The organism is Kangsaoukella pontilimi, from assembly GCF_009830125.1.
Taxonomy (GTDB): Bacteria; Pseudomonadota; Alphaproteobacteria; order Rhodobacterales; family Rhodobacteraceae; genus Kangsaoukella; species Kangsaoukella pontilimi.
Genome location: NZ_WUPT01000001.1, coordinates 498919 through 553720, shown reverse-complemented (window position 1 = coordinate 553720; position 54802 = coordinate 498919). Strand labels below are relative to the sequence as shown.

59 protein-coding genes and 1 tRNA gene (2 of these 60 running past the window's edge) are annotated in these 54802 nt (G+C 62.9%); 25 read left to right on the top strand and 35 right to left on the bottom strand.

Annotated features, from left to right (window positions below; all coding sequences use genetic code 11):
- On the bottom strand, nt 1-514 hold the 5' portion of the coding sequence (locus GQ651_RS02870; protein WP_227257939.1) for a LysR substrate-binding domain-containing protein. The gene continues 434 nt to the left of window position 1, outside the view; 514 of the gene's 948 nt are visible here — the first part of the coding sequence; it begins with the start codon at nt 512-514; its stop codon lies off the left edge, out of view.
- A gap of 224 nt (nt 515-738) precedes the next feature.
- Nucleotides 739-1167 carry a cupin domain-containing protein gene (locus GQ651_RS02865; RefSeq protein WP_160762702.1) on the bottom strand — a complete coding sequence of 143 codons (429 nt, stop codon included), beginning with the start codon at nt 1165-1167 and terminating at the stop codon, nt 739-741.
- A 280-nt stretch (nt 1168-1447) separates the two neighbouring features.
- Here GQ651_RS02865 and GQ651_RS02860 point away from each other — a divergent pair, with 280 nt between their 5' ends.
- On the top strand, nt 1448-2113 hold the full coding sequence (locus tag GQ651_RS02860; protein WP_160762701.1) for a lysophospholipid acyltransferase family protein: 666 nt from the start codon (nt 1448-1450) through the stop codon (nt 2111-2113).
- A complete protein-coding gene (locus tag GQ651_RS02855) occupies nt 2110-3054 on the top strand; it encodes a phosphatidate cytidylyltransferase (protein WP_160762700.1) in 945 nt (314 codons plus the stop codon). The genes GQ651_RS02860 and GQ651_RS02855 overlap by 4 nt, the downstream gene beginning before the upstream one ends.
- A gap of 92 nt (nt 3055-3146) precedes the next feature.
- On the opposite strand, the gene GQ651_RS02850 is transcribed toward GQ651_RS02855, so the two are convergent.
- Nucleotides 3147-3392: a hypothetical protein gene (locus GQ651_RS02850; protein WP_160762699.1), complete on the bottom strand. Its 246-nt coding sequence runs from the start codon at nt 3390-3392 to the stop codon at nt 3147-3149.
- A 41-nt stretch (nt 3393-3433) separates the two neighbouring features.
- Between GQ651_RS02850 and GQ651_RS02845 the strand changes: the two genes are divergently transcribed.
- Nucleotides 3434-4108 (top strand): hypothetical protein, encoded by a 675-nt coding sequence (locus GQ651_RS02845; protein ID WP_160762698.1) that lies wholly within the window; start codon nt 3434-3436, stop codon nt 4106-4108.
- Between the two features lie 306 nt (nt 4109-4414).
- Here the strand turns inward: GQ651_RS02845 and GQ651_RS02840 are convergent.
- Together GQ651_RS02840 and GQ651_RS02835 are read right to left on the bottom strand one after the other, a co-directional pair.
- A tRNA-Thr gene (locus GQ651_RS02840) sits at nt 4415-4490 on the bottom strand.
- A 48-nt stretch (nt 4491-4538) separates the two neighbouring features.
- A complete protein-coding gene (locus GQ651_RS02835) occupies nt 4539-6200 on the bottom strand; it encodes an ABC transporter permease (RefSeq protein ID WP_160762697.1) in 1662 nt (553 codons plus the stop codon).
- 88 nt (nt 6201-6288) lie between these two features.
- Between GQ651_RS02835 and GQ651_RS02830 the strand changes: the two genes are divergently transcribed.
- Nucleotides 6289-7167: a hypothetical protein gene (locus tag GQ651_RS02830; RefSeq protein ID WP_160762696.1), complete on the top strand. Its 879-nt coding sequence runs from the start codon at nt 6289-6291 to the stop codon at nt 7165-7167.
- Between the two features lie 12 nt (nt 7168-7179).
- On the opposite strand, the gene GQ651_RS02825 is transcribed toward GQ651_RS02830, so the two are convergent.
- Complete coding sequence (locus GQ651_RS02825) at nt 7180-7437, bottom strand: DUF2312 domain-containing protein (RefSeq protein WP_160762695.1); 258 nt, start codon at nt 7435-7437, stop codon at nt 7180-7182.
- A 131-nt stretch (nt 7438-7568) separates the two neighbouring features.
- On the opposite strand from GQ651_RS02825, the gene GQ651_RS02820 reads away from it, so the two are divergent.
- Nucleotides 7569-7784 carry a hypothetical protein gene (locus GQ651_RS02820; protein WP_160762694.1) on the top strand — a complete coding sequence of 72 codons (216 nt, stop codon included), beginning with the start codon at nt 7569-7571 and terminating at the stop codon, nt 7782-7784.
- Between the two features lie 4 nt (nt 7785-7788).
- On the opposite strand, the gene GQ651_RS02815 is transcribed toward GQ651_RS02820, so the two are convergent.
- The 3 genes from GQ651_RS02815 to GQ651_RS02805 all read right to left on the bottom strand — a co-directional run bounded on the left by GQ651_RS02815 (nt 7789) and on the right by GQ651_RS02805 (nt 10622).
- The gene (locus GQ651_RS02815; protein WP_160762693.1) at nt 7789-9867 is read right to left on the bottom strand and encodes an enoyl-CoA hydratase-related protein; all 2079 of its coding nucleotides are present in this window, start codon (nt 9865-9867) and stop codon (nt 7789-7791) included.
- Between the two features lie 64 nt (nt 9868-9931).
- Nucleotides 9932-10153 carry a hypothetical protein gene (locus GQ651_RS02810; RefSeq protein WP_160762692.1) on the bottom strand — a complete coding sequence of 74 codons (222 nt, stop codon included), beginning with the start codon at nt 10151-10153 and terminating at the stop codon, nt 9932-9934.
- A gap of 160 nt (nt 10154-10313) precedes the next feature.
- A complete protein-coding gene (locus tag GQ651_RS02805; RefSeq protein ID WP_227257938.1) occupies nt 10314-10622 on the bottom strand; it encodes an ArsR/SmtB family transcription factor in 309 nt (102 codons plus the stop codon).
- Nucleotides 10623-10728: 106 nt separating this feature from the next.
- Here GQ651_RS02805 and GQ651_RS02800 point away from each other — a divergent pair, with 106 nt between their 5' ends.
- The 4 genes from GQ651_RS02800 to GQ651_RS02785 are packed head-to-tail and all read left to right on the top strand — an operon-like array spanning nt 10729 to nt 12897.
- Nucleotides 10729-11592 (top strand): MBL fold metallo-hydrolase, encoded by an 864-nt coding sequence (locus GQ651_RS02800; RefSeq protein WP_160762690.1) that lies wholly within the window; start codon nt 10729-10731, stop codon nt 11590-11592.
- Nucleotides 11593-11604: 12 nt separating this feature from the next.
- Nucleotides 11605-12030: a YeeE/YedE family protein gene (locus GQ651_RS02795; RefSeq protein WP_160762689.1), complete on the top strand. Its 426-nt coding sequence runs from the start codon at nt 11605-11607 to the stop codon at nt 12028-12030.
- Complete coding sequence (locus tag GQ651_RS02790; RefSeq protein ID WP_160762688.1) at nt 12030-12458, top strand: DUF6691 family protein; 429 nt, start codon at nt 12030-12032, stop codon at nt 12456-12458. The genes GQ651_RS02795 and GQ651_RS02790 overlap by 1 nt, the downstream gene beginning before the upstream one ends.
- A 7-nt stretch (nt 12459-12465) precedes the next feature.
- Complete coding sequence (locus tag GQ651_RS02785) at nt 12466-12897, top strand: TIGR01244 family sulfur transferase (RefSeq protein ID WP_160762687.1); 432 nt, start codon at nt 12466-12468, stop codon at nt 12895-12897.
- A 57-nt stretch (nt 12898-12954) separates the two neighbouring features.
- Here GQ651_RS02785 and GQ651_RS02780 read toward each other — a convergent pair whose 3' ends face one another.
- From GQ651_RS02780 to GQ651_RS02760, 5 genes are all read right to left on the bottom strand, one after another.
- On the bottom strand, nt 12955-14133 hold the full coding sequence (locus GQ651_RS02780) for a flagellar motor switch protein FliM (RefSeq protein WP_160762686.1): 1179 nt from the start codon (nt 14131-14133) through the stop codon (nt 12955-12957).
- Between the two features lie 67 nt (nt 14134-14200).
- Entirely contained in the window at nt 14201-16891 is a 2691-nt protein-coding gene (locus GQ651_RS02775) for an ATP-binding protein (RefSeq protein ID WP_160762685.1), read from the bottom strand.
- A gap of 2 nt (nt 16892-16893) precedes the next feature.
- On the bottom strand, nt 16894-17166 hold the full coding sequence (locus tag GQ651_RS02770; protein WP_160762684.1) for a hypothetical protein: 273 nt from the start codon (nt 17164-17166) through the stop codon (nt 16894-16896).
- Complete coding sequence (locus GQ651_RS02765) at nt 17163-17531, bottom strand: response regulator transcription factor (protein ID WP_160762683.1); 369 nt, start codon at nt 17529-17531, stop codon at nt 17163-17165. The genes GQ651_RS02770 and GQ651_RS02765 overlap by 4 nt, the downstream gene beginning before the upstream one ends.
- A gap of 81 nt (nt 17532-17612) precedes the next feature.
- On the bottom strand, nt 17613-18935 hold the full coding sequence (locus tag GQ651_RS02760) for a helix-turn-helix transcriptional regulator (protein ID WP_160762682.1): 1323 nt from the start codon (nt 18933-18935) through the stop codon (nt 17613-17615).
- A gap of 236 nt (nt 18936-19171) precedes the next feature.
- Here GQ651_RS02760 and GQ651_RS02755 point away from each other — a divergent pair, with 236 nt between their 5' ends.
- The 7 genes from GQ651_RS02755 to GQ651_RS02725 all read left to right on the top strand — a co-directional run bounded on the left by GQ651_RS02755 (nt 19172) and on the right by GQ651_RS02725 (nt 28122).
- The gene (locus GQ651_RS02755; protein WP_160762681.1) at nt 19172-20536 is read left to right on the top strand and encodes a substrate-binding protein; all 1365 of its coding nucleotides are present in this window, start codon (nt 19172-19174) and stop codon (nt 20534-20536) included.
- A 106-nt stretch (nt 20537-20642) separates the two neighbouring features.
- Nucleotides 20643-21674, top strand: a complete 1032-nt coding sequence (locus tag GQ651_RS02750) for a branched-chain amino acid ABC transporter permease (protein ID WP_160762680.1) — start codon at nt 20643-20645, stop codon at nt 21672-21674.
- 81 nt (nt 21675-21755) lie between these two features.
- A complete protein-coding gene (locus GQ651_RS02745; protein WP_160763921.1) occupies nt 21756-22940 on the top strand; it encodes a branched-chain amino acid ABC transporter permease in 1185 nt (394 codons plus the stop codon).
- Between the two features lie 12 nt (nt 22941-22952).
- On the top strand, nt 22953-23711 hold the full coding sequence (locus GQ651_RS02740; protein ID WP_160762679.1) for an ABC transporter ATP-binding protein: 759 nt from the start codon (nt 22953-22955) through the stop codon (nt 23709-23711).
- Between the two features lie 12 nt (nt 23712-23723).
- The gene (locus GQ651_RS02735) at nt 23724-24479 is read left to right on the top strand and encodes an ABC transporter ATP-binding protein (protein ID WP_160762678.1); all 756 of its coding nucleotides are present in this window, start codon (nt 23724-23726) and stop codon (nt 24477-24479) included.
- 74 nt (nt 24480-24553) lie between these two features.
- On the top strand, nt 24554-26512 hold the full coding sequence (gene acs, locus GQ651_RS02730) for an acetate--CoA ligase (protein WP_160762677.1): 1959 nt from the start codon (nt 24554-24556) through the stop codon (nt 26510-26512).
- Between the two features lie 323 nt (nt 26513-26835).
- Nucleotides 26836-28122, top strand: a complete 1287-nt coding sequence (locus GQ651_RS02725) for a PRC-barrel domain-containing protein (RefSeq protein WP_160762676.1) — start codon at nt 26836-26838, stop codon at nt 28120-28122.
- Nucleotides 28123-28479: 357 nt separating this feature from the next.
- Here the strand turns inward: GQ651_RS02725 and GQ651_RS02720 are convergent, their stop codons facing one another.
- From GQ651_RS02720 to GQ651_RS02685, 8 genes are all read right to left on the bottom strand, one after another.
- On the bottom strand, nt 28480-29475 hold the full coding sequence (locus GQ651_RS02720; protein ID WP_160762675.1) for an ABC transporter substrate-binding protein: 996 nt from the start codon (nt 29473-29475) through the stop codon (nt 28480-28482).
- A gap of 43 nt (nt 29476-29518) precedes the next feature.
- Complete coding sequence (locus GQ651_RS02715) at nt 29519-30469, bottom strand: ABC transporter permease (RefSeq protein WP_160762674.1); 951 nt, start codon at nt 30467-30469, stop codon at nt 29519-29521.
- A complete protein-coding gene (locus tag GQ651_RS02710; RefSeq protein ID WP_319637297.1) occupies nt 30466-31491 on the bottom strand; it encodes an ABC transporter permease in 1026 nt (341 codons plus the stop codon). Before GQ651_RS02710 ends, GQ651_RS02715 begins: the two co-directional genes overlap by 4 nt.
- A complete protein-coding gene (locus GQ651_RS02705; protein ID WP_160763919.1) occupies nt 31488-32285 on the bottom strand; it encodes an ABC transporter ATP-binding protein in 798 nt (265 codons plus the stop codon). Before GQ651_RS02705 ends, GQ651_RS02710 begins: the two co-directional genes overlap by 4 nt.
- Nucleotides 32286-32295: 10 nt before the next feature.
- On the bottom strand, nt 32296-32796 hold the full coding sequence (locus GQ651_RS02700) for a DUF4240 domain-containing protein (protein WP_160762673.1): 501 nt from the start codon (nt 32794-32796) through the stop codon (nt 32296-32298).
- The gene (gene hydA / locus GQ651_RS02695) at nt 32796-34250 is read right to left on the bottom strand and encodes a dihydropyrimidinase (protein ID WP_160762672.1); all 1455 of its coding nucleotides are present in this window, start codon (nt 34248-34250) and stop codon (nt 32796-32798) included. Before hydA ends, GQ651_RS02700 begins: the two co-directional genes overlap by 1 nt.
- A 115-nt stretch (nt 34251-34365) precedes the next feature.
- A complete protein-coding gene (locus tag GQ651_RS02690) occupies nt 34366-35616 on the bottom strand; it encodes a Zn-dependent hydrolase (RefSeq protein WP_160762671.1) in 1251 nt (416 codons plus the stop codon).
- Nucleotides 35617-35636: 20 nt separating this feature from the next.
- Entirely contained in the window at nt 35637-36959 is a 1323-nt protein-coding gene (locus GQ651_RS02685; RefSeq protein WP_160762670.1) for an aspartate aminotransferase family protein, read from the bottom strand.
- 175 nt (nt 36960-37134) lie between these two features.
- Here GQ651_RS02685 and GQ651_RS02680 point away from each other — a divergent pair, with 175 nt between their 5' ends.
- Both GQ651_RS02680 and GQ651_RS02675 read left to right on the top strand, forming a co-directional pair.
- Nucleotides 37135-37767 (top strand): TetR family transcriptional regulator C-terminal domain-containing protein, encoded by a 633-nt coding sequence (locus GQ651_RS02680; protein ID WP_160762669.1) that lies wholly within the window; start codon nt 37135-37137, stop codon nt 37765-37767.
- A 55-nt stretch (nt 37768-37822) separates the two neighbouring features.
- Entirely contained in the window at nt 37823-38329 is a 507-nt protein-coding gene (locus tag GQ651_RS02675; RefSeq protein WP_160762668.1) for a hypothetical protein, read from the top strand.
- Nucleotides 38330-38342: 13 nt separating this feature from the next.
- On the opposite strand, the gene GQ651_RS02670 is transcribed toward GQ651_RS02675, so the two are convergent.
- Genes GQ651_RS02670 through GQ651_RS02660 form a run of 3 tightly spaced genes read right to left on the bottom strand, consistent with a single transcriptional unit; the run spans nt 38343 to nt 41379 of the window.
- Nucleotides 38343-38732 (bottom strand): HEAT repeat domain-containing protein, encoded by a 390-nt coding sequence (locus GQ651_RS02670; protein WP_160762667.1) that lies wholly within the window; start codon nt 38730-38732, stop codon nt 38343-38345.
- Entirely contained in the window at nt 38729-40030 is a 1302-nt protein-coding gene (preA, locus tag GQ651_RS02665; protein WP_160762666.1) for an NAD-dependent dihydropyrimidine dehydrogenase subunit PreA, read from the bottom strand. The genes GQ651_RS02670 and preA overlap by 4 nt, the downstream gene beginning before the upstream one ends.
- A gap of 14 nt (nt 40031-40044) precedes the next feature.
- Entirely contained in the window at nt 40045-41379 is a 1335-nt protein-coding gene (locus GQ651_RS02660) for an NAD(P)-dependent oxidoreductase (protein ID WP_160762665.1), read from the bottom strand.
- A gap of 186 nt (nt 41380-41565) precedes the next feature.
- Between GQ651_RS02660 and accB the strand changes: the two genes are divergently transcribed.
- The 3 genes from accB to aat are packed head-to-tail and all read left to right on the top strand — an operon-like array spanning nt 41566 to nt 44127.
- On the top strand, nt 41566-42066 hold the full coding sequence (accB, locus tag GQ651_RS02655) for an acetyl-CoA carboxylase biotin carboxyl carrier protein (protein ID WP_160762664.1): 501 nt from the start codon (nt 41566-41568) through the stop codon (nt 42064-42066).
- A gap of 7 nt (nt 42067-42073) precedes the next feature.
- Nucleotides 42074-43423 (top strand): acetyl-CoA carboxylase biotin carboxylase subunit, encoded by a 1350-nt coding sequence (accC, locus tag GQ651_RS02650; protein ID WP_160762663.1) that lies wholly within the window; start codon nt 42074-42076, stop codon nt 43421-43423.
- A gap of 56 nt (nt 43424-43479) precedes the next feature.
- A complete protein-coding gene (gene aat, locus GQ651_RS02645) occupies nt 43480-44127 on the top strand; it encodes a leucyl/phenylalanyl-tRNA--protein transferase (protein ID WP_160762662.1) in 648 nt (215 codons plus the stop codon).
- On the opposite strand, the gene GQ651_RS02640 is transcribed toward aat, so the two are convergent.
- From GQ651_RS02640 to GQ651_RS02615, 6 genes are all read right to left on the bottom strand, one after another.
- Nucleotides 44091-44519: a DUF2155 domain-containing protein gene (locus tag GQ651_RS02640; protein ID WP_406565442.1), complete on the bottom strand. Its 429-nt coding sequence runs from the start codon at nt 44517-44519 to the stop codon at nt 44091-44093. The two genes, aat and GQ651_RS02640, sit on opposite strands and share 37 nt — an antisense overlap.
- Nucleotides 44519-44968, bottom strand: coding sequence for an outer membrane lipid asymmetry maintenance protein MlaD (gene mlaD, locus GQ651_RS02635; RefSeq protein ID WP_160762660.1), 450 nt, complete (start codon nt 44966-44968; stop codon nt 44519-44521). Before mlaD ends, GQ651_RS02640 begins: the two co-directional genes overlap by 1 nt.
- A gap of 4 nt (nt 44969-44972) precedes the next feature.
- The gene (locus GQ651_RS02630; protein ID WP_160762659.1) at nt 44973-45356 is read right to left on the bottom strand and encodes an NADH:ubiquinone oxidoreductase subunit NDUFA12; all 384 of its coding nucleotides are present in this window, start codon (nt 45354-45356) and stop codon (nt 44973-44975) included.
- 69 nt (nt 45357-45425) lie between these two features.
- Nucleotides 45426-45809, bottom strand: a complete 384-nt coding sequence (locus GQ651_RS02625) for a RidA family protein (protein ID WP_160762658.1) — start codon at nt 45807-45809, stop codon at nt 45426-45428.
- Between the two features lie 82 nt (nt 45810-45891).
- A complete protein-coding gene (clpX, locus tag GQ651_RS02620; protein WP_160762657.1) occupies nt 45892-47151 on the bottom strand; it encodes an ATP-dependent Clp protease ATP-binding subunit ClpX in 1260 nt (419 codons plus the stop codon).
- Between the two features lie 177 nt (nt 47152-47328).
- The gene (locus GQ651_RS02615; RefSeq protein ID WP_160762656.1) at nt 47329-47958 is read right to left on the bottom strand and encodes an ATP-dependent Clp protease proteolytic subunit; all 630 of its coding nucleotides are present in this window, start codon (nt 47956-47958) and stop codon (nt 47329-47331) included.
- 165 nt (nt 47959-48123) lie between these two features.
- On the opposite strand from GQ651_RS02615, the gene GQ651_RS02610 reads away from it, so the two are divergent.
- Nucleotides 48124-49365 (top strand): FAD-binding domain-containing protein, encoded by a 1242-nt coding sequence (locus GQ651_RS02610; protein WP_160762655.1) that lies wholly within the window; start codon nt 48124-48126, stop codon nt 49363-49365.
- Here the strand turns inward: GQ651_RS02610 and GQ651_RS02605 are convergent.
- Complete coding sequence (locus tag GQ651_RS02605; protein ID WP_160762654.1) at nt 49356-49544, bottom strand: hypothetical protein; 189 nt, start codon at nt 49542-49544, stop codon at nt 49356-49358. The genes GQ651_RS02610 and GQ651_RS02605 overlap by 10 nt on opposite strands.
- Nucleotides 49545-49696: 152 nt before the next feature.
- Between GQ651_RS02605 and yddG the strand changes: the two genes are divergently transcribed.
- Nucleotides 49697-50581: an aromatic amino acid exporter YddG gene (yddG, locus tag GQ651_RS02600; RefSeq protein WP_160762653.1), complete on the top strand. Its 885-nt coding sequence runs from the start codon at nt 49697-49699 to the stop codon at nt 50579-50581.
- On the opposite strand, the gene GQ651_RS02595 is transcribed toward yddG, so the two are convergent.
- The 3 genes from GQ651_RS02595 to GQ651_RS02585 all read right to left on the bottom strand — a co-directional run bounded on the left by GQ651_RS02595 (nt 50578) and on the right by GQ651_RS02585 (nt 53115).
- Nucleotides 50578-52287 carry a sensor histidine kinase gene (locus GQ651_RS02595; protein ID WP_160762652.1) on the bottom strand — a complete coding sequence of 570 codons (1710 nt, stop codon included), beginning with the start codon at nt 52285-52287 and terminating at the stop codon, nt 50578-50580. The two genes, yddG and GQ651_RS02595, sit on opposite strands and share 4 nt — an antisense overlap.
- Before the next feature lie 82 nt (nt 52288-52369).
- Nucleotides 52370-52948, bottom strand: coding sequence for an RNA polymerase sigma factor (locus GQ651_RS02590; RefSeq protein WP_160762651.1), 579 nt, complete (start codon nt 52946-52948; stop codon nt 52370-52372).
- Nucleotides 52948-53115 carry a NepR family anti-sigma factor gene (locus GQ651_RS02585; RefSeq protein WP_160762650.1) on the bottom strand — a complete coding sequence of 56 codons (168 nt, stop codon included), beginning with the start codon at nt 53113-53115 and terminating at the stop codon, nt 52948-52950. The genes GQ651_RS02590 and GQ651_RS02585 overlap by 1 nt, the downstream gene beginning before the upstream one ends.
- 96 nt (nt 53116-53211) lie before the next feature.
- On the opposite strand from GQ651_RS02585, the gene GQ651_RS02580 reads away from it, so the two are divergent.
- Both GQ651_RS02580 and GQ651_RS02575 read left to right on the top strand, forming a co-directional pair.
- A complete protein-coding gene (locus tag GQ651_RS02580) occupies nt 53212-54027 on the top strand; it encodes a response regulator (protein WP_160762649.1) in 816 nt (271 codons plus the stop codon).
- A 220-nt stretch (nt 54028-54247) separates the two neighbouring features.
- Nucleotides 54248-54802: the 5' portion of a formate/nitrite transporter family protein gene (locus tag GQ651_RS02575; protein WP_160762648.1), read on the top strand. The gene runs 294 nt beyond the window's last position; 555 of the gene's 849 nt are visible here — the first part of the coding sequence; the start codon lies at nt 54248-54250; its stop codon lies off the right edge, out of view.

Genomic DNA, 54802 nt, shown 5'->3' with positions numbered 1-54802 from the left:
CCACGGGATATCGTGCGGATTGCATCAGCGGTTCGGTTATCACGCCCTGAACGGGTTCGTCCGCCCACTGGATGACCACGTCAGCATTGTTCGACGCGAAGTCGGTTGATGGTGCACCGTTCGAAACCGAAATTCGAACCTTGTCGCCAAATGAGAGCCGATCGAGCCGAGGTACAAGCCAACGCGCGGCAAAACCTGGCGTACAATGAACCCGGAAAGGCCTTCGCCCAGCATCCTTGACTGACCTCGTCGTCTCATCGAATGCGTCAAGAAGCGTGGTGAGCTTCGCGGAATATGCTCGGCCAGTCAGCGTAAGCTCGATCCGGTTTCCAACTCGGCGAAAGAGCGCTGTATCCAGATAATCCTCAAGGGCGCGAATCTGATGGCTGACCGCTGACGCTGTAAGGTGGAGCTCGTTGGCAGCTTCCTTGATACTGCCGACACGAGCCGCGGCTTCAAATGCACGGACAGCGGCAAAGGGGGGAAGCTTTCGGGTCAAACCTAGGAATTCCAAGCCAGCAAGCTCAAACTCATGGCTTAAGTATTACATTGAAAACAGGCTCTTTCAAATATCCAATGACAAAGCCGCAAGAGCCCCCCGTGTATCTTTAGGGGCAGTTTGCTCGACTTGTACAATTGCATCCGATCGTCGGCAAATCTTTCGCAAAAGAATGATGCCGGACCAAAACATGGCCCGGCGCCCGAATTGCAATGGTGCAGCAGCAAGTGCTCTCCTGCTCAGCTGGCGGGCTTGATGTCGCACACCAGGGCAGATGCCGGTTCGTCTCCGCGATTGTAGAACCAGTGAACTGTATCGGCATCTTCGATGAAGGTCTCTCCAGCCTTATGTACCGTTTCGCCGGTTTCGCGACCTTCTGTCCAAGCTCCCGTTTCCATATAGACCACGCCCGGCACCTTTGCGGCGCTATGGTGTGCAATTTGTCCACCGGGCTCGATCGTAATCCTTCTTAGGAGAAGAATATGGCCATCAAGCCCCACTTGACGTGCCATCGAATCTGAAGAAACGACGCCCAGCTGCTCTACGGCGAGGCCTTTGTGTTCGGTCGGAAATTCTCCATCGGCGAAAGCGGTGCCGCTGCTTGCAACGATTGCGCTGAGGACCGCTGCCGCGGTCTTTTTCCTGGAAGTACTTGCGAAGCGGATCATTGAGGACTCCTTAAGCAGAATTATCCGGTAACACGATGACCTTCACCTGCCATCGGCCGCAGGAACAAATGTTCGTTTTTCAGCTGTGCATGAAAAAAATTCAGCTTGGGAGCGAACGTGGGCAAGTCCTAGCAACAGCGTCCGCTCTGGGCTCACAGCAGACATCTGAGTCAATTTGTCAGATGTCCGCTCAGCGGACAGACCGGTCATTGTTTCATGTCGTTCGCAACTAGCGAACGTCAGCCTTCCAATTTCGATGTAGCTTCGTCAGACTTTCTGCATGCCTGCAGATAGGTCCTTGCTCCGTCAGCTTGCAGCGCGAGCCGTTGGCCATTTCCTGGCTTTGACTGCCCGATTGATCACCGCGGTTCGGGCGGAGTGGCGTGGGATTGAGCCCGTTGCAAAGCAACGCATCTACTTTGCCAATCACGTCAGCAACGCCGACATGCCAATGATCTGGACGGTTTTGCCAAGCTCGATGAGGCGCAACACCCGACCGGTCGCTGCGGCAGATTACTGGCTGAAGAACAGGTTGCGCGCCTTTGTCGGCCCGGAAGTCTTCAACTGCGTTTTGATAGACCGTCGCCCGGAAACCCGCACCAACGACCCACTGAAAAAGATAATTGAGGCGCTCGATGAAGGCTCTTCCCTTATCATCTTTCCCGAAGGCAACCGGAACACGACGGACGAGCCGTTGCTGCCGTTCCGGGCGGGCCTCTACAACATCGGTCGCCAAAGGCCCGATATTGATCTCGTCCCCACGTGGCTCGCAAACCTCAACAAGATCATGCCCAAAGGCGAAGTCATCCCGCTGCCGCTTATTTGCACCGTGACCTTCGGAAGTCCCATTCACGTCGAGGAGGGTGAAGACAAGGAAGCATTCCTGAAACGTGCCGCGGAAGCTCTCGTCGCGCTTGCCCCCAAGGATCGGCGGTCCGAGAAATGACGGAACAGACAACGCTCGACGTCATCCTTCTGATGCTCGCGATCTTCGGTCTGCTCGCGCTTCTGACAATCGTCGCAGAACTTATCCGCATCCGTCTGCCGCTCGGTCAGACCGATCCGGTGATCGAGGCGTTCCTGATGCGTATTCATACGTGGTGGGGACTCGCGATCATCCTTTCGATTGCCATCCTCAGCGGCGCTTTCATGGTCACATTGCTTTTCGCATTTGTAAGTTTTGCCGCACTCCGGGAGTTTCTGACTTTCACGGCCAAACGACGTGCAGATCACCTTTCGCTGGTCCTTGGCTTTTTCGTCATTCTGCCGCTGCAATATCTCTTTGTCTGGCTGGACTGGATGGGTTTGTTCACCGTTTTTATTCCTGTCTACGTTTTTCTTCTGCTCCCGATCCTGAGCGCTGTCAGAGGTGATCCCGATCAGTTTCTCGTGCGCGTCGCAGAGACCCAATGGGGACTGATGATCTGTGTCTACTGCCTCAGCCATGTCCCGGCCCTTCTGACCTACGAGGTGCCGGATGGCGCAGATCGGTCCCTCCTTCTCATCATCTTCTTCGCGATGGTGGTCCAACTGGCTGACTTCGTCGAATACTACGCAGGTCGCAGCTTCGGTCGCCGGAAGATTGCGCCGGCCATCTCTCCGAAGACAGTCATCGGTGTGGTGGCAGGCGTCGCGGCTTCGGCACTTATCGGAGCACTTCTGAGTTGGATTACCCCGTTTGGAATTCTCGGAGCGGCGGCCATGGCGGCACTTGCCTCCGTGACCGGCATCCTCGGAAGCATCGTCTTCGCGGCCATCAAACGCGACAGGGGCGTCAAGGACTGGTCACATCTCATCCCGGGTCATGGCGGTTTTCTTGATCAACTGGATAGCGTGATCTTTGCGGCGCCCGTTTTCTATCACGCGACGCATCTCGGTTGGGGCTAGCGTCTGCATCCTTCAAGCATGGATGTCCGCGTTGGGCTCGGAGCAGACATCTGACCGTTTCACTCAGATGACCGGTCCAAAGCGCTGAGCAGTCATTCACCCGTGCCGTGAACGCGCCGAAGCACCTCGTCCACCGCTTCTTCAGGGAGCCCAAGCTCTTTCGCCGACTCTCTCAGCATCCAGGCGCCCGATGGCAGCTTGGCGACCTCTTGGCGATCCGCCCAGATGTCCCGCGCCCATGTGGTTTTGTCTTCCGGCAGCAGGTCTTCAAGACTTCTTTTCCGTCCACGTCGATCCGGCACAACCCTTACCTCAGGCCAGTTTCTGATATAGAACAATACATGAACATTTGCACGCCATGGGTCCGGGGCAAGGCAAGATGAGCAAGGTGAAGAAAAAGACTGCGGATGGAGCCCCGAGCAGAACAGCTCCGAAGCTCGAGCGAACAGGTGAGAACCATCTCACGATCCACGAAGCCGACGCGAACCAACTGCGGAATCTGTTCGGCCTGAAGACCAGCGAAGCTGCAGAGGTCTTCATGAAGGTCGGTTTGGCTGCCTTTGGCCGCGGCGGGCTCGACTTCGTTGAACTCGTTCCTGCCCTGGCGGTGGAGATGGAGCCTCGGGATGCGGTCGAGGCGATGCTGATCAACCAGATGTCAGCGACGCACTTTGCCATCTCGTCGATGTCGTCGAGGTTCTTTGCCGCAGAAAGCCCTGAACTTAGGGAAACCTACGAACGCTCCCTCACACGCCTGAACAGAACCTTCCTCGCGCAAGTCGATGGACTGAAGAAGTATCGCGCCAAGGCCCAACAGACGGTTCGCGTCGAGCGGGTCGAGGTCAAGGATGGCGGTCAGGCGGTCGTGGGCGACGTCAGCTACAGACGGGGGGATGATGACGAAAAATGGCGATACCCCCATGAACCCTGTCCTGAGGCTGCAAAACGCCCGCAGATGTGCAGCGACGGCCAAGTCCACAGGCGAGAGGTGCAAGTGCCCAGCGGTACGCGGATGGTGCGTGTGTCGCATGCATGGTGCACGAGGTGGTCATAAGGCAGGACCGAGCCATCCGAGGTGGGTACACGGGGGCAGATCACAGGAAGCGGACTTGGCTCGGACTCTGGCGAGGCTGCTCAGCTCTCGCGCCTGATGCGATGGCGATCGCCGGTGATCCTGAGCCGAAAACTTTTCTCCGGCCGTTTATGGTAAGACGGCATCCCACGCCGGTCCCATGGAATACGGCCCAAGAGATTGGACCGCCCCTTCCCCGCCCAAAACCAAGCAGGGGGACTATATAGGGGACTGAAAAATATTTATATTATCTAAGTAATTGTTATAATTTATATTTAATGAATATATTGGTGCCCCCAGAGAGACTCGAACTCCCGACCCTCTGATTACAAATCAGATGCTCTACCAGCTGAGCTATAGGGGCGCTGGCGTCTCGTACGCATTTGTGGATGCGTTTGCAAGAACGCGTGTGTCACCGCGCGCGGCTTGCGCGCGCCACGAGCGCCACGGCGACAAGGCTCACGCCGATGATCAGGATGGCCGAGGGCGCGGCGTCGGCGATTTTCTCAAGGCTCGCCTGCTCATGGGCGCGGGTGGCCAGCGTGTTGAAGTTGAACGGGCGCAGAAGCAGCGTCGCTGGCAGCTCCTTCACGCAATCCACGAAGACGAGTAGCAGCGCCGTCGCCACCGAGCCCCGTATCAGCGGCAGATAGACCCGTCCAAGCGTCCCTGTGGGTGTCTGGCCGAGCGTGCGCGCGGCCATGGGCAGGCTGGGGGATATCCGGTCCATCGCCGCATCGGCCGCCCCCTGCCCGATGGCGAAGAATCGAACGGCATAGGCATAGACCAGCACCGCCGCGCCCCCCGTCAGCATCAGCCCCGGATCCCAGCCGGTGACGGCGAGGATCGCATCTGCGACCGCGTTGTCGAAGGCGGCAAGCGGGATAAGCAGGCCAACCGCCAGCACGGCGCCGGGCGCCGCGTAGCCGATTGTCGTCACGGGCAATAGCAGCCGTGGCAGGCGACGACCTGACAGGCGCACACCATAGACCATGAAGAGCGCTGCCATGACCGTCAGCGCAGCCGCTGCGCCGCCCACGAGGACGGTGTTCCAGAGAGCATCGGCCAGCCCCGGCGCGAGCCAGCGGTCTGGACGGGTCAGTGCGTGGTGGCCAAGGACCGCCACGGGCAGGACGAAGCCGCCCAGAAAAGGCACAAGGCAGAGAAGCGTCGCCCCCCAGCCTCGCCCGCCCTTGAGGTCGACTCTTTCCAGCCGGCGGCTCTGCCGCGACAGGCGGTGAAACCGCACCTTGCGTCGGCTGATCTTCTCGAGCGCCACGAGGGCGAGGATCATGGCGAGTATGACGGTCGCGATCTGGGCCGCGCCCCCGGCGTTCCGCGCCTCCAGCCAGACCGCGAAGATGCCGGTCGTCAGGGTCTGCACGCCGAAGAAGTCGACGGTGCCGTAGTCGTTCACCGTTTCCATCATCACGATGGCGGCGCCTGCCGCCACGGCTGGCCGCGCCAAGGGCAGACCGACACGGAAGAAACGGCCCATGCCACCCGCTCCGAGCGCGCGCGCCACCTCATGCGCGCAGCCCGACTGCTCGCGGAACCCGACCCGCGCCAGAAGGTAGACGTAAGGATAAAGCGACGCCGTCAGAACGAAGATCGCCCCGCCCCGCGACCGGATCTCCGGGAAGGCGTAATCCTGGGCCGATTGCCAGCCCATTGCCTCGCGAAGCGCCGTCTGAACCGGCCCCGCATAGTCCAGGAAATCGACCAGCGCATAGGCCCCCAGATAGCCCGGAACGGCGAGCGGCAGCAAAAGCGCCCATTCCAGCCAGCGCACGCCCGGAAAACGGTACATGACCACGAACCATGCTGTCACCGTGCCGATCACTGCCGACAGAATTCCGACCGACAGCATGACGACCAAGGTGTTCGACAGATAGCGCGGCAGAGTCGTGGACATCAGGTGCGGCCAGATGTTCTCGACCGGATTGGCCGCGATCCAGAGGACCGACAGGATCGGCATCAGCACAAGCGCCGCAATGGCGCCAGCGCCCAGCGACCATGGCTCTGGCCGGGGCACGGATATGCCGGGAAGTTGAGTCTTTTCGTCGGTCATCATCCATCGCCCTAGCGCGAAACGCCTTTCCCTGTCCAGCGCCCAACGCTAGGCTCAGGCCGGGGCAAGGCAGAGAACGAAACCGGCGCTTATGCAGATCCTTTTCCATCTCGGCGCGCATTGCACCGACGACGGGCTTCTGATCCGCTCGATCCTGCGGAACCGCGCGCGTCTGGCCGAGGAAGGGATCGTCGTGCCGGGACCGGGGCGATACCGCGAGTTGATCGGCGATGTCTCGACAAAGCTGAGGGGCGCCCCCGCCAGCGCCGAGACCGAAACCCTGCTGATCGAAACCATCCGGGACGACGAAAGTGCCGACCGGATCGTGCTGTCGAGTGAAAATTTCCTGTGCCGGGACAAGGTGGCGTTGGGGCCTGACGGGCTTTACCCCAAAGCAGACAAGGCGGCATGGCTTCGCGCCTGTTTCCCGAGCCACGAGGTCGGCTTTGCCCTTGCGGTCCGAAACCCCGCCACCTTCATCCCGGATCTCGTCGCGCGCCATGCCGAGACGCCCGAGGCGCGCGGGGCGGCCCTTGCCGGCGTCGCACTCGAACAGCTTCTCTGGTCGGATGTCGTCGCGCGGATTGCCGGCGCGGTGCCGGGCGCACCGATCACCGTCTGGTGCCACGAAGATACACCGTTCCTCTGGTCGGAAATCATGCGGGACCTGACACAGCATGATCCGTTCACGGCGCTCGATGGCGCGCTCGACATGGCCGAGCGGATCATCACGCCGGACGGGCTGAGCCGCCTGTCGGAGTTCCTCTCTACCCGCGCCGACCTGACCGAGAACCGCCGCCGCACCGCCATCGCCGCCTTTCTCGAAGCGCATGCGGTTAGTGAGGCGGTCGAGACAGTCATCGACATTCCCGGCTGGACGGAAGAGACCGTCGCGGACCTGACCGAACTTTACGAGATGGATGTCGCCCGGATCAGGACGATACCGGGCGTGACATTTCTGGAAGCGTGACCGCGCGCGGCCTCACATGCCAAGAGCGGATTTGTACATGTCGAGCACCGCTTCCTCTTCCGCGATGTCGTCGGGCTCGCGTTTGCGCAGCGCGATCACCTTGCGCATGACCTTGGTGTCATAGCCGCGCCCCTTGGCTTCGGCCATCACTTCCTTCTGCTGGTCCGCGATGTCTTTCTTCTCGGCTTCGAGGCGTTCGAAACGCTCGATGAACTGGCGGAGTTCGTCCGCGGTGACACGGTAGCTCTGATCGGTGACGCTGTCGTCCATGGGGTCCTCATGCCTGTTGCAGCCGGTGGGAGACAGACCGATACCGGCGCGGCTGCCGGGCTGCAAGTGCTTGCTCGCGGGACGGATGCCGGTTAGGTGCGATGCGCCAAGAGCACGGGAAGGAACGGGCGATGGAAGCACTGATCTGGATAGGCGCGGGACTGACGCTTGTGGGCCTTCTGGGCCTGATCTGGTGCATCGTGATCGCCGCGAAAGCGCGCCGCGAGGGGCTCGATGACGAGGCGATGAAGGCGCGGCTCCAGAAGGTCGTGGCGCTAAACCTCGGGGCGCTGGCGATATCGGCACTTGGGCTGATGACCGTGGTGCTGGGCGTTTTCCTGAGCTGACGTATCAGCCGTCGAGGTCGGAAAAGCCCTTACCGGCCCGGATCAGGTCGTCGAAGATGGGCGACGGCTTCGGCACGCGACGCTCGCGTTCCGAAAGGCGCGCCAGCACGTCACGAATACGCTCCAGTCCGATCAGGTCGGCGGCGAACATGACCCCGCCGGTGCGGCGCGCAAAGCCAAGCCCGTGGACCGCGACCATGTCGATATCGGACGGCCTGAGCGCGGTGCCTTCCATCAGCATCCGCGCCCCCGCCCCCGCCATGGCGGCCACGCAGGCGAGGCGCACCTCGCCATCTGACGGCTTGCGAGGCTTGATCCCGCGTTCGGCCCGCATGGTCTGGATCAGCTGCGCGACAAGCGGGTCTTCGACCCCGGGCGCGCCCCGGCGGGCATAGCTGTAGAAGCCGCGCCCCACCTTGCGGCCTGTCCGGCCATTGGCGGCGAGACGGCTGTCGACCTCGCCGGCAGACCGATCCTTGAGCGCACGCTCCAGCCCCTGCGCGTCGCGCCATGCGAACGAGCCATAGGGCAGCCCCCAGTCGCGCAGCGCGGCATCCACCTGCGCAATGGAGGCGCCGTCGAGGACGGCGGCGTCTGCGGCGGCATGAAGCGCGTCGGTCACCTGCGCGCCGATGCCCTTTCCGCCCGCGCCCGTCTCGACGATCAGCCGCCCGATCTTGCGGGCGAAGGCGCGCGCGGTTTCCCGCGCTTTTGGCGATGTCTCCTTGAGAACGCTCAGCTCGACGATCCGGTTCTTCAGAAGACCCGGATACATTTTGAAACCTACCACATCGGCGGGCCGCCCGGTAGATTGCGCGATCCGCGCAAGGTCCACATGGTCGCTGCCCGTGGCGAAGATCGCCCCCGCCTTGAGCACGGCGTCGATCTCGGCCACCCGCTCGCGGGCGATGGATGGGCCCGGGTCGATCACGATATCCACGTTGCCCAGCGTCCGGTATCCGCAGACGGCGTTCATCCGGTCGAGCGTGGCTTCCACCGCGTCTTCGGTCATCCGGCCTGCCGCGACACGGGCGTCGTAATGCTCGATCACGCGGGTGACGCCTGCTTCCAGCGCCTCGTCCGTGCGTTCGGCCACCGAGACCTTGAACCCGGCATCAAGCGCGGCGACAGCGACCTCGTTGCCAAGACCCCGCGCCGCAAGAACCGCCGCGCTGTTCAGAGGCCGCGACGGTACGCGCCCGGTCTCGGCCGTCCGCGCCTGCAAGCGGCGCTCGGCTGCGAAAACATGGCGGAGCGAACGGGAATGCTCGGAATGGACGAGATCTTCGAAGGCCGCGCTTTCAAGGCCGCGGCCGATCTCGTAGGGCAGGAGCAGAGCCGCTTCGACGCATTCGATCAGCCTGAGCGGTGCATCGAGCCCGCTCCGCGCCGCGACGGCCTTGTGTTGTGACACCGCTTCCAGGAACGGTCCGCCCTCTCCCAGACGGTCGCGCCGCGTAGAGTTGCGGGGCAGTTCCGAGACACTGGCGATCACCTCGTCGGCGAAGGCCACGGCGGCCTCCAGGATGTCCGTATCGACAACGCGGTCCGCGAGGCCCAGCTTCCCGGCCGATACGCCATTCACCGCGCGTCCGCTCAGCAGGATCTTCAATGCCGCCACGCCGCCCACCACCTTCGGCAGACGCTGCGTGCCGCCGGCATTCGGGACAAGACCGATGGTGATTTCCGGGGCACCCAGCCGTGCCGAGGGGCTGACCACCCGGTAATGTGCCGCCAGCGCCAGTTCGAGCCCGTTGCCGAGCGCCGCGCCCGAGATTGCGGCAATGCACGGTATTTTCAGCGCCTCGATCCGGTCGCAGACCGCAGCCAGGTCCGGATCGTCGCCAAGCTCGTCCCCGGTCTCAAGGCTGGTACCCACTGCGAAGACGCCCATCGCCCCGGTCAGGACGATGGCCCGCACATCATCATCGGCGGCTAACTGATTGATTGTCAGAAGAATATCGCGCCTGAGCTCGCGTGTCAGCGCGCCCGTCGGGGCGGTCAAAAGCCTGAGGACAGCGACATGGCCACGCCGCTCGACCTCGACCTCTGCCGCCGGTGCGATCCTGTCTTCTCGGCCCATGCTGTTTTCTACGCCATGGCTGGCGAAAAACAAGCGCGGTTCCGCCGGAAGGCGCTTTCCTGCCTCAGATGGGGACGTTGTCCCACATGTCTTCGACATCCTCCTCGGCCCTATCGGCCTGCAAGGAGCGCGCACAGACAGGCGCAACCGCGATCACATCGGGCGCCGACATCTTGTGCCGCAGAAGCGTCTTCACGTCTTCGACAGTGCCGGGGTCGGCGAGGAGACGGTCTATCAGGTGGTCGACATCGTCCCTGTCGCCATAAGTGGCTGGCAGATCCTTCATGGGGTCCTCCCGTTTCGGTCCCTCGCCCGAATTTTTGCAATTCGTGTTCGTCGTTGAATGTTCGACCATCGTAACACGGACGTGACCCGAATTGGACCGAAGCGGACCATATTCCCGGGGGAAAGCTGTGGATATGTGCGTTTTTTCGGCGTTCGCCCGCTTATTCGGCGCGCAATGCAGGGTTGCAGAACTGCTCATAGAGCACTTGCAACAGTGGGACGACCCGAGGGTCCGCCAGCGAATAACGAACGATTCGACCGTCGCGCACCGCTTTGACCAACCCCTCGCCCCTCAGACGCGCCAATTGCTGCGAGACATATGCCTGTCCCAGATCGAGAGCGTTCTCAAGCTCTCCCACGCTGCGCTCGCCGTCCACCAACTGGCAAAGGAGAAGCAATCTTGACGGGTTCGACAACGCCCTCAGACAGCCCGCCGCTTCATCGGCAGAAGCCGCCATCGCGTCGTGCATCTCCTGCCTCGTTTCCTGGCTTTGTATATTCATGACCAACTATATATATCGATATTGAAATATGATCTCGGAATGCTATGTATACACCACATTAAAGGAGGTTGGAATGACACCGTTCGTCAAGGCATTCTTCGACGAGGCGACCAACACGATTTCATATGTTGTCAAGGATCCCACGGGCACCGCCTGCGCCATTATCGACAGCGTTCTGGACTTCGACTACGCCTCGGGTCGCACCGACACTCGGTCGGCCGACGCCATCATTGAATATATTGGTAAGGAAGGCCTGAATACGGCCTGGATCCTGGAAACCCACGTCCATGCGGATCACCTGTCCGCCGCCCCCTATCTGCAGGAAAAACTCGGCGGCAAGATCGGCATCGGTTCCAATATCACCGTCGTGCAGGACACTTTCGGCAAGATCTTCAACGAAGGCACGGCCTTTCAGCGTGACGGCTCGCAGTTCGACGCGCTGTTCGAGGAAGGCGACAGCTTTCATATCGGCCAGCTTCGGGGTGACGTGATGCACACGCCGGGCCACACGCCCGCCTGCATGACCTACGTCATCGGGGATGCCGCCTTTGTCGGTGATACGCTTTTCATGCCCGATTTCGGCACGGCGCGCTGCGACTTTCCCGGCGGCTCGGCCGACACGATGTACGACAGCGTGCAGCGCATTCTCGCCCTGCCCGACGAGACGCGAATCTTCGTCGGCCACGACTACAAGGCGCCGGGGCGCGACGTTTATGCGTGGGAAAGCACCGTGGGCGAGCAGAAGGCCAGGAACGTCCATGTAGGCGGCGGCAAGGCCCGCGAGGAATTCGTGGAGATGCGCCAGACCCGCGACGCGACGCTGGGGATGCCCAAGCTCATCGTGCCATCGCTTCAGGTCAACATGCGCGGCGGGAACATGCCCGAGCCCGACGACAAGGGCGACGTCTTCCTCAAAGTGCCGATCAACAAACTCTAAGGACGAAAACCAATGCCAACGGAATGGATCATGGGGTTCGCGGGCGGGATCATCATCGGCCTCGCCGCCGCGTTCTACCTTCTGGTGAACGGTCGCATCATGGGCGCCTCCGGCATCCTTGGCGGGGTCGTGGACGGCTCGGCGCGGGACACGCTGCGTGAGCGGATCGGCTTCATCGCCGGGCTTGTCATCGTGCCGGGTGCTCTGGCGATCGCCATGGGCGGGGCCGACACGCATGTGAACAACAACCTGATCGTGGTGGCGGCAGCCGGGCTGCTCGTGGGGATCGGGACCCGGATCGCCAATGGCTGCACCTCGGGGCACGGGGTGTGCGGCATCTCGCGGTTCAGCCTTCGGGGCATCGTGGCCACCATCTTCTACATCGGCGCGGGCGGCCTGACCGTCGTTCTCTTCCGCCACATTCTGGGAGTCGTCTGATGCGTCCCGTCTTTTCCTTCATCGCCGGTGGCCTTTTCGGGGCCGGTCTTCTGATCTCAGGCATGACCGACACGACCAAGGTGATCGGCTGGCTCGACATTTTCGGGGCGTGGGACCCGACGCTCGCTTTCGTGATGGGCGGCGCGATCCTGCCAATGGCAATCGCCTGGCGTATCGCGGCTGCGCGCCGTGCTCCCGCCTTGGGCGGCAGCTTCCCTCCCCCGCCGGAACCCCGGCTGGGACGGCGTCTTGTCGTCGGCTCGACGCTGTTCGGTATGGGCTGGGGTCTGGCCGGGCTCTGCCCGGGGCCGGCCATGGCCTCGATCACCTGGGGCGGCACGGGCGGACTTGTCTTTCTCGCCACGATGGTGCTGGGTATGTGGGTCGCGCCGCCCTTGAAGGCGCGGCTTCAGGAGCAGCCCGCGTGAGGATCGGATGATCGGCCGCCAACTGGACGACAAGGTCAGCGTTTCATCTCAGATTACACCGGCAGACATTCCGGCGCTGGCCGAGGCGGGCATCCGCGCCGTCATTTGCAATCGGCCGGACATCGAGAACCCTCTGACCTTGTCAGCCGAGCGTCTTGCCGATGCCGCCGAGGCGGCGGGGATCGGCTTCACGAATGTGCCCCTTGCGCATGGGATGCTCACCCTCGACATCATTGCCGCCCACCGGGATGCAATCGACGCGGCGGACGGGCCGGTTCTGGCCTATTGCGCGTCCGGGACGCGGTCGGCCTATCTCTGGGCTTTCGCCATGGCGTCGGGTGACCGAATGAGCACCGAGGATATTCTGAGCGCACTGGACCGCGCGGGCTATCCTGCGCCGGGTCTCGGCCAGCAACTCGATCAGATTCGCGCAGGCTGATCCGCTTCGTTGCGTGACGGAAACTGTGGTGGCGACAGGGACGTTTCCGGCTGCGCGTCAGTCCAGGTCGGGAAGTTCCGGGAGCTCCGGCAGGTCGGGAAGATCCGGAAGGTCCGGCAGCTCGAATCCGTCGCCTGTACCCGGCAGATCAGGCAAGTCGGGCAGGTCCGGAAGTTCAGGCATGTCCCCGTTTCCCTCAATCTCTGGCAGGTCAGGCAAATCGGGCAACTCGGACATGCCCGGCAATTCGGGCAGGTCGGGCAACTCGCCTACTCCGCCTGACGGTTCGGGCAGTGCTGCCGAGGCCGCCGCCCCCCTGAAGGCAGCCGCTTCGACACCCCCAACCGCGCCCGCGGTCGCACTGCCGAACCCCGCCATCCGAACCGCCCACTGACCATGGACCTGCCCCAGCCTCGCCTTCGCGACACGGCGGCCATCGGTCTGGCGGAGCGTCACTTCGGACGCGTTCTCGGTCGCAAGCGGCAGAACCGCGTCCTTCTTCAGCTTCAGCACGGCTGACAACGGCAAGCGGATCTGATCCAGGTCGACCCGGAGATCGGCGCGCATATGGGCGTAGTGCGCGCGCAGCTCGTCGGCCAGCCCGCCACCTTCGCCGCTTTTCGAAGCCGCGCCCGCACCGTTGCTCACCGGCACGCAGACCGACAGAGCGCCGTTTTTCGCGCCCCCGGAAAACGCCATCTCAACCCTCAGGACATCGTAGTCGCCGGGGTCCAGCATCAGACCCACGGCGCGGATATCCAGAATGCGGCTTTCACGCTCAAGCGTGGTGAAGCGCGGGTTGCCCGTCCCCCCGCCAGCCGCCTGCGCGCGAGCGATATCCTCGAGCCAGCGGTCAGCCATGTCGCTGACGACAACGCCATCGGTGCGGGTGGGGCGCCGGTCCTTGGGCGGTGCGCTGGTGACGCGGCCGGTGGTCTGAACCTCGAGCAGGGTCGAGATCAGGCCGCTATCCACCACGACAAGACCCAACTCGCCGTCACCGCAATCCAGAACGAAGATCAGATCGCTATCGCTGAGCGCCGCGACGACCCCTTCTTCGGAGACCATGTTCCGCACCACCGAGCGAAGTTCGACCGTAAGCCCCAGAAGCTCGTCTGCCGAGCGAGGCATGTCGACCCTGAGCACCGCGTCCACGGCGGCGGATTCGCGCAAGGCGCGCGGGCGCGGCGGCGCCACGATACGTTGGAGCACATTGCTGTCTGCCGCGTCGGCCATGGTCCGGTCGCCCGTCTATTCAGGCCCGACACTGACCGAAACAGGTTACCAGACCGTTGTGACGCGCCTATTCCGCCGCGCGCGCCACCGCCTCTGGCAGGGTCACCCGGAAGGATGCACCACCCTGCCCCGGCAGATAGGCGATCGTCCCGCCGAGACGCGCCATGATCTCGCGGCAAATGGCAAGCCCCAGCCCCGCGCCCCCAGCGGCGCGATGGTCGCTCACGCGGCTGAACTTTTCGAAGATCATCTCGCGCGCCTCGCGCGGGATGCCACGCCCGTTGTCGGTAAAGTCAACAACCGTGCGCCCGGCCACCGTTTTGACCTCGATGGTCAGCGCGGGCGCATCCGCCTCGCAATATTTCTCGGCATTGGCGATCAGGTTGATGAAGACCTGCGCCAGACGGTCGCTGTCGGTATAGAGCGGCGCGTCTTCGTCGCCCGGCGTCCGGTGAATGACAATGCCGCCCGCCTTGTGCGGCCGCTCGGTCGCAGCGACGGCGCGGTCCAGAACGGCACGCACCGTGTCATGGCGCATGTTCAGCGTAACCTGACCGTTCTCCAGAACGCTCAGGTCCAGAAGATCGTCCAGAAGCCGGGTGAGACGGATGGCCTCGTCATGGATGATCGAGCTGTAGCGTTGCCGGTCCTCGGCACTCATCCGTTCGCCGCCCATCAGAATCTCGCTGAAGGACCGGATCGACGTCATCGGCGTTCTGAGTTCATGGCTGATCTGGCTGAGGAAGCCGTCCTTCTGCACCGAGAGCGCCATCAGCTTGTCATTGGCCTCTTTCAGCTGACGCGCGGTGCGTCCCAGTTCGACTGACTTCGCTTCAAGCTGGTTCGAGTATTCGAGGATCTGCTGCGCCTCGTCCGCCACTTTCATCAGGTCTTCGACGCTGACCGAGACGCCGCCGGTGATCTGGGCGATCATCGCGTGGGCCGTGGCCGCGCCGACAGAGCCCGCAAGTTCCCGTTCAAGCCGTTGCAGGAAGTCCGGTGTCACCTCGGGCAGATACCCCGCGTTGCCCTGAAGCCGCGCCTCGGCTTCGAACAGGGTCTGCGCCTCGGTGGGGCCGACGATGCGCTGCGCCATGATCAGCAAATCCTCGGCCTCGGCCGCGCCGCCCGTCCAGCCGGGGGCGGATTCCGAATAGCGAAAGACGTTGACGAAAGTGGCGCCTTCAATGCGCTCGATCGGCGTGGGGAAGCTGAGAAGCGAGAACAGCACGAAGGCGCCGCTGTTCAGCAGCATCGACCAGAAGACCGAATGGACGAGCGGGTCCATGCCTTCGATCCCGAAGAGTGCCGTGGGCCTGAGAAGGCCGATGCCGAAAGGCCCTTCGGAAAAGACACTTGCAGTCATGATCGCACTGTCGCCGAAACTCGGCAGGAACGAGGTCCAGCCCCAGACCGCAAATCCCACCAACAGCCCGACCGCCGCGCCGACGCGCGTGGCCCCGCGCCAGAAGATGCCGCCGAGAAGCGCCGGCAGGACCTGCGCCAGGCCGATAAAGGCGATCAGCCCCATGGAGGCGAGCGCAGTGCCGCCGCCCGACAGTCGGAAGTAAAGATACCCGAGCGCCAGCACACCCGCGATGGACAGCCGCCGCGCCAGGATCACCGTGTCGCGAACATCGCCGGATACCGTCGCACCGCCTTTCCGGGCATTCAGCCAGATCGGCATCACGATGTGGTTCGACACCATGGTGGACAGCGCGATGGCGGCGACGATCACCATGGAGGTGGCCGACGAGAACCCGCCGAGGAAGGCCAGCATCGACAGCGCGCTCTGATCGAAGGCAATGGGAAGGGTCAGGACGAACAGATCGGGGTTCGCATCCGCAGGCAGCGTCGCCAGACCGACGACGGCGATGGGCAGGACAAACAGGCTGATCATGAACAGGTAGAGCGGGAAGGCCCAGCTTGCCGTCGCAAGGTGACGCTCGTCCGAGTTCTCGACCACGATCACCTGAAACATGCGCGGCAGGCAGATAAAGGCAGCCGCCGACAGGAAGATCAGCGTGGCCCATCGGTCGGGCTGCAGGTCCCAGTCGGCGATCGGCGAGGCCTCGATCCGCTCCAGCACATCGACTGGTCCGTCAGCAACCGCGAAGACAACGAAAAGGCCGACGGCGATGAGAGCGGCCAGTTTGACGATGGCTTCAAGCGCGATGGCGGTAACGACGCCGTAGTGCCGCTCGTTCACGTCGAGGTTCCGTGTGCCGAACATGATGGTGAACACGACAAGGCCCACCGCGACCCAGAAGGCGATGGAACTCAGGCCGTCCGCGCCCTCACCCGCTGCGGCCGGGCTGAAGACCGCGAAGCTGAGCGTGACGGACTGCAATTGCAGCGCGATATAGGGGGTGGTGCCGACCACGGCGAGCACCGTGACGATAATGCCCAACAGGTTCGATTTCCCGTAGCGCGACGAGATCATGTCGGCGATCGAGGTGATGCGCTGCGTGCGCCCGATCCGAACCAGCCGCCTGAGAAGCGCCCACCAGCCGATCAGAACCAGCGTCGGTCCAAGATAGATGGTGACGTATTCCAGACCCGACCGCGTCGCGTTGCCGACCGCACCGTAGAAGGTCCATGCCGTGCAATAAATCGACAGAGACAGTGTATAGACCAGGGGCGAGCGCAACCAGCCGAGCCGCCCCCGTTCGGCGCGGGAATCCGCCCAGAACGCCACGGCAAAGAGAAGCGCCACGTAAAGAAGCGCGACGACGATGAGGGCGTTGAAACTGAGCACGCTCAGAACTCCCCGTCTTCACCGCCTTCAGGGTCGCCCGCCCCGCGGCGGTCATGTCCGAGCCTCGACGAGACCACTGCGACGATGACGATCAGGATCGCCCATGTCGCAAAGATGTAGACAAGGCCGCCGCTGGTGCGGGCCGTATCGGCCCAGAGGATCGGCAGAAGCAGCAGAACCGCTCCCAGAATGGGCAGCACCCGCGCCGCATCGCCAAGGCGGCGGCGGCGGTAGCTTTGGCGCGCCAGGAAGAGTGGCTCGGGCGGGCGGCTCACTCGGGCACCAGTTCGCGAACCGCGGCCAGAACCTCGCCATTCGAGAACGGCTTGGTCATGAAGCGGCTCGCGCCCAGCTTCTCGGCAAGGTCGCGGTCCTTCTTCTGGCCCCGCGCGGTCAGCATCAGGACCGGAAGGTTTTCGGTCGCCGCCGCCTGCCTCAGATCATTCAGGATGTCATAGCCGGAGCGGTTCGGCAGCATGACGTCGAGAATGACCAGATCGGGTTTGCGCGCCTCGACGGCCTCGATCGCGGTCGAGCCATCGGAATGGGTGTCCACGCGCCAGCCGGCACGGGACAGGATGAAGCGGATCGCCTCGATGATATTCGGTTCGTCTTCGATCAGCAGGACCCGTCCGCCCATCGCCGATCTCCTCCCTATGGTCAGCCGTTTACCGGTCTTTGACAGGACTATTGCCGAAGCCCGCCCCGCTGTCAAAACGCGTCATGCCCCCGCGCGGGCAAGACTGAGGATCGACGGCTCGCGCCGGGCCGGGCAATCGCCCCGCGCGCAGACCCGGCAGCTTGTCCCGATTTCGAGCGGCTCGCGCATCTCGTCGCCGGTATCTCCGACGCGCGGCACGATCAGCATCGTCGCCTCGACGACGCCGGGACGGTCGAAACCGGCGGGAAATCGGGTCGTGGCGAAGGCGTGAAGCGTGAACTGTCGCGTGTCCCGACCGGTCAGAACGACCTCGGTCCGGATCGGCTGGGACGGCCGCGCCAGCGCTTCGTAGAGCGGCCAGAGCGCGCAACCCGAACCGAAATGCGGCGGCTCGAAACCTTCGACGGGCTTCCGGAACGTCAGCGTGCCGGATGCGTCGCAGAGGACGAGACCCGGAGCCAGACCGCCCCGGAACGCGCTGTCCGGCATCTGCGCAAGGCGGCGCAGGATCAGATCGAACCCGACCTTGAACTGACCGGCCAGCGCAGCCGGATCGGTTCTGCCCAACTCGATCGCATCCAGTAGCGGCACCATGGGCACGCTCTCTGCGTCCGCGGCGTATCGGGTCAGGTAGGTGGCGGCCATGCTTCTGGCCGTCGCCGTAGCAAGCTCTGTCCCCGACGCGGCCAGCACCTCGGAGGGGTCCGCGCCCGCTTCGATCTCTCCGATGTTCCAGCCCTGCGCATCGAGCCATGCCTCCAGCTCCTCCTGCGGAAGGGTCGTTCTTCGTGCCGCGTCGCCGCCCGCATCGAGATAGCCGACGAGGGCTTCGGCAGATTGCGCAAGACGCTGACTGTCCTCGTAGAGGTTTCGCACGAAGCGCGCGTTCCATTCCGGCTCGATCTCCTCTCCCGAGGCGAGAATGCCGCTGGTCGAGCGGATGGCCGTCACGGTGGACAGCACGTCATGGAGCGAGGCCGACAGCATCGGGTCATGGGTCAGTCGGTCGTTCAGAACCTCGACCACCCGTTCCAGCGTTTCGCTCCTTCGTTGCTGCTCAACCGCCAGCCGCGCCCAGCCCGGAAAGGTACCGGCAAAATCCTCGGGCGGCTCCAGACCCTCGCCTGCTGGTGCATTGGCGGCCACCGCCTCAAGCCCGGAGGTCAGCGTCGCGCTCGCGCCTTCGCTCAGGACGACTGGGTCCACGTCGAGCGCGCGAGCGATCCGGTTGAGCAGCGCGCCGCCGATTCTGCGACGGTTGTGTTCGATCAGATTGAGATAGCTGGGCGAGATGTCGCAGTCGCGCGCCAGATCGGCCTGCCGGACGCCTCTGTCCAGCCTGAAACGGCGTATCCGTGACCCTGTGAGCGCGGCGCGTGGCATGGGTTTTTCCTTATGTTTCCAATGCGTTTCTGTGTGCGCAAGAAAATTACTTTACAAAGTATACCATGGAATTGTGCATTCGTTTACAGAAAAATGACGCCAAGTGAGGGGGTTGTTGAAAAGTTTTCACGTCTCGCGCGATAACATAGGCACCTTGTCAAAGGGTCCGGCCGCCAATGGAGGGGCGCCCGTGGTGCCTCAAACCACAAGCCGGATGTTCCATATGGGAGGACTACATGACCAAATCCAACTTCACACGTCGCGGAGTGATGAAGACGGGCGCGGCAGCCGGTGCGGCGCTCGCGACCCCGACCATCTTTACCGGGGCTGTCTGGGCCGGCGCGCATACCGGCTTCACCAACGCGCCGCAGGGCGACACGGTGACGCTCGGCTTCAACGTGCCGCAGACCGGTCCCTACGCGGACGAAGGCGCGGACGAACTGCGCGCCTATGAGCTGGCTGTCGAGCACCTGAACGGTGGCGGCGACGGCGGCATGATCAACACCTTCTCGTCGAAGACCCTCGACGGCACGGGCATCAACGGCAAGCGCGTCGAGTACGTCACCGGCGACACGCAGACCAAATCGGACGCCGCCCGCGCGTCGGCCCGCTCGATGATCGAGAAGGACGGCGCCATCATGATCACCGGCGGCTCGTCCTCGGGCGTGGCCGTGGCCGTGCAGGCGCTCTGCCAGGAAGCCGGCGTCATCTTCATGGCCGGTCTCACCCACTCGAACGACACCACGGGCAAGGACCGGAAGGCCAACGGCTTCCGTCACTTCTTCAACTCGTACATGTCGGGCGCCGCTCTCGCGCCGGTGCTGGCGAACGCCTATGGCACCGACCGCAAGGCCTATCACCTGACCGCCGACTACAACTGGGGCTACACCACCGAGGAAGCCATCACCCAGGCGACCGAGGCGATGGGCTGGGAGACGGTCAACGCCGTCAAGACCCCGCTCACCCAGACGGACTTCTCGTCCTACATCGCGCCGGTGCTTCAGACGGATGCGGACGTGCTCGTCCTCAACCACTACGGCGGCAACATGGTGAACTCGCTCACCAACGCCGTTCAGTTCGGCCTGCGCGACCGTATGGTCAACGGCAAGAACTTCGAAATCGTCGTTCCGCTCTACTCGCGCCTGATGGCGCGTGGCGCCGGCGCCAACGTCAAGGGCATCTTCGGCTCGACGAACTGGCACTGGTCGCTGCAGGACGAAGGTTCGCAGGCTTTTACCCGCTCGTTCGGCACCAAGTACGGCTTCCCGCCGAGCCAGGCAGCGCACACCTGCTACGTGCAGACGCTGCTCTATGCGGACGCCGTCAACCGCGCCGGGTCGTTCAACCCCTGTGCCGTGGCCGAAGCGCTCGAAGACTTCGAGTTCGACGGTCTTGGCAACGGTCCGACCCTTTATCGCGGTGCCGACCACCAGTGCTTCAAGGATGTTCTGGTCGTGCGCGGGAAAGAGAACCCGACCTCGGAATTCGACCTTCTCGAAGTCGTCGAGATCACGCCGGTCGATCAGGTCACCTATGCGCCGGATCACCCGCAGATGGGTGGCGCGGAAGCGACCCTGGGCGAGTGCAACCCGGGCGCTTAAGCCCGACCGACAAGACAGGGTGCGCCTTTCGGGGCGCGCCCACCCTCCGGGACCGCGAAAAATGGCCCCGGCACCCAGCCAGCCAAAAAACCTGTGAGGTGGGGACATGGACGCCATCATCCTTCAAACGCTGAACGGTCTGGACAAGGGGTCGGCCTATGCGCTGATCGCCCTCGGTCTGACCCTGATCTTCGGCACGCTCGGCGTAGTGAACTTTGCGCATGGCGCGCTGTTCATGATCGGCGCCTTCTGCGCCGTGACGCTTCAGCGCATTCTGAGCCTCAGCCACGAGGTCATCGACGAAAGCCGCAAGGACTTTCTGGGCAATCCGCTCAAGGTCGACATTCCCTACATGCATGAATGGCTGGGACCGGACCTGGGACAGGCGGTCATCAACTGGTCCGTGCCGCTGGCGATCCTGTTCTCGATCCCGATCATGATCGCGGTCGGCTACGCGATGGAGCGCGGCCTGATCAAGCATTTCTACAAGCGCCCCCATGCCGACCAGATCCTGGTGACCTTCGGCCTGGCCATCGTGCTTCAGGAAATCATCAAGTATTTCTTCGGCGCCAACCCGATCCCTACCCCGGCGCCGCCCGCCTTCAACGGCTCGTTCGACTTCGGCGTGCTGATCGGGGCCGATCCGTTCACGATCATGTACCCCTACTGGCGGCTCGTCTACTTCGCCTTCGCGATGATCCTGATCGCGGCCGTCTTTGCCTTCCTGCAGTTCACCACGTTCGGGATGGTGGTCCGGGCCGGCATGGCCGACCGCGAGACCGTGGGCCTCTTGGGCATCAACATCGACAAGCGCTTCACTGTTATGTTCGCCATCGCGGCATGCGTCGCGGGGCTTGCCGGGGTGATGTACACACCGATCAATTCGCCCAACTACCACATGGGAATGGACTTCCTTGTCCTCTCCTTCGTGGTGGTCGTTGTGGGCGGCATGGGGTCCCTGCCCGGCGCCGTCCTTGCGGGTTTCCTGCTGGGTATTCTCGAAAGCTTCGCCTCCATGGCCGAAGTCATCGACATCATCCCCGGCATCAACCAGATCATCATCTACCTTGTCGCCATCGTCATCCTGCTGACCCGGCCGCGCGGCCTGATGGGACGCAAAGGCGTGATGGAGGAATAAGCCATGACAGACCAGACACAGAACCCTTCCGTCGCCGCCAAGCCCGCACGGGCCACCAAGACGGCGGCCCCAAGCCGGGGTATCTTCGGGCTGAACGCCAAGGATACGACGCTTCTGATCATCGTCGCGATCCTGACAATGCTGGCGCCCTTCATCCTGAACCCCTTCCCCGAAGGCTCGGACTTGGCGCAGTTCAACGCCGGATATCCCGACCTGATGCAGCGCTTCGTGATCTTCGGCATCTTCGCCATCGGCTTCAATATCCTGTTCGGGCTGACCGGATACCTGTCCTTCGGCCACGCGGCCTTCCTGGGTGTGGGGTCCTATGCCGCGATCTGGATGATGAAGCTGCTCACGCTCAACGTGATCCCGGCGATCATCATGTCGATCGTCTTTGCAGGGCTCTTTGCGCTCTTCGTGGGCTTCATCTCGCTCCGGCGCTCGGGCATCTACTTCTCGATCCTGACGCTCGCCTTCGCGCAGATGTCTTATGCGCTCGCCTATTCGGTCCTGACGCCGATCACCGGCGGCGAGACGGGCCTGCAGCTCAAGTCCACCGACAGCCCGCTTCTGTCGAACCTCGCACCGGGAGAGATCGGGCGCGCCAACCTCTTTGGCATCGACATGCGGACAAGCTACGAGTTGGCGGTGGGCGACTGGCTCTTCACCTTCAACGCGGGCTACTACATCGCGGCTCTGGTCATGCTGATCGGCTTCTATGTCTCGATCCGCATCTTCCGCTCGCCCTTCGGCATGATGCTGCGCGCGGTCAAGTCGAACCAGCAGCGGATGAACTACACCGGCCTGAACTCCAAGCCCTACACACTGGCCGCTTTCGTCATCTCGGGCATGTATGCCGGTCTTGCCGGTGGCCTGATGGTCGCGATGGACACCCAGGTCGGACCGGAGCGCATGTTCTGGACCGCATCGGGCGAAGTCGTCCTGATGGCGATCCTCGGCGGCGTCGGCACGCTTATCGGGCCGGTTCTGGGTGCGGGTCTGATCAAGTACATGGAGAACATCATTTCCAAGATCAACTCGACCATCCTGCACGACTGGTTCGCCTTCCTGCCGGACGGTCTTGAGGACGCGGTTGTGTTCATCCTGTACCCCTTCATCGGCAAGGGCTGGCACCTGACCCTTGGCATCGTCTTCATGCTGGTCGTGATCTTCCTGCCCGGCGGCCTCGTCGAGGGCGGACAGCGCATTGCCCGCCTCTTCCGCCGGAAGAAGTCGGACGACGCAGCCAAGACCCCCGCGGAATAAGGAGAGACTCAGATGGGTATTCTTGAAGTCAAAGGCGTTGGAAAGCGCTTCGGGGGCCTCCAGGCACTGGGCAATGTGAACCTCTCGGTCGAGGAGAACACCGTCCACGCCATCATCGGACCCAACGGCGCGGGCAAGTCCACGCTTCTCAACTGCCTCGTCGGCAAGCTGATCCCCGACACCGGCTCGGTCATGTTCGACGGACAGTCCGTGCTGGGGCGCAAGCCGCACGAGATCAACCAGATGGGTATCAGCCGGGTGTTCCAGACGCCCGAGATCTTCGGTGACCTGACGGTCATGGAAAACATGCTGATCCCATGCTTTGCCAAACGCGACGGAGCGTTCCGGATGCACGCGTTCGAGCAAGTCTTTCATGAGAAGGAACTGATCGAGAAGGCCGAGCAGATGCTTGACGATGTCAATATGCTCGACAAGCGGAACATGCATTCGGCCTCGATGAGCCGGGGCGACAAGCGCCGTCTTGAGATGGCGATGTGCCTCGTGCAGGAACCCAAGCTACTGCTTCTCGACGAGCCGACGGCGGGCATGGCGCGGGCCGATACCAACAACACGATCGACCTGCTCAAGGAGATCAAGCAGAAGCGCGACATCACCATGTGCATCATCGAGCACGACATGCATGTCGTCTTCTCGCTGGCCGAGCGGATCACCGTGCTGGCGCAGGGCACCCCCCTCGTCGAGGACACTCCGGAAAACATCAAGGGCAACCCGAAGGTTCAGGAAGCCTATCTGGGCGAAAGCCAGCACTGAGGGGAATGACCGATGCTTGACGAAAAACCGTTCAACAAAAACGCCAACAACGCCGCGACGGCGCCGGCCTATCTCTCGGTCTGGAACATCGAGAGCTATTACGGCGAAAGCTACATCGTTCAGGATGTCAGCTTCAACGTCCACGAAGGCGAGATCCTCGCCCTTCTCGGCCGGAACGGCGCTGGCAAGACCACGACGCTGCGGACCATCGCGCGGATGGACAACCCGGAACTCCGCCACGGCGAGATCTGGCTGGACCACAAGCCGCTTCACAAGATGAAGAGCTACGAGGCCAGCCAGGCGGGTATCGCGCTTGTGCCCGAAGACCGGCGCATCATCCCCGGCCTTACGGTCGAGGAGAACCTGCAACTGGCGCAGATCGCCCCGCCGATCGGCTGGTCGCTGGAGCGGATCTACGAGCTCTTCCCGCGTCTCGGCGAGCGCCGCAAGCAGGACGGCGTGACGCTGTCGGGCGGCGAACAGCAGATGCTTGCCATCGCGCGGGCGCTGGCACGGGACATCAAGGTGCTTCTGCTGGATGAACCCTATGAGGGCCTTGCGCCGGTCATCGTGCAGGAAATCGCCAAGACGCTGAGCATCATCCGCGATCAGGGCATCACGACGATCATCGTCGAGCAGAACGCCGTTGCGGCGCTCAAGCTGGCGGATCGGGCCGTCATCCTCGATACCGGAAGCGTCGTCTATGACGACAGCGCGCAGAAGGTGCTGGAAGACGAAAAGCTGCGCGCGCAGTACCTCGCCATCTGATGATCCTCGGGGCCGCCCCTCACAGGACGGCCCGCCACAGAACAAGAACACGACGAAGACCAGGAGGGACCACCATGCTGGACCACCGTGACGGAATGTATTTTCCGACCGAAGACATCGTGCGGCACGCTCATGCGGACCGCGCCAAATACGACGCGATGTACAAGCAATCCATCGAAGACCCCGAGGGCTTCTGGGGTGAGCACGGCAAGCGCATCGACTGGATCAAGCCCTATACCAAGGTCAAGAACACTTCCTTCGCGCCCGGAAACATCGATATCCGCTGGTACGAGGACGGCACGCTGAACGTCGCCGCGAACTGCGTCGACCGCCACCTGGCCACGCGCGGCGACCAGACCGCGATCATCTGGGAGCCGGACGATCCGAACGCCGAGGCGCAGCATATCAGCTACAACCAGCTTGCCAGTCATGTGGGCAAATTCGCCAACGTGCTGAAGGATATGGGCGTGGAAAAGGGTGACCGCGTCGTCATCTACCTTCCCATGATCCCGCAGGCCGCCTTTGCGATGCTGGCCTGCGCGCGGATTGGCGCGATCCACTCCATCGTCTTCGCCGGTTTCTCGCCCGACGCTCTAGCCGCGCGGGTGAACCAGTGCGGCGCCAAGGTGGTCATCACCGCCGACGAGGCGCCCCGTGGCGGGCGGAACACGCCGCTCAAGACCAATGCGGACAAGGCGTTCGGCAAGGTCGAAGGCGACGTGAAGATGCTGGTAGTCAAGCGCACCGGCGGCGACGTGCCAATGGAAGCAGGCCGCGACCACTGGCTGCACGAGATGGAAGCCGGCGTGGAAGATGCCTGCCCGCCGGAAGAGATGGGCGCCGAAGATCCACTCTTCATCCTCTACACTTCCGGCTCGACCGGCCAGCCCAAGGGCGTTGTCCATACGTCGGGCGGCTACCTCGTCTACGCGTCGATGACCCATCAGTATGTCTTCGACTATCACGACGGGGATATCTTCTGGTGCACCGCCGACGTGGGCTGGGTCACTGGCCACAGCTATATCGTCTATGGCCCGCTCGCGAACGGCGCGACTACGATCATGTTCGAGGGCGTGCCCACCTACCCCGATGCCGGCCGCTTCTGGGAAGTGTGCGACAAACACAAGGTCAACCAATTCTACACCGCCCCCACCGCCATCCGTGCGCTGATGGGCAAAGGGCCGGAGTTCGTCGACAAGTACGACCTGTCGTCGCTCAAGGTGCTCGGTACCGTGGGCGAACCGATCAACCCCGAGGCATGGGACTGGTATCACAAGCATGTCGGTCACCAGAACGTGCCGATCGTCGACACTTGGTGGCAGACCGAGACGGGCGGCCACCTTCTGACTTCGCTGCCGGGCGCGATCCCGACCAAGCCGGGCTCCGCCACCCTACCCTTCTTCGGTGTGCAACCGGTTATCCTCGAGCCGCAGACCGGCGAAGAGATCACGACCACCGAAGCCGAGGGGGTGCTCTGCATAAAAGACAGCTGGCCCGCGCAGATGCGGACGGTCTGGGGCGACCACGAACGGTTCGAGAAGACGTATTTCGCCGACTACAAGAACTACTACTTCTCGGGGGACGGCTGCCGCCGCGACGCGGATGGCTATTACTGGATCACGGGCCGCGTGGACGACGTGATCAACGTCTCGGGCCACCGGATGGGCACCGCCGAGGTGGAAAGCGCGCTGGTTGCTCATGAGGCCGTGGCAGAGGCTGCCGTCGTCGGGTACCCGCACAAAATCAAGGGTCAGGGCATCTATGCCTATGTGACGCTGATGGGTGGCGTGGAGCCTTCGGACGAGCTGCGCAAGGAACTCGAGACCTGGGTGCGCTCGGAAATCGGCCCCATCGCCAAGCCGGACCTGCTGCAATTCGCACCCGGTCTGCCGAAAACCCGTTCGGGAAAGATCATGCGCCGCATCCTGCGCAAGATCGCCGAGAACGACTACGGCGCGCTTGGCGATACCTCTACGCTGGCCGAGCCCGAGGTCGTGGACGACCTGATCGAGAACCGCATGAACCGCGGCTGACCGCGGGCAGCCACCTGAAACGCGAAACGCCCCGGACATCGTCCGGGGCGTTTTGCTTTCACGATTGCGGATTACGCTCCGCAACACTCATAACGCTGTTTTATTTACGAAAAACAGATACCTCACGTGTCATTAACTATTCAGAAGCGGACTTTGTTCCGGGTGGAAAAAAATAATTTCTATTCGGGAACAGGTCAGCCTCCGCCGCATTTTGGTCTCGTAATGAGTCATCGGAGGACGCTATGACCTTTAAGAGCAAATTGTACGTAAGCGCCGCAATTCTTGCGGTCAGCACCGGCGCCGCTTTCGCCGAACAACATACCATGAATACCAACGCCGACGCCGAAGCGTCTGCGAGCACGCAGCAGAACTGGGCCGCGGGCTGGAACGAAGGCCTCGACCAGCAGTGGGGCGATGTCGCCGACCGCCGTATCGCCGACCTGATCGGCATGAACGTGATCAGTGAGGCCGGTGAAGATGTGGGTGAGATCGACAATTTCGTCATCCTCGACAGCAAACTTCAGGCCGTTGTCGGCGTGGGCGGTTTCCTTGGCCTTGGCGAGCATTCCGTCGCGGTTGACCTCGAAAACCTCGAATATGACGGCACGCAGATGATCGTGTCGATGACCGAGGAAGAGCTTCGCGCTCTTCCCGAGTGGACCGAAGAGCTCGAACAGACCCGCCTTGCCGAAGACGATACCTTCCGCACGCGAACCGGAACCGAAGGCCAGATGACTGCCGGCACCGAAATGGACGCCACGCAAACGGAAACGCCTACGGGTGAAGACGTTGCCCGCGCCGAAGAGATGAGCAACGAAGAAGGTGAAACCGAGACCGAACAGCTGGCCGAAGCGCGCCAGGGTGAGGTCGAACAGGAAGCCGAAGAACTGGCCGCCGAAGCGGAAATGACTGCTGAAGCTGCCGGCGACGAGCTGGCCGATGCCGCTCAGGCGACCGAGAACGCGGTTGAGAATGCCGCCGCCGAGACCGAGCAGATGGCCGAGAACGCTGCTGCGGCGACCGAGAATGCCGCTGAAGAAGCCGGTCAGGAACTGGCTGAGGCCGGCGAAGCGACCGAGAACGCTCTCGAGAACGCCGCAGCCGAGACCGAGCAGATGGCTGAGAACGCCGCTGCCGCGACCGAGAATGCCGCTGAAGAAGCCGGTCAGGAACTGGCTGAGGCCGGTGAAGCGACCGAGAACGCGGTTGAGGACGCCGCCGCCGAGACAGCTGCCGTTGCTGGCGCTGCTGCTGAAGGCGTCTCGGACTGGATGGAAAAGCTGGAAAACGAATTCGCTGACATCGCCGACATGCGCGTCAACGAGTTGGAAGGCATGCCCGTTCTGACCGCTTCCGGCGAAGAGATCGGCGAGATCGAAGACCTGGCCACGCAGAACGGCACGCTTGTCGCGCTCGTGGGCGTGGGTGGTTTCCTCGGCCTTGGCGAGCATGACGTCGCGCTGGAGATGAATCGTCTGGGTTGGAACGGCGAAGCGTTCGTTCTGGATGGCATGACCGAAGCCGACCTTGAAGCGATGCCCGAGTATGACCGCGACGCCGTCACCATCATCGACGATGATGTGACGCTGAGCGAACATGCCAGCATGTAATCTCGGCTGATCCAGCCGTAGAGAAGAAGGGCCATCCCCTAACGGGGGTGGCCTTTTTCATATCAACGCCTGCTCAAATCGCGCGGCGCCACCATTTGCGCCAAAGCGTCAGCGCATAACGGCGGTGGTTTGGCCCCCGAAGGGCCATTTTCAAAATATCTGCCATGACTCGACTCTTTTGCCTGCCTCGGCGCGGTGTGCCCCCACGCTCGGAATCCAAAAAGCCATGAGTCGGCCCTGTCGCGCAACATGACCGCGCGAATTGTCGGCAAAAGCCTGCCGGGCGATGGCAGACCTGCCACAGAAAAGGGCGCGAGGTTTCCCCCGCGCCCGTTCCCTCAGCACTGTCTGAAGCGCTTAGTTCAGCGCTTCATCCGTGATGTCGTGGGTCCAGGCACCCTCCGGCACTGCCGTGATGACCGGGTCCGAACCGCCGGCGAGCAGCGTGTTGACCGTACGCTCGAAGTCCGCTGGGTCGAGCGTTCCGTTGGAGCCCGCCGTCAGCTTGGCGATCTCGCCCATCATGCGCTTCTGGTGGGCCTCGGTCTGAGCACCGGTCTCGTCATAGTCGAGAACGATCTCGGCTGCCTCTTCCGGGTTCGCCTCGGCGTCCTTCCAGCCCTTCATCGAGGCGCGGACGAACTTGACCATCTTTTCCTTGAAGGCCGGGTCGGCGAGGTTCTCTTCCAGCACATACATGCCGTCTTCCAGCGTCGCGACGCCCTGATCCTCATATTTGAAGGTCACGAGCTCGTCTTCCGACACGCCCGCATCCAGAACCTGACCGTATTCGTTGTAGGTCATGGTCGAGATGCAGTCGGCCTGACGCTGCAACAGAGGATCCACGTTGAAGCCCTGCTTCAGGATCGTGACACCGTCCTCGCCGCCATCGGTCGAGATGCCTTCCTGGCTCATCCAGCTCAGGAACGGGTATTCGTTGCCGAAGAACCAGACGCCGATGGTCTTGCCCTTGAAGTCCTCGGGGCTGGTGATGCCGGTGTCCTTCCAGCAGGTCAGCATCAGGCCCGACGACTTGAAGGGCTGGGCGATGTTGACCACCGGCAGGCCCTTTTCGCGGGCGGCCAGCGCCGACGGCATCCAGTTCAGCATGACGTCCGCGCCACCGCCGGCCAGAACCTGCGGCGGGGCGATGTCGGGACCGCCGGGAAGGATGGTCACGTCGAGACCTTCTTCCTCGTAATAGCCCTTTTCCAGCGCCACGTAGTAGCCCGCGAACTGGGCCTGCGTGACCCACTGAAGCTGAAGGCGAACCTCTTCCAGGTGGCCTCCGGCCATGGCGCTGCCTGCGCCCATGGTGAGCGCAAGCGCGCTCCCGATCAAAGTCTTGTGCATGAGTTCTACTCCCCTTTGTTTTGACTTTGTTGTCTTGTTCATTTCATTGCCGCTGCGACGGGTGCCAGAAGGTCAGACGATTTTCGATCAGCGTCAGCGCGCCATACAGAAGCGACCCCGCAATCGCCGCAACAACGATCACCGACCAGACCATATCCAGCGCCAGTTGCCCTAGCGAGGCATTGATCCGGAAACCGAGCCCTACCGTGGGTGACCCGAAGAATTCGGCCACGATCGCGCCAATGAGCGCGAGCGTTGCCGAAATCTTCAGCCCGTTGAAAATGAAAGGCAAGGCCGCCGGAAGTCGCAACCTGTGCAGGGTCTGCCAGTAACTGGCCGAATAGGTCCGCATCAGATCGCGCTGCATCTGGGTCGTGTCGGCAAGGCCCGCCACGATGTTCACCAGCATCGGGAAGAACACCATGACCACGACGACCGCCGCTTTCGACTGCCAGTCGAACCCGAACCACATGACAAGGATCGGCGCGGTCCCGACGATGGGTAGCGCCGCCATGAAGTTGCCCACCGGCAAGAGGCCACGGCGGAAGAAGTCGTAGCGGTCGACCAGGATGGCGACGCCAAGCGCGAAAAGGCAGCCGATGACGTAGCCGGACAAGGCACCTTTGAGGATCGTCTGCACGAAATCCGCCCAGAGTGTCGGCAGGTTTCCGGCGAAGGTCGCCGCGATCGCGCTTGGCGGCGGCAGGATCACCGGAGGCACGCCAAGGGCGCGGACGACCGCCTCCCAGCCGATAAGGACGACTGCACCCAGAGCGAGCGGCGCGACCGTGAAAGCGGCCCTTGGCATTCCGTCCCATCGCGAAAGGGCGTCGATCAGATGCCAGCCAAGGAAGGCCAGAAGCGCGAGCCAGACCACGATACCGGCCCCCACCGCCTCGGCAGCAAATAGACCCAGAACGGCAAGCGCCACGAATGCTCCGAGGTAGATCGCCAGCGCCCTGCCCGGCCCGAGTGCGACGGTGAGCCGGGTCATGTCGGCGCTCCCATGGCGCGAAGTGTCCGCCGCTCGATCCAGCCGATCAGCCAGACGAGGCCCGCTGCCAGCACGGCGGCTGCGAAAAGCGCGGCCCAGATCTGTTCGGTCTGACCGTAATAGCTGCCGCCCAGCATCCGCGCGCCAAGCCCGCCCCGCTGGACCGGCAATTCGCCCACGATGGCGCCCACAAGCGAGGCCGCGATCCCGATCTTGAGCGAGGCGAAGAGGTACGGGACAGACGATGGAAGCCGGAGCCGCCAGAACTGTTGGGCGGGCGTGGCATTGTAGGTATGGAGCAGGTCCATCTGCATCTGGTCGGGCGACCGCAGCCCCTTCACCATGCCCACGACCACCGGGAAAAAGGACAGGTAAGCCGAGATCACCGCCTTGGCGACAAGCCCGGATAAGCCCACGGAATAAAGCACCACGATGATCATCGGCGCCAGCGCCACGATGGGGATCGTCTGGCTGATGATGGCCCAGGGCATGACCGACAGGTCCATGACGCGGCTGTAGACGATACCGACCGCCAGCGCGACGCCGAGCGCCGCCCCGATGAGGAAGCCCACCACGGTCGCCCCCAGCGTGACGCCACCGTGATAAATGAGCGAGCGATTGGACAGCGTCCCCGACCGCACGATGCCGCGCCGCCCGTTGACCTCCTCGTCCCAAGTCGAGGCCCAGAGTTCCTGCGCCACCTGATGCGGGGCAGGAAGCCGGGCGCGCTCCATCGACCAGCTCGGCCCGATCAGGTCGAAATTGTTGAAGACCAGCCCCCAACGGCCCGCATCCCGCCGCTCGGCAGCCGATGGCGGCACAATTTCGGCGCCCGCGCGCTCCTGCTGGGTCAGGACTTCCTTGATGTTCATCGGAACGACTGCGACGTACCAGATCGCAAGGATCGCGATAACGACAGTGACAACGGGCAAAAGGCCACCCGACAACGCACGCGCAACCCATGATGCGCGCGCCGTGCGGCCGATGCCGCCCCCTGCTCCGCTGACCGGCGTGTCCGTCACAATTCGTCCCCATGCCCCGCTCGGAGGCCATCCCGCACACGATGCGCCACCTCGATGAACTCGGGCGTGTCACGGATATCGAGCGGGCGCTCCTTCGGCAGCGGGCTTTCGATCACGTCGGTGATCCGGCCCGGTCGCGGGCTCATCACGACGATCTTGGTCGAGAGGTAGACCGCCTCGGGGATCGAATGCGTGACGAAGCCGATGGTCTTGCCGGTCCGCGCCCAGAGGCTGAGCAATTCCTCGTTCAGACGGTCGCGCACGATCTCGTCTAGCGCCCCGAAAGGCTCATCCATCAGGAGGATATCCGCGTCGAAAGCCAGCGCCCGCGCGATCGAGGCACGCTGCTGCATCCCTCCCGACAACTGCCAGGGGTACTTCTTTCCGAACCCGGACAATTCAACGAGTTCCAGGACGTTCTTCACCCTCTCGTCCATCTCGGACTTCGAGTAGCCCATTATCTCCAAGGGCAGACGGATGTTCCCCGCAATCGTCCGCCACGGGTACAGCCCAGCCGCCTGGAACACATAGCCATAGGCGCGCGCCCGCCGCGCCTCGTCCGGCGTCATGCCGTTGACGCTGAGCGTGCCGCCGGTCGGATGCTCCAGCGCCGCGATGGCGCGCAGGAAAGTGGTCTTCCCGCAACCCGACGGCCCGATGAAGGACACGAACTCCCCCCGTTCGACGGTGAGATTCACGTCCTTCAGCGCGTGGACAGGGCCGTCATTCGTCTGGAACGTCAGAGAGACATTGTCCGCCCCAATGACCACATCCGCCGGTCCCGGCGCTTGTATTGCGGCAGCTTCACTCAAAGCTCTTCACCTTCTTCGTCAGGAGGGGAAACATGTCGTCCAGTTTTTCTTCCTGCCACTTCACCCCCACCGGTTCACTTGGATGTGAAAGATCGTCGGACGGGAAGAGATCACCCGTCTTCTCCTCGTAGATCTCCAGATGGACATAGGCGAATTCCTCGAACATCGCGTAATCCGACTGGATATGGTCTGCTAGGCTTTCCGGACTCGCCAGCGCCGCCTCGTAGACGGCCCGCCCCTGCGCAATCAGCCACGACCTGAAATCCATGAACCCGTCATCAGAACAGCCGCCATTGATGATATAGGCCGCGCCCCAGAGGTCCCAGCGATAGGCGGCGGAAGAGGCGGCATGGAAATCACGGTCATAGGCCACAAGCTGTTCGATCGAGAGCTTTTCGAGCACTTCGGTCAGAGCCTCGATCTGGCGGTCCTCGTCGTCGTCGACGGTGGCGTCGATGATACTCCAGAAGCGGTCGCTAAGCGTCTTGACCATCAAACACCCGTTGCCGGTATGCCCGTCCGCTCGACCGGGCGCGGCGCCGTCAGTTCCTTCCACGACGAGAGCGCCTTGTTGACCGGGTTGTTGGCCTCGCGCTTGACGAATTCGCCATGGCCCTCCTGCGTGCGGATATCGCCGTCATGGACGGCCAAATGGCCACGGTTCAGGGTGAAGCGCGGCAGGCCCTTCACCTGCTTGCCCTCGAAGACGTTGTAGTCGATTGCCGATTGCTGGGTCTTGGCGCTGATCGTCTTGGTCTTTTCCGGGTCCCAGACCACGATATCGGCATCCGCGCCGACCAGGATCGCGCCCTTCTTCGGATAGCAGTTGAGAATCTTCGCGATATTGGTCGAGGTCACAGCCACGAATTCGTTTGGCGTCAGACGGCCCGTGTTCACCCCATGGGTCCAGAGCATCGGCATCCGGTCTTCCAGACCGCCGGTGCCGTTGGGGATCTTGGTGAAGTCCCCCACCCCGAAGCGCTTCTGCTCGGTGGTAAAGGCGCAGTGGTCGGTCGCGACAACGGACAGTGACCCCGACTGGAGCCCTGCCCAGAGACTGTCCTGATGCTGCTTGTTCCGAAAGGGCGGCGACATCACGCGGCGCGCTGCATGGTCCCAGTCCTTGTTGAAATACTCGGTCTCATCCAGCGTCAGGTGCTGGATCAAAGGCTCACCCCAGACGCGCTTGCCCTGCTGCTTGGCGCGCCGGATCGCCTCATGCGCCTCTTCGCAAGAGGTATGCACGACGTACAGCGGCACGCCCGCCATATCAGCGATCATGATGGCTCGATTGGTGGCCTCGCCCTCGACCTGAGAGGGCCGCGAATAGGCATGCGCCTCGGGGCCCGTGTTCCCCTCGGCCAGAAGCTTCGCGGACAGCTCGGCCACCACATCGCCGTTCTCGGCATGGACCATGGCGATACCGCCCAGTTCGGCCAGACGCTGGAACGACGCGTAAAGCTCGTCGTCATTGACCATCAGCGCGCCCTTGTAGGCCATGAAATGCTTGAAGGTGGTGATGCCTTCCTGCTCGATCACTGTCTTCATCTCGTCGAAGACCTGCTCGCCCCACCAGGTCACGGCCATGTGGTAGGAATAGTCGCAATTGGCCCGCGTGGACTTGTTGTGCCACATCTGCTTGGCATCGAGCAGACCCTGACCGGGTGACGGCAGAACGAAGTCTACGACCATGGTGGTGCCGCCCGACAGCGCGGCGCGCGTTCCCGACTCGAAGTCATCAGAGGAATAGGTGCCCATGAACGGCATTTCGAGATGCGTATGAGGGTCGATTCCGCCCGGCATCACGTAGCAACCGGTCGCATCCAGCTCTCGATCGCCCTTCAGGCCCTTGCCGATCTGGACGATCACGCCGTCCTCGATCAACACGTCCGCCTCGTAACTCAGATCGGCGGTCACCACGGTGCCGTTCTTGATGACTGTGCTCATATCGCTCCCCTTTGTCTCATTATCGGCCCCTAAATATCCCGGGGGTTTGGGGGCAGCGCCCCCAACACCAATTCCTTTTGAAGGAATTGGCCAAAACTCTTTTCAAGAGTTTTGCTCATTCCACGATCTCCGCGGTCTCCACGACCGCGTGGAACAGGACATCCGCTCCCGCGGCCGCCCACTCCTTGCTGATCTCTTCCGCCTCGTTGTGGCTCAGACCATCGACGCAGGGGCACATGACCATGGCGGTCGGCGCCACGTCGTTAATCCAGCAGGCGTCGTGGCCCGCGCCCGAGACGATGTCCATATGGCTGTAGCCCAGCCGCTCGGCCGCATTCCGGACCGCCGCTACGCAGCCCTCGTCGAAGGCGGGCGGGTCGAACTGGCCGACGATCTCGCATGCGAATTCGACACCGATCTCCTCACAGAGCGCGGGCGCGCGCTCCATGAATTCCGCGACCATGCCATTCAGCTTGTCGAGCAGGTGTGTCCGCATGTCGACGGTGAAGACCACCTTGCCCGGAATGATGTTGCGGCTGTTGGGATAGACGTCGATATGGCCAATGGCCCCCACGGCATTCGGCTGGTTCTTCATCGCGATCTCGTGGACCAGCTCGGTCACCAGAGCCAGCCCACGCCCTGCGTTCTTCCGCATATGCATGGGCGTCGAGCCGGTATGGCTCTCCTTGCCCGTCACCGTGCATTCGATCCAGCGCAGGCCCTGACCGTGAGTGACGACCCCGATCTCCTTGCCCTCGGCCTCCAGGATCGGGCCCTGTTCGATGTGCAGCTCGAAAAAGGCGTGCATGTCTCGCGCGCCGACCTTTTCCTCGCCCTTCCAGCCGATCCGCTCCAGCTCGTCGCCAAAGCGTTTGCCCTTGGCGTCGACCCGGTCATAGGCCCAGTCCAGCCCGTGCTTGCCCGCGAAAACGCCCGAGGCCAGCATGGCGGGCGCGAACCGCGTGCCCTCTTCGTTCGTCCAGTTGGTGACGACGATGGGATGCTTCGTGCGGATATCCAGATCGTTCAACGTGCGGATCACCTCCAACCCGCCGAGGACGCCCAGAACTCCGTCATACTTGCCGCCCGTGGGCTGAGTATCGAGGTGACTGCCCACATAGACCGGAAGCGCGTCGGGGTCCGTCCCCTCGCGTCGCATGAACATGTTGCCCATCTCGTCGACGCCCATGGTCAGGCCGGCCTCTTCGCACCATTTCCGGAACAGCGCGCGGCCCTCGGCATCCTCGTCGGTCAACGTCTGGCGGTTGTTCCCGCCCGCGACGCCCGGCCCGATCTTGGCCATTTCCATCAGGCTGTCCCAAAGCCGGTCGCCATCGATCTTCATGTTGGCGGCAGGTGCGGCCATGTCTCTCCCCCGTGTTGGTCCTAGTGTACGCGTTTCAGCACGTCCGACAGCGTGCCGACCAGCTGGTCGATATGCGCCTTCTCGATGATCAGCGGCGGCGACATCGCGATGATGTCCCCGGTCGTGCGGATCAGGATGCCTTTCTCGTAAGCATCCAGGAAGGCCGAGAAGGCGCGCTTGGTCGGCTCGCCCGCGATGGGCTCAAGCTCGATCGCGCCGATCAGCCCGAGGTTCCTGACGTCGATCACATGGGGATGGTCGGCGAGCGAATGTACGGCGTCGCCCCAGTATTCCTCCATCTCCAGCGCCCGCTCGAACAGCCCCTCTTCCTTGTAGGTCTCAAGCGTCGCCAGACCGGCTGCGGCAGCGATGGGCGTGCCGGAATAGGTGTAGCCGTGGAAGAACTCGATCACGTGCTCGGGACCTTCCATGAAGGCGTCGTGAATGGCCGAGGTGGCCAGAACCGCGCCCATCGGAATGACACCCGAGGTCAGGCCCTTGGCGCAGGTGATAAGGTCGGGCATCACGCCAAAGCGTTGCGCGGCGAAGGGCGCCCCCATGCGGCCAAAGCCGGTGATGACCTCGTCGAAGATCAGCAGAATGCCATGACGATCGCAGATCGCGCGCAGCCGCTCCAGATACCCTTTGGGCGGCAGGATCACGCCCGCAGACCCCGCCACCGGTTCGACGATGCAGGCCGCGATGGTCTCGCCGCCATAGATGGCCGCCTGACGCTCCAGCTCGTCGGCAAGGTCCGCGCCGTGCTCGGGCTGACCGCGCGAAAAGGCGTTTTCCTTAAGATGGGTGGCCGGGATATGCGTGACGTTCGGCAAGGACGGGAACATCCGCTTGTTGTTCGTGATGCCCCCCACCGAAATCCCGCCGAAATTGACGCCGTGATAGCCCTTTTCCCGGCCGACCAGCCGGGTCCGGTGCCCCTCGCCCCGCGCGCGGTGATAGGCCAGCGCGATTTTCAGCGCGGTCTCGACGCTTTCCGAGCCCGAGTTGGTGAAGAAGACATGTTCCATGCCCTCGGGCGCGATGTCGCGCAGAGCGCTTGCCAGCTCGAATGCGCGCGGGTGGCCCATCTGAAAGGCCGGCGCATAGTCGAGCTCGGCCGCCTGCTTCTGGATCGCCTCGGTGATCTTGGGGCGGCAGTGGCCCGCGTTGCAGCACCAGAGACCCGCCGTCCCGTCCAGCACCTCGCGGCCGTCGGCGGTTGTGTAATGCATGTCCTTGGCGCCCACGAACATGCGGGGCGCTTTCTTGAACTGCCGGTTCGCCGTGAAGGGCATCCAGAACGCGGACAGGTCGTTTGGCACTTTGGGACGGTCGAGAGCCATTTTCATACCTCTGGGAGAAGGCCTCAAATTGTTTGACCAAATGGTCAGGATCACGCTAGCAGAGCGTATAGGGCAGTCAAGCACCGGAACCGGGAAACGCCCGTCTGCTTGGCAAATGCTCAAAACTTGCGCGCGTCATCTTGCGCCGCATGAAATGTGAAACAAGGAAAAAAGTTTGAACGTCGAACGCCCCCGGACCCGCATTCAGAAGAAGAACCGCGAGGCGATTCTGGACGGGGCGTTGGGCGTGTTCTCGACCGAAGGCTTCCGGGGCGCGACGCTGGACCAGATCGCGGATGCGGCCGGGCTGTCGAAGCCGAACGTGCTTTATTATTTCGCGTCGAAGGAAGAGATCTACACGCAGCTTCTGTCGACGCTTCTGGACACTTGGCTCGACCCCATGCGCGAGATCGACGCGTCGGGCGACCCGGTTGAAGAACTTTTGTCCTACGTCATGCGCAAACTTCAGATGAGCCGGGAGTTTCCGCGCGAAAGCCGGCTTTTCGCAAACGAGATCGTGCAGGGCGCGCCGCGCATTCTGGACCAGATCAAGGGGCCGCTCCGGGACCTCGTCGACGAGACCGCCGGGATCATCCGAGCGTGGGAGCGCGCGGGGAGACTGGCCCCTGTCGACCCACATCACCTGATTTTTTCGATCTGGGCGACGACCCAGCATTACGCCGATTTCGACGCTCAGGTGCGGGGCATCCTTGCGCCCGAGGACAGCGAGCATCTGGACCAGGCGGCTGCCTTCCTGTCCGATTTCTACCGCCGCGCCCTGACGCCCGGCGGCGTTAACCCGATCTAAGGATTCGAGGTCTAAACCGGAAAGATGGTGGGGGCGCGATTCGGGGAATCGGGCCATGTTATCGCCAGTTTCCGTACCAACGGCGCCCGTCAAACCTGTCGGCGCCGAAGCCGCGTCGGCACCCAGCCAGACGCAGCAACCTCCAGCCGCCGCCACGACCGGCGAGGCGGGACCGGCCAACCTGCGCGCAGAGACCCTGCGCGCGGTCGATGCCGTCAAACAGTCCACCCTGCCGCCGAAACTGCGCGAGGGCGAGACGAACGAGGGTCGGCAAAAGGCAAGAGATCTCCCTGCGGGCCCACCGCCCGCCTTCAAGGAGACCCTTCTTGAACAGCAGGCAAGGACGGCACTGGAACCGCCTGATCTTCTGAGCGAAATCGTCTCGGGCGAAGCGGCGGAGGCGTCGGAAGACAGCGCCGCAACCGAGTCATCTGAAACGGCAGGCGGCGGTACCGACGAGGCGCAGGCGCCTGAGGCTGCGCGTGCCGAGGCGGGATTTGCGGAATCGCGGCGCCTCTCCGAACCTGCAGCACCCGGCACCTCGGTCGACGTGCGAAGCTGAACCGCCAGGCAGCCTAATGCGCGGCGCGGATATCCTCGATGGCACGCGCCGCGTCAGAACGCGTCATTTCCGACTTGTGCGACAGCAATGCCTCGAGCGCGGGCAGAACGTCCTTTCGGCCGGACAGCGATAGCAGCATGCAGGCATGCGCCCGGACATGGGCGCTCTTGTCCTGCAAGGCGGCCACGGCAAGTGTCACGGCATCGGGATGGGACTTGGCAAAGGACATGGCCGCAAAGACAAGCGCCGCCCGCGCTCTCCATCCGCGAAGTTCGGAATAGATGTCGAGCGCGTCGGGAAAGATGCGGTCCCCGAGAGCATAAACCTCTTCCTGAACGGGTTCGATCTCTGCCCAGGTCGGCTTGTCGAGCGCGCGCAGTGTGGCGCGCACCCGCTCGCTCATTCCGCCGCTTTGGCCGAGGGGTTATTCGGATGCGTGGTCCAGTTGGCGTAGTCCGCCTCGACCACCTTGCCCGTCCGCGCATCGACCTCACCCGGGGCCAGACGCTCCATCGTGATGCAATCCTCGACCGGGCAGACATCGACGCAGAGGTTGCATGCGACGCATTCCTCGTCGATCACCTCGAAGACCCGGCCCGGTTTCATCGCGATGGCCTGATGCGAGGTATCCTCGCAGGCGGCGTAGCAACGACCGCATTTGATGCAGGCGTCCTGGTCGATCCGCGCCTTCGTCACGTAGTTCAGGTTCAGGTACTGCCAGTCGGTGACATTCGGAACCGCGCGGCCCGTGACCTGATCAATGGACGTATACCCCTTCTCGTCCATCCAGTCGGACAGGCCCGCCGTCAGTTCCTTGATGATGCCGAACCCATAGACCATCGCCGCCGTGCAGACCTGAACCGACCCCGCGCCGAGCGACAGGAATTCCGCCGCATCGCGCCACGTGGTCACGCCGCCGATACCGCTGATCGGCAGACCGGCGGTCTCGGGGTCGCGGGCAATCTCGGCCACCATGTTCAGCGCGATGGGCTTGACCGCAGGGCCGCAATAGCCGCCATGGCTGCCCTTCCCGTCGATCGAGGGCTCGGGGCTCATCGTGTCGAGATTGACGCTGGTGATCGACGAGATCGTGTTGATCAGGCTGACCCCATCCGCGCCACCCGCGTGAGCGGCCCGCGCGGGGTAACGGATGTCGGTGATATTGGGGGTCAGCTTCACGAGGACCGGCAGGTGAGTGTTCGCCTTGCACCACTCGGTCACCATCTGGATGTATTCCGGCACCTGGCCCACAGCGGCCCCCATGCCGCGCTCGCTCATCCCGTGGGGGCAGCCGAAGTTCAGCTCGATCCCGTCGCAGCCGGTATCCTCGACCTTGGGCAGGATTTCCTTCCACGCCCATTCCTCGCAAGGCACCATGAGCGAAACGATCACGGCGCGGTCCGGATAGTCGGCCTTGACCCGCTTGATTTCTTCCAGGTTTGTCTCCAGCGGGCGGTCGGTGATCAGCTCGATATTGTTGATGCCAAGCACACGCCTGTCGGCACCGTAGACAACGCCATAGCGCGGCCCGTTGACGTTCACGATGTGCGGGTCCAGACCGAGCGTCTTCCAGACGACCCCGCCCCACCCTGCCTCGAAGGCACGGCGGACATTGTATTCCTTGTCGGTCGGCGGCGCGGAGGCCAGCCAGAAGGGGTTCGGGCTCTTGATGCCGACGAAATTCGTGGAAAGGTCTGCCATCTCGATGTCCTCCGTCAGCCCATCAGGGCCGTGTGAATGTCTTCCGCCGCGTCGCGTCCTTCGGCCACTGCCGTCACGGTCAGGTCGTCGCCGCCGGATGCACAGTCGCCGCCCGCCCAGACCTTGTCGCGGGTGGTGCGCCCCGCGCCAGTCACGGCGATCTTGTTGCCGTCAAGCGTCAGCCCGTTCGGCGCGCCGTCCAGCGTCTGACCGATGGCCTTGAAGACCTGATCGGCGGCAATGCGGAAGGTTTCGCCAGTGGGTTCCAACCCGTTCGCGCCGTCGCGCGTGTATTCGAATTCGATCTCCGCGGCCGATCCGTTGCCATGAACCGTTTTCGGCTGGGCGTTGAAGATCAGCCGGACGCCCTTGGACGCGGCAAGGTCCTGTTCGAACCGGCTTGCCGACATGCGGTCGCGGCCACGGCGATAGGCGATGGTGACGTTTTCGGCGCCCAGAAGCTTGGATTGCACGGCGGCATCGACGGCGGTCATACCGCCGCCGATGACCACCACGTTGCGCCCGACCGGGAGGGAGGAGAGGTCGCTCGTCTGGCGCAACTCGGCAATGAAATCGACCGCATCAGCGACGCCGCCTTTGTCCTCGCCTTCGGCCCGGAGCGCGTTGACGCCCTGAAGACCGATCCCGAGGAACACCGCGTCGTATTCATCCATCAGCGCATCCAGGCTTAGATCGGACCCAAGCGCCTTGCCCGTCTCGACGGTGATTCCGCCGATTTTCAGCAGCCAGTCCACCTCGGCCTGGGCGAACCCGCCGACCGTTTTGTAGGTGGCGATCCCGAATTCGTTCAGACCGCCGGGCTTGGGCCGTGCGTCGAAAATCACGACGTCATGGCCCTTCATCGCCAGCCGGTGCGCACAGGCAAGTCCTGCTGGCCCTGCCCCCACCACGGCCACGCGTTTTCCGGTTGCTTCGCCCCGCTCATAGGGGTGTTGGCCCCGTGCCATCAGGGCGTCGGTGGCATAGCGCTGAAGACGGCCGATCTCGACCGGTTTGCCCTCGGCGGCTTCGCGCACGCAGGCCTCTTCGCAGAGTGTCTCGGTGGGACAGACCCGTGCGCACATGCCGCCCAGAATGTTCTGGTCGAAGATCGTCTTGGCCGCGCCTTCCGGGTGGCCGGCCTGGATCTGACGGATGAAAAGCGGGATGTCGATCGAGGTGGGACATGCCGTGATGCAGGGCGCATCGTAGCAGAAATAGCAGCGGTCCGCGGCCACCATGGCCTCGTGATCGTCATAGGCCGGATGCAGATCGCTGAAGTTCCGCGCCACCTCTTCTGCGTCCAGTCTGGCCGGGGCGATCCCCGGGGTCTGCGGTGAGTTCGACATTGAGGGCTCCCTGTCTCTCGCTTGGGAATCAGACTGCCACAGTCCAAAATTTTATCAACTGGTAAATTTTCAGCAGAAGTGAAACGCCGTAAATTCAGGCGCTTTCCCTTGACGCAGGGTCTGAGTATAACCATGCGGCAATCAACGCGGACGAGCCAACGTCCGGGCGAGCCGAGAGGGATAGGAATGGCGAACAAGACCCATGACGCAGATGTAGAGTTCATCCGCGCACTGGCCGAGCTGCTTCGGGAAAACGACCTGAGCGAACTGCAGGTCAAGCGCGACTACGCCGATGAGAGCAGCCTGAACGTCCGTGTCAGCCGGATGTCTTCGGTGCAGGCGCAGGTCTCGGTTCCGGTCGCGCCGGCGGCACCCGCCGCGCCGGCAGCACCGGCCGCCCCCGCCGCACCGGCCCCGAAGGCCGAGAGCGCGCCCGAGGATCCCGCGTCGCATCCGGGCGCAGTAACTTCGCCCATGGTCGGCACAGCGTATCTTGCGCCGGAACCCGGCGCCGACGACTTCGTGAAAGTGGGCGACAAGGTCAGCGAGGGGCAGACGCTTCTGATCGTCGAAGCCATGAAGACCATGAACCAGATCCCGGCTCCCAAGGGAGGGACTGTCAAGCGCATCCTGATCGAGGATGGCGCTCCGGTGGAGTTCGGCGCGCCCCTGATGATCGTCGAGTGAGGCGGGCATGTTCGACAAGATCCTGATCGCCAACCGAGGCGAAATCGCCCTCCGCGTGATCCGCGCCTGTCGCGAGATGGGCATCAAATCGGTGGCCGTGCATTCGACGGCGGATGCCGACGCGATGCATGTCCGCATGGCCGACGAATCCGTCTGCATCGGCCCGCCGCCGGGAACTCAGAGCTATCTGTCGATGCCCGCGATCATCTCGGCCTGTGAGATCACGGGCGCGCAAGCGATCCATCCGGGCTATGGCTTCCTGTCGGAAAACGCGGCCTTCGTGCAGATCGTCGAAGATCACCAGATCACCTTCATCGGCCCCTCGGCCGAACATATCCGAATCATGGGCGACAAGATCACGGCCAAGGAAACCGCCAAGTCGCTTGGCATTCCGGTCGTCCCCGGCTCGGACGGCGGCGTGCCCGATCTGGCCACGGCCAAGGCCATCGGCGAGGAATTCGGCTATCCCGTCATCGTCAAGGCAACGGCGGGCGGCGGCGGGCGCGGCATGAAGCTGGCCCGCTCGGCGGCCGAGATGGAAACCGCGTTCAAGACCGCACGTTCCGAGGCCAAGGCCGCTTTCGGCAATGACGAGGTCTATATCGAAAAGTACCTCACCAAGCCGCGCCATATCGAGATCCAGGTCTTTGGCGACGGCAAGGGTAACGCGGTGCATCTGGGCGAGCGGGACTGTTCGCTCCAGCGCCGTCACCAGAAGGTCTTCGAAGAGGCCCCCGGCCCCGTCATCACCCCCGAAGAGCGCGCACGTATCGGCAAGATCTGCGCCGATGCCGTGGCCAATCTGGGCTACAGCGGCGCGGGCACCATCGAATTCCTCTATGAGGACGGCGAGTTCTACTTCATCGAGATGAACACCCGCCTTCAGGTGGAGCACCCCGTCACCGAGGCCATTTTCGGCATCGACCTCGTGCGCGAGCAAATCCGCGTGGCCTCCGGCCTGCCCCTTTCGGTCCGGCAGGAAGACCTGAAGATCAACGGCCACGCCATCGAGATCCGCATCAACGCCGAGAAACTGCCGAACTTCTCGCCCTCGCCGGGCCGGATTTCGCAGTATCATGCGCCGGGCGGTCTGGGCGTTCGGATGGATTCCGCGATTTATGACGGTTACCGCATTCCGCCCTATTACGACTCGCTGATCGGCAAGCTGATCGTCCACGGCCGCGACCGGCCCGAGGCGCTGGCCCGTCTTTCACGGGCGCTGAGCGAGCTGATCGTGGACGGGATCGACACCACAGTGCCGCTTTTCCACATGCTCCTGCAGGAAGAGGCGGTCCAGACAGGCCAGTACAACATCCACTGGCTGGAAAAATTCCTGGACAAGACACTCGACACGTAGCATCGCGTCCGGCTTCGGCCCTATACTGCGCCCGGACGACCTGAGACGAGTGACGCATGAGCGGCCGTAGCCTGACGCCTGAACTGCTGCTCGGGGCCTATGCCTCGGGCGTGTTCCCGATGGCGGACAGCCGCGACGATCCGGCGGTCTACTGGGTCGAGCCGCGCCGGCGCGGCATCATCCCGATGGACTGGTTCCGGGTGTCGCGCTCGCTGGCGAAACGCTTGAAGAAGCCCGATTACAGCGTTCATCTGAATGAAGATTTCGCCGCCGTCCTTAACGCCTGCGCGGACCGGCCCGAGACATGGATCAACGACACGATCCGCGACCTGATGCTGGCGCTGCATGATCGGGGGATCGCACATGCGTTCTCCGTCAGGACCAGTGACGGGGCGCTGATCGGGGGAATGTACGGTCTTGCCCTTGGCGGCGCGTTCTTCGGCGAAAGCATGTTCTCGCGGCAGCGCGACGGCTCGAAAATAGCCCTGACATGGGCAATCGACCATCTTCGGCGCACCGGCTTCACCCTGTTCGATACGCAGTTCATCACCGAACACCTGCGCTCGCTCGGGGCCGAGGAAATCCCGAAAGAAGAGTATATGGAGCGTCTGCGCCGGGCCATCACCGAAGGCGCGGACATCCACGCCCTGCCCCTCGAGACCGACCGTCAGGCCGTGGTGCAGCGAATGACCCAGACGTCGTAGCGCGCATGGTCCAGCGCGTTCAGCGCAGGGCTGGACGCCACCATCCATCCGCCGAAAATCGTACCGCCGCGAAGACCGTCCGCGATATCGAGCCAGGCATAGGCCTCACCCGTCGGGTTGTCCTCGGGATAGCGGCAGTCCGCCAAGGTCACCTCGATGCGGCCCAGCGTTGCGGTTTCGCCCACGCGCAGCTCGATATCCGTGACTTCCCCGGACACCTTGTCCAGCCCCTTGAGAAGCGCGCCGGCACCGGATGCCGCACGGATGCTCCCCTGTTCCACGTCGGGCGCTACGGTCACCGTGCTGCCGTCGACGGGCGACGTGATCACGGCGTCCTGCGCAATCGCGGGCGCAGACAGCAGGGCGATCAGCAGAAGAGCCGCCATGCGCATCAGCCGTCGTCGCCCGAGACGAAGCGCAGAAGAAGCTGCACGATGGAGACCGAGCTTTGCGTATCCTCGATCTCGCTTCCCGGCTCCAGGTTGAAGGCCGAGCCGCCGGGCAGAAGCTCGACGAAACTACCGCCGAGAAGACCTTCGGAGGAAATCACGACCGCTGTGTCTTCGGGCAGAAGCACCTCGTCATCGACGGTGAAGCGGGTGTCGGCGCGGAAGGTCGCCGGGTCCAGATCGAGCGACAGGACAGAGCCGACCTTGACGCCTGCAAGGCGCACGTCGGTGCCGATGCCGATCCCCTCGGCCGAGCGGAAGGACGCGGTGTAGGAGGAATCGCCCGATCCGCCGGCCCCAAAGCCGCCGAACTGGGAGCTGTAGGCCAGAAACCCGGTCGCGACGGCAAGAACGACGCCGCCGGTCAGAACCTCTGTGACGTTTTCCGACATGGGGTTACTCCGGCGTCCACGCCTCGTAATCGCTCCGGTCGACCGGGTCGGGCCGCCGGATCGATCCCGCGGGCGCATAGGCGGCGGGCGTACCGGTCAGGTTTTCCAGATGCGGCTTTTCCCAGGGCTTGCGCTTCAGAGGTGCCTCGGTCGGCGGCTTGTCCCAGGTGTGGTGCAGCCAGCCGTGCCATTCCGGGCTGACCCGGCTCGCCTCGGCCTCGCCGTTATAGATGACCCAGCGGCGTTTGCCGCCATCCGTCTGGTAAAAGACGTTGCCGGCGTTGTCCTCGCCCACCTTCTGGCCCTTGCGCCAGGTGAAAAGCTGCGTGCCCCATGTCTGGCCGTTCCACCATGTCACGGCCCGGAGAAGCGTCTGACCAAGACCCATTTCGGCTCCCTCGGTTGTCTTTCGTTCTCTATGCCCGAAGCCCCGGAGGAGATCCAGTCAAAGCGGGGCTCACCCGGCAGGACACCGCGCGGTCACTTCGATTTCGATCTTCATGGCTGGTTCCTGAAGCGCGGCGGCGATCATCGTGGCGGCGGGACGCGCATTGGCAAAGGCCGCCGAGGTGATGGGCCAGCAGCGCGGCCACTCGGCCGGGTCCGGCACGATGTAGCGCACACGGACCACGTCATCGAGGCTCGCGCCCGCCTCTTCCAGCGCCCGCGCGATGGTGTCGAGCGTGTTCCGGCACTGCTCCTCGATGCTCTCTGGCATGGTCATCGTGGCGTAGTCGTAGCCGGTCGTCCCCGCGACGAAGACCCAGCCATCGGCCACCACCGCGCGGGAATAGCCGATCTGGTCCTCGAAAGGTGATCCCGTCGAAATTCGTCTTGTCATTCTTTTTTTGGCCTCTCCAATCACGAAAAACGGGCGTCCGGTGTCCCGAACGCCCGCGCATACTCCCGGTACGCTTCTAAGGTCAGCTTGCGCTGGCCGGCTCTTTCTTGGCGTCGGCGTGGATCATCAGCGGCTTGGCGTCCGAATTGACCGCCTCTTCGTTGACCACCACCTCGGTCACGCTGTCCATGCCCGGCAGGTCGAACATCGTGTCCAGAAGGATGTCTTCCATGATCGAGCGCAGGCCACGCGCGCCGGTCTTCCGCTCGATCGCCTTCTTGGCGATGGCCTTCAGCGCATCGTCGGTGAAGTTCAGCTCGGTATCCTCAAGCTCGAAGAGGCGCTGGTACTGCTTGACCAGGGCATTCTTCGGCTCGGTCAGAATGGTCATCAGCGCGGCCTCGTCCAGGTCTTCCAGCGTCGCGATGACGGGCAGACGGCCGACGAATTCCGGGATCAGACCGAATTTCAGAAGATCCTCGGGCTCGAGTTCCTTGAAATATTCACCGATGGACTTTTCGCCGGGCGATTTCACGTCCGCGCCAAAGCCCATGGCCGACCCCTTGCCGCGCTGCTCGATGATCTTGTCGAGACCGGCAAAGGCGCCGCCACAGATGAAGAGAATGTTGGTCGTGTCCACCTGCAGGAATTCCTGCTGCGGATGCTTGCGGCCGCCCTGCGGGGGCACGCTTGCCACGGTCCCTTCCATGATCTTCAGAAGCGCCTGCTGCACCCCCTCGCCCGACACGTCGCGGGTGATCGAGGGATTGTCGGACTTGCGCGTGATCTTGTCGACCTCGTCGATGTAGACGATGCCGCGCTGCGCGCGCTCGACGTTGTATTCGCTGGCCTGAAGCAGCTTCAGGATGATGTTCTCAACGTCCTCGCCCACATAGCCCGCCTCGGTCAGGGTCGTGGCGTCGGCCATCGTGAAGGGCACGTCGAGGATGCGCGCCAGCGTCTGGGCAAGAAGCGTCTTGCCGCAGCCGGTGGGGCCGATCAGCAGGATGTTCGACTTGGCTAGCTCGATGTCGGATTTCCCGGCATGGTTCAGACGCTTGTAGTGGTTGTGGACGGCCACCGACAGCACCCGCTTGGCATGAGCCTGACCGATGACGTAATCGTCCAGCACGTCACAGATTTCCTGCGGCGTCGGCACACCGTCCGAGGCTTTCAGGCCGGCGCTCTTGGTCTCTTCGCGGATGATATCCATGCAGAGTTCGACGCATTCGTCGCAGATAAAGACCGTCGGGCCCGCGATAAGTTTGCGAACCTCGTGCTGGCTTTTGCCGCAGAACGAGCAGTAGAGAGTATTCTTGCTGTCGCCAGAATTGTTCGCCATCGCCTTAACCTCTTGGCGTTTCCGCCATTTCCGCGCCCGAAAAACCGCTTTCGGGGCCTTTCACCTTACCGCCGCCCGGCTTTCGGACGAGCCTAGGCGCTCACCCACACGGGTACAACGCCAAAATAATGTCGAAGCCGATCACAAGTCCGGGCGTGGCCGGAGATCGACAACGGGTTAATCCGCGTCCGCTTCGGGCCGCGCCCGGTTCTCGACGATCTCGTCGATGAGGCCCCATTCCTTGGCCTCTTCCGGCGTCATGAAATTGTCGCGCTCCAGCGCGTCCTCGACGGCCTCGAGCGTCTGGCCGGTGTGGCGGACGTAAATCTCATTCAGGCGGGCCTTCAGACGCTCGACATGGCGGGCGTGGATCATGATATCCGTCGCCTGCCCCTGAAAACCGCCCGAAGGCTGGTGCACCATGATCGACGAATTCGGCAGGCTGAGGCGCATTCCCTTGTCGCCTGCAGCAAGCAGGAGCGAGCCCATGGAAGCGGCCTGCCCGACCACCAGAGTGGCGACCTTGGGCCGGATGTATTGCATCGTGTCGTAGATCGACAGGCCTGCGGTTACGACACCGCCGGGGCTGTTGATATACATCGAGATTTCCTTGGACGGGTTTTCCGCCTCGAGGTGCAGAAGCTGCGCGACGATGAGCTGGCTCATGCCGTCATGGACCGGACCGTTCACGAAGATGATCCGCTCTTTCAGAAGCCGCGAGAAGATATCGTAGGCCCGCTCGCCCCGGCTGGTCTGTTCGACCACCATCGGTACGAGGTTCATGTAGGTCTCGATCGGATCGTGCATGTGTGCCTGCCTTGAAGTCGGTCGGTTTGTACCGAATGGATGTTGCCAGAGTCTTAGTGGTGCGCCTCGGGAATGCCAAGAGATGGGCCGTGAAAAGACCGGTTGCAAGTGCCACATGCTTAACGCCGCTTGAAGCGCCACCGCGTCAGGCTAGCTCGGCTGTCGATGACACAGCTGGACTTTCCCCCGACCCGGACCGCCGCGCTTGAGCGGCTGTCGCGCTTCCTGCCTCATGCGGGGCGCGACTATGCGCAGCTTCGGAACCACGACCTGCCAGGGAATCCCCATGTCTCGCAACTCTCACCCTACCTGCGGCACCGGGTTCTGACAGAGGAAGAAGTACTCGCCTCGGTCCTGTCGCGCTGGTCTTTGTCGAGCGCCGAGAAATTCGTGCAGGAGGTCGTCTGGCGGGGCTATTTCAAGGGCTGGCTCGAGCGGCGTCCTCAGGTCTGGGAAGACTACCGCCGCGATGTGGCAGGCGCCTGGAACCGCGTGCAGACCGAGGCGGGACTGCGCCAGTCATGGGAGGCCGCCTGCCGGGGCGAGACCGGCATCGACGCGTTCGACCACTGGGCGCATGAACTGGTCGAGACGGGATACCTGCACAACCACGCTCGGATGTGGTTCGCCTCGATCTGGTGCTTCACGCTGGAACTACCCTGGCAACTTGGCGCGGATTTCTTCCTCAGGCACCTGCTGGACGGCGACCCGGCGTCCAACACCCTGAGCTGGCGATGGGTTGCAGGGCTCCATACGCGCGGGAAACATTACGTCGCGCGGCCCGCCAATATCGCGAAATACACTGACGGGCGGTTCCGCCCCGAAGGTCTGGCCCCCTCACCCGATCCGCTTCGCGGACCGGACCATCCGCCACTTCAGACGCTGCGCGAGACCAGCCCTGCATTGCCCGGACGGCGCACGGGACTCTTACTGACCGAGGACGAGCTCAGCCCCGGTTGGCTTCTTGCGGGGCACGACATCGCGGCAACACTGATCGTTAACGGTTCTGCCGGTCGCTCGCCCCTTCAGGTCTCGGACGGGGTGCGTGAGTTCACCGGCGCCCTCATCGAAGACAGCGTCACACGCTATGCCGAAAAGCTCGGGCCATATGAGATAGTGTCCGACCCGGGCGACGTCGGCGTAAGGCTGTCTGACTGGGCCGGGCGACACGGACTTGAACAGGTGATCATACCGCATATGCCGCAAGGACCGGCGCGCGATCTGCTGGTGGCGCCGTTGGAACGGCTTGGGTCCTCAGGTGTGAATATTGCCGAGATGCGACGGCCTTACGATCAGGCGATATGGCCCCATGCGACGGCGGGCTTCTTCAAGGTGAAGGCCAAGATACCGGACGTACTCGACACGCTCGGGCTGACGCGGCCGAAGCGAGGCACGGCTCAGGACTGACCGCGTTTCGGCGCGCCCCATTCCTCGAAAAGGCTCTCGGCAAGCGAATCCGTTTGTCCCAGATCGCGGGCGCGCGCCGAGCGGCGACGTCGTGCGATCGGATCGGCAATGACCGGCCACAGCAACCAGAAACCAATCGTACTCAACAAAGCGGCCGGGACGAGGTGCAGCATGTCCATTCGGACTCTCCCGTTCCCAGAAAAGCGCCGCCCCCAGACGGCACCGGATCAACTTGTCGGCTAAAAGTGGCAAAACATTGGCAACGGACAAGAAAATGACGTAACGGCACGACCTGGGGGTGCTTTTTGACCAAGACTGCGGACGGAGAGGCATGACGCGCGCACGTGCGACCACCTTGGGCTTCGGCGCCATCCTGATGTGGGCGCTCCTTGCGCTTCTGACCGATATGAGCGGTGCGGTACCGCCGTTCCAGCTTGCCGCGATGACCTTCGGACTGGGCGGCCTGGCTGGGTTTGCGCTGATGCGGGCCCGTGGCAGATCGATCTCGGTTCTCCGGCAAGCTCCGAAAGTCTGGCTCCTGGGTGTGGGCGGACTGTTCGGCTATCATTTTCTCTATTTCACCGCATTGCAGGCCGCGCCGCCCGCCGAAGCGAGCCTGATCGCGTTTCTCTGGCCTCTGCTCATCGTCCTCGGCTCGGCGCTTGTCACCGGCGAAGGGCTGAGGCTCCACCATCTGGCCGGAGCACTCTTCGGACTGGCGGGTGCGGCGAGCCTCGTGCTTGGCACAAATCTGTCCCTGCCTGATCCGGCCTATCTGTCGGGTTACCTGATCGCCTTCGCCGCCGCCTTCGTCTGGGCCGGGTATTCGGTCCTGTCCCGCACGGTCGCTACCGTGCCGACAGATGCCGTGACGGGCTTTTGCCTCGTCACATCCATACTGGCCTGGGGCGCGCATTTCATTTTTGAAACAACGGCCTGGCCCGACACGCCCATGGCTTGGGCCGCAGTCATCGCGCTTGGGATCGGGCCGGTGGGGCTGGCTTTTTTTCTGTGGGACATCGGCATGAAGCGGGGTGATATGTCGCTTTTGGGCGCGGCCAGCTATCTTGCGCCCCTTCTCTCGACCCTCATCCTGCTGGCTGCCGGGCGTACTGACCCCTCGGTTTCGCTGGCGTTCGGATGTCTGGCGATTACGTTGGGCGCGCTTGTCTCGACCGCGCCAAACTGGGTCGCGCGACGGTCAGACCGTCACTAGGACCGCCCCGCAGACGTTGCCCTGATTGGAGTGACCGGGTCGTTGTTCTGCGCCTCTTCCTCTTCGTTGTCGAAGGAGGCGCGCGGGAAGGTCACACTCAGAGAATACGTACCCTCCTCGCTTTCGACATTCAGCGTGCCGCCAAGCTGGCGCGTGAAGGCGTCAATCAGTTGCGCGCCCAAGCCCTGCTTGCGGAAAGCGACAAGACCTTCGCTCGACACGTCCGTCTCAGCAGAGACGCTGTTGCGGACGCGCAGCCGGATATTGCCGTCATCACGTTCGCTGAGCGAAATGTCGATGAAGGCGCGCCCCTCTCGATCCTCTCCCAGATACTGAACCGCATTCGTCGTGGCCTCCGCCGTCAGAAGCGCAAGCGGCACGGCCTGATCGGTGACAAGTGAGAGCGGCTGGATATTGCGCGTGACATCGACGCCCTCTTCGGAACCGACACGCAGTGTCTGGGCGAGAATGGCCTCGACGAGACTGTCCGCGGGCACCCGCTCCAGCGTTTTTGCGCTGTACATCTGCCGGTGAATGGCGGCCAGCCCGAGCACTCTTTCCTGCAGGCGCCCAAGAACCTCTCCGGTTTCGCTGTTCCGGCTTTTCCTGATCTGCATGTTCATGATCGAGGCGATGAGCTGCAGATTGTTCTTCACGCGATGATGGACTTCGCGCACCAGCAGGGTCTTTTCATGGACCGCGTTTTCAAGCTCTGCTTCGTCTTGAATGATCACCTCTGCCATCGCGAGGAAGCTCTCGTTGATGTCGCGGAACTCGCTTGGCTCCAGGGGGCTCGTCTCGCCGATCTCCGAGATATTCCGGTTTTGCGCGAAGCGGCGCATCCTCAGGCCAAGACGGCGCACATGACGCACGACCAGGCGGCTGAGCGCGACATAGGTGATCGCCAGCGTTGCGAGCCACATGGCAATCGGGAAGATCCATGGCGCCAGCCGCGATCCGGCGGCGGGCATCTTTGCCTCGGCCGCGGTCCATGACGCGAGCGCGAAGATGCGGTCGTCGTGAATCGGCACGATAGAGAAATGCCGCGGCTCGCCGGCGCCATTGGCATCGGCGAACACCGTTCCGGCGGCGGAGGCAAGCTCGCTCAATGAGAGGGCTGCCGGAAGCTCGCTGGCGATCATGTCGTCGGCCATGCTGGAGCTTAGGACGACGCCGTCTGCTGTGAAGGTCACAATCCCTTCGGGCCGCCTGCTGGTCGCAAGCCCTTCCAAGGACAGGCGGCTCGACGTGGCGCGCAGCAAAACATAATGGTTGAAGCCGGAATCTGAGAAAACGGGCTGAGCGATGATCGTCTGCCGCCCCGACGGACCTCCTGCGGATTCGGAAACCAGGAAGGTGTCCGGAACGGCAAAGGCGGACGGTGGCCAGTCAAGCGCCTCCAGTGCACTGAGGTTCTCCGCACCGGTGCAGGTCAGCCCCTCTTCCGTGAGGAGACCCACAAAACTATAGCCCGTATGACGCGCGATGACGGACTGGATCATGTCCTGGCAGGCCGTCCCTTCGTTCCATCTGTACTGTGCGTAAAGGGAAACCGCGCTGGCGCTGCCGATGACGCCCTCGGCTGCTGCGATCTCATCGGTTACCGCATCGATGGTCGCGCTGAGCAGACCTTCCGTCGCGCGCTCGGCAAGCGCGTCCGACAATCTGGATGTCTGATATACCGCGATGGCGCCAATCGGCGCCATCGTCAGGGTCAGAAGCAAGAGTAGTCGCGCTGTCAGTGAGGACAGGCCTGCCCGTGTTATGCTCTGCCTTGGCAACATCTGATCACACCGATGACGATCCGCTTGCAGAGAGCACGGCCATCGTCGCCCGGTCGGTCAACTCGAGCTCTTCGTCATCCCGCAGATGCAACAGCTCGGCCAGCGCCTTTCGGCCCCGGTTTGCGCGGCTCTTGATCGTTCCGATCGCGACGCCGCAGGTCTCTGCCGCCTCTTCGTAGCTGAAGCCCGACGCGCCCACCAAAAGCAGCGCCTCTCGCTGTTCGACCGGCAGTTTGTCGAAAGCGCGCATGAAGTCGTTCATCTGAAGGCGGCCGTCATGCGATGGTTTTTCTGCCAGCCCCGCGGCGAACACACCGTCCACGTCGGGCACCTCGCGCTTGGCCTTCCTGCGGTTCGAATAGAAGGTGTTCCGCAGGATGGTGAAAAGCCATGCGCGAAGGTTGGTCCCGACCTGAAACTTGTCGAAATTCGTCCACGCCTTGACCACCGTGTCCTGAACAAGGTCATCGGCCTGCGCCGAATTGCGGGTCAGCGAAAGTGCAAAGGCGCGCATTGCGGGCAAATGCTCGATCAACTCGTCCTCGGGCGACTTCTGGGGCGCTTTTGCGCTGTCCGATACCATTACTCGTCCCCTTCGGAGGATTTCACCGGCGTTTCGCCGCGCTTGAGCTTGCCAAGAAGGTCGGCGAACCGGTCGGGCACGCCCTCGTTTACGACTTCGTCAAACACCCGACGAAGGTTCTCGTCGATTTCCTGATAATCACGCTTACTTTTTGGCGGGTTGCCCATGGACGGGTTTTCCTCACATGATATTTTTTGCCTGACGTCGGAACAAAACACAGCTCGTCTGTCTTTGGTTCCAAACAATGGGGACGAAACTCTGATATGTCGGACTTTAAACTAGAGCAAACTTTAACAGAGGCCATTGCCGCCGAACTTCCTTTCCTGCGGCGCTATGCGCGGGCACTGACGGGAAGCCAGAAAACTGGCGATACCTACGCGGCCGCAACGCTCGAGGCGATCCTTGCCGACCGGTCGGTCTTCGCGACGGACGTTCCGCCGAAAGCCGCCTTATTCCGGGTTTTCCATGGCATCTGGACGACGACGGGCGGCACCTTCGATGACGCCGAGTCTTCTCTTGAGGCCCGCGCGCAAAAGCACCTTGCCGGTCTGACAACCGGATCGCGCGAAGTGCTGCTGATGCATTCGATCGAACGCATGCCCGTTTCCAGCATCGCTCTTGTCATCGGGTCGTCCGAAGACGAAGTGACCGAGCTTCTAAACGCTGCTCATCGCGAGATGTCGAACTCTATAGCGGGTCGCGTTCTGATCATCGAAGACGAGGCGATCATCGCGATGGACCTAGAAAGCATCGTTACCGAGATGGGTCACGAAGTGGTGGGCAACGCCCGCACGCGGACGGATGCGGTAGCAATGGTCAACGAGCAAAAGCCCGATCTTGTGCTGACCGACATCCAACTGGCCGACAACTCGTCGGGTGTGGACGCGGCGCGCGACATTCTCGAACGCTATCCGGATATGCCGGTGATCTTCATTACCGCCTTCCCCGAGCGTCTTCTGACCGGCGAACGCCCGGAACCGGCCTTCCTGATCACGAAACCATATTCCGAGGATCAGGTGCGCTCGGCCGTCAGCCAGGCGATGTTCTTCTCGTCGACCGAAACACTAAAAAAGGCCTGAACGCAGGCTGCTTCTTCAGGTAAGTCGCAGGCATTCGCGAATATGCCTGCGACACTTTGTTTTCCTGCGGGCGGTCGCACGCTGACTTGCGGCGGTTTGCCGCTATTTGGGAACCCGGTATCGCGCTTCGAGTTGAGGGGCGAGCGGCAAGGAACTGAAATCCTGGCGGAAACTGTTTTCGCGCCGTGGGTGTGACATCGGACAAGACGGGAAACAAAGAATGGACGACCTGATCATCAAGCCCAAGGAAAGCGACCACATGACCGCGCAGCAGCGCGAGGAATCGGTGTCCAAGGCTTCAGCCCTTCCCTCTGCTCTCATCTACGAGATCATCCGACGCGAAGGCGAGGAAGAGTTGGCGCGGTCCAACCGGTCTCTGGTCTGGTCCGGGGTGGCCGCAGGTCTGATGATGAGCTTTTCCGTTCTCGGAGAGGCGGTTTTCCGGACCTACCTGCCGGATGCACCACATCGCTACTTGATCGAGAATATCGGTTACAGCTTCGGCTTCCTGCTGGTCATCATGGGCCGGTTGCAACTTTTCACGGAAAACACAATCACCACCGTTTTCCCGTTTCTGAACAAGCCTTGCTGGGACTGCGGTCTCTCAACGCTTCGCCTGTGGAGTATCGTTCTGGCGGCCAACGTGGTCGGAGCCTTCGTGGCCGCGTGGGTAATGCATTCGACCGCCGCCATTCCCGAAGATCTCCGACCGGCAATTCTTTCGCTGTCTGAACATGCGACCGGCATGGGTGCATGGCAGAGCTTCATGCGGGGC

Excerpts from the sequence above, each read along its gene's own strand:
- GQ651_RS02865 (WP_160762702.1), bottom strand. The coding sequence starts at position 1,167 with ATGATCCGCTTCGCAAGTACTTCCAGGAAAAAGACCGCGGCAGCGGTC.
- GQ651_RS02860 (WP_160762701.1), top strand. The coding sequence starts at position 1,448 with ATGCCTGCAGATAGGTCCTTGCTCCGTCAGCTTGCAGCGCGAGCCGTT.
- GQ651_RS02855 (WP_160762700.1), top strand. The coding sequence starts at position 2,110 with ATGACGGAACAGACAACGCTCGACGTCATCCTTCTGATGCTCGCGATC.
- GQ651_RS02845 (WP_160762698.1), top strand. The coding sequence starts at position 3,434 with ATGAGCAAGGTGAAGAAAAAGACTGCGGATGGAGCCCCGAGCAGAACA.
- GQ651_RS02835 (WP_160762697.1), bottom strand. The coding sequence starts at position 6,200 with ATGATGACCGACGAAAAGACTCAACTTCCCGGCATATCCGTGCCCCGG.
- GQ651_RS02830 (WP_160762696.1), top strand. The coding sequence starts at position 6,289 with ATGCAGATCCTTTTCCATCTCGGCGCGCATTGCACCGACGACGGGCTT.
- GQ651_RS02825 (WP_160762695.1), bottom strand. The coding sequence starts at position 7,437 with ATGGACGACAGCGTCACCGATCAGAGCTACCGTGTCACCGCGGACGAA.
- GQ651_RS02820 (WP_160762694.1), top strand. The coding sequence starts at position 7,569 with ATGGAAGCACTGATCTGGATAGGCGCGGGACTGACGCTTGTGGGCCTT.
- GQ651_RS02815 (WP_160762693.1), bottom strand. The coding sequence starts at position 9,867 with ATGGGCCGAGAAGACAGGATCGCACCGGCGGCAGAGGTCGAGGTCGAG.
- GQ651_RS02810 (WP_160762692.1), bottom strand. The coding sequence starts at position 10,153 with ATGAAGGATCTGCCAGCCACTTATGGCGACAGGGACGATGTCGACCAC.
- GQ651_RS02805 (WP_227257938.1), bottom strand. The coding sequence starts at position 10,622 with ATGCACGACGCGATGGCGGCTTCTGCCGATGAAGCGGCGGGCTGTCTG.
- GQ651_RS02800 (WP_160762690.1), top strand. The coding sequence starts at position 10,729 with ATGACACCGTTCGTCAAGGCATTCTTCGACGAGGCGACCAACACGATT.
- GQ651_RS02795 (WP_160762689.1), top strand. The coding sequence starts at position 11,605 with ATGCCAACGGAATGGATCATGGGGTTCGCGGGCGGGATCATCATCGGC.
- GQ651_RS02790 (WP_160762688.1), top strand. The coding sequence starts at position 12,030 with ATGCGTCCCGTCTTTTCCTTCATCGCCGGTGGCCTTTTCGGGGCCGGT.
- GQ651_RS02785 (WP_160762687.1), top strand. The coding sequence starts at position 12,466 with ATGATCGGCCGCCAACTGGACGACAAGGTCAGCGTTTCATCTCAGATT.
- GQ651_RS02780 (WP_160762686.1), bottom strand. The coding sequence starts at position 14,133 with ATGGCCGACGCGGCAGACAGCAATGTGCTCCAACGTATCGTGGCGCCG.
- GQ651_RS02765 (WP_160762683.1), bottom strand. The coding sequence starts at position 17,531 with ATGGGCGGACGGGTCCTGCTGATCGAAGACGAACCGAATATCATCGAG.
- GQ651_RS02760 (WP_160762682.1), bottom strand. The coding sequence starts at position 18,935 with ATGCCACGCGCCGCGCTCACAGGGTCACGGATACGCCGTTTCAGGCTG.
- GQ651_RS02755 (WP_160762681.1), top strand. The coding sequence starts at position 19,172 with ATGACCAAATCCAACTTCACACGTCGCGGAGTGATGAAGACGGGCGCG.
- GQ651_RS02750 (WP_160762680.1), top strand. The coding sequence starts at position 20,643 with ATGGACGCCATCATCCTTCAAACGCTGAACGGTCTGGACAAGGGGTCG.
- GQ651_RS02740 (WP_160762679.1), top strand. The coding sequence starts at position 22,953 with ATGGGTATTCTTGAAGTCAAAGGCGTTGGAAAGCGCTTCGGGGGCCTC.
- GQ651_RS02735 (WP_160762678.1), top strand. The coding sequence starts at position 23,724 with ATGCTTGACGAAAAACCGTTCAACAAAAACGCCAACAACGCCGCGACG.
- acs (WP_160762677.1), top strand. The coding sequence starts at position 24,554 with ATGCTGGACCACCGTGACGGAATGTATTTTCCGACCGAAGACATCGTG.
- GQ651_RS02725 (WP_160762676.1), top strand. The coding sequence starts at position 26,836 with ATGAATACCAACGCCGACGCCGAAGCGTCTGCGAGCACGCAGCAGAAC.
- GQ651_RS02720 (WP_160762675.1), bottom strand. The coding sequence starts at position 29,475 with ATGCACAAGACTTTGATCGGGAGCGCGCTTGCGCTCACCATGGGCGCA.
- GQ651_RS02715 (WP_160762674.1), bottom strand. The coding sequence starts at position 30,469 with ATGACCCGGCTCACCGTCGCACTCGGGCCGGGCAGGGCGCTGGCGATC.
- GQ651_RS02700 (WP_160762673.1), bottom strand. The coding sequence starts at position 32,796 with ATGGTCAAGACGCTTAGCGACCGCTTCTGGAGTATCATCGACGCCACC.
- hydA (WP_160762672.1), bottom strand. The coding sequence starts at position 34,250 with ATGAGCACAGTCATCAAGAACGGCACCGTGGTGACCGCCGATCTGAGT.
- GQ651_RS02690 (WP_160762671.1), bottom strand. The coding sequence starts at position 35,616 with ATGGCCGCACCTGCCGCCAACATGAAGATCGATGGCGACCGGCTTTGG.
- GQ651_RS02685 (WP_160762670.1), bottom strand. The coding sequence starts at position 36,959 with ATGGCTCTCGACCGTCCCAAAGTGCCAAACGACCTGTCCGCGTTCTGG.
- GQ651_RS02675 (WP_160762668.1), top strand. The coding sequence starts at position 37,823 with ATGTTATCGCCAGTTTCCGTACCAACGGCGCCCGTCAAACCTGTCGGC.
- GQ651_RS02670 (WP_160762667.1), bottom strand. The coding sequence starts at position 38,732 with ATGAGCGAGCGGGTGCGCGCCACACTGCGCGCGCTCGACAAGCCGACC.
- preA (WP_160762666.1), bottom strand. The coding sequence starts at position 40,030 with ATGGCAGACCTTTCCACGAATTTCGTCGGCATCAAGAGCCCGAACCCC.
- GQ651_RS02660 (WP_160762665.1), bottom strand. The coding sequence starts at position 41,379 with ATGTCGAACTCACCGCAGACCCCGGGGATCGCCCCGGCCAGACTGGAC.
- accB (WP_160762664.1), top strand. The coding sequence starts at position 41,566 with ATGGCGAACAAGACCCATGACGCAGATGTAGAGTTCATCCGCGCACTG.
- accC (WP_160762663.1), top strand. The coding sequence starts at position 42,074 with ATGTTCGACAAGATCCTGATCGCCAACCGAGGCGAAATCGCCCTCCGC.
- aat (WP_160762662.1), top strand. The coding sequence starts at position 43,480 with ATGAGCGGCCGTAGCCTGACGCCTGAACTGCTGCTCGGGGCCTATGCC.
- GQ651_RS02640 (WP_406565442.1), bottom strand. The coding sequence starts at position 44,519 with ATGCGCATGGCGGCTCTTCTGCTGATCGCCCTGCTGTCTGCGCCCGCG.
- mlaD (WP_160762660.1), bottom strand. The coding sequence starts at position 44,968 with ATGTCGGAAAACGTCACAGAGGTTCTGACCGGCGGCGTCGTTCTTGCC.
- GQ651_RS02630 (WP_160762659.1), bottom strand. The coding sequence starts at position 45,356 with ATGGGTCTTGGTCAGACGCTTCTCCGGGCCGTGACATGGTGGAACGGC.
- GQ651_RS02625 (WP_160762658.1), bottom strand. The coding sequence starts at position 45,809 with ATGACAAGACGAATTTCGACGGGATCACCTTTCGAGGACCAGATCGGC.
- clpX (WP_160762657.1), bottom strand. The coding sequence starts at position 47,151 with ATGGCGAACAATTCTGGCGACAGCAAGAATACTCTCTACTGCTCGTTC.
- GQ651_RS02615 (WP_160762656.1), bottom strand. The coding sequence starts at position 47,958 with ATGCACGATCCGATCGAGACCTACATGAACCTCGTACCGATGGTGGTC.
- GQ651_RS02610 (WP_160762655.1), top strand. The coding sequence starts at position 48,124 with ATGACACAGCTGGACTTTCCCCCGACCCGGACCGCCGCGCTTGAGCGG.
- GQ651_RS02605 (WP_160762654.1), bottom strand. The coding sequence starts at position 49,544 with ATGGACATGCTGCACCTCGTCCCGGCCGCTTTGTTGAGTACGATTGGT.
- yddG (WP_160762653.1), top strand. The coding sequence starts at position 49,697 with ATGACGCGCGCACGTGCGACCACCTTGGGCTTCGGCGCCATCCTGATG.
- GQ651_RS02595 (WP_160762652.1), bottom strand. The coding sequence starts at position 52,287 with ATGGCGCCGATTGGCGCCATCGCGGTATATCAGACATCCAGATTGTCG.
- GQ651_RS02590 (WP_160762651.1), bottom strand. The coding sequence starts at position 52,948 with ATGGTATCGGACAGCGCAAAAGCGCCCCAGAAGTCGCCCGAGGACGAG.
- GQ651_RS02585 (WP_160762650.1), bottom strand. The coding sequence starts at position 53,115 with ATGGGCAACCCGCCAAAAAGTAAGCGTGATTATCAGGAAATCGACGAG.
- GQ651_RS02580 (WP_160762649.1), top strand. The coding sequence starts at position 53,212 with ATGTCGGACTTTAAACTAGAGCAAACTTTAACAGAGGCCATTGCCGCC.